The organism is Pseudomonas sp. BO3-4 (assembly GCF_034044115.1).
GTDB lineage: Bacteria > Pseudomonadota > Gammaproteobacteria > Pseudomonadales > Pseudomonadaceae > Aquipseudomonas > Aquipseudomonas alloputida.
The window spans coordinates 5450172-5507842 of record NZ_CP139018.1 but is presented as its reverse complement, the minus strand read 5'-3'; the positions used below and the strand labels follow the sequence as shown (position 1 = coordinate 5507842).

The window sequence follows — 57671 nt, the reverse complement described above, 5'->3', positions numbered from 1 at the left end:
TTCATGAATGGCTGGCGGGTTGCTCACAGGGTGACCTCTTCGGCCTTGCGTGCCAGACGTTCAAGCCGGTCAATGGTTTGAGCCGCGTTGTCGACCTGATCCTTGAGCACATTGATCCGGCGTTGAATCTCATCGACGAAGGAGTTGGAGATGGTGGAAGGTGCGTTGCGTTCAACATCGTTGATGAACGAACTGATCTTGCTTTTGACCTTGCTACCCAACGAGCCGATGAAGTCATCGGCGGCATCCTTGAAACGTTCGGCCTCGTAGCCCTTGAGCGTGCCGTTGCTTTTCAGGGAGTCAGGCAACGAAATGCCCAAGTCAAAGTCATCGTCAGGAATCGATTGAATGATCGAAAGAATCGCGAGCTTGATCATTTGCGCATTGGCATCCTGTTCAAGCACCTCACGGATCTTGGGCGTGAGGGTCCGGGCCAGTTCTTCGTTCAACCCGCGATGAGAGCTCTCCACCTTGGCGCCCAGCTCATCCTGGATGTCGTTCATGAACTCGTTGATGGTGGAGATGACCTGGCTACTGATGATCTTGGCGCGGACGACCGTTTTCTCGGTAGTGCCGCCGCCCCAAAGCTTGCGGGCAAACCAGCTGCCAACCCCAGGGTTGTCGACGACAATGGTTTCACTGAAAGAGCCTTCCGCGTCTTTGACAGTGGACTGCGTCTCGCGAAGCAATTGCGCAGCTGTCTTGCGCATGTCGTCACGCAACTTCTGGCGGTAGTCGGCCATGGTGTATTTGAAGCTGACATCCAGTTCCAGCGAGAGATCCAGTCGCTTCGATTCCAGCGAAGCCAGTTGTTCGTCCAGCTGATCGACGTTGGCGTTCTTTATCTGGATGACCTGGTTGCGTGCCAGGGTGATGATCAGCGCCTTGAATGCCTCAAGGTTCTTTTGTTTGCGAACCATCAGGTTGGCGATTTTTTCCCGCGTGATCTCCGTTTTCTTCTCGCGGACCTGGGCAAGCATGGCGTTGATCGCGTCAATGTTTGCCAAGCTGTCCAGGCTGCTCAACGACAGTGCTTGGTTGTCACGAGTGAAGTAATCCGGGTAATCGGTGGACAGGTTGTCCCAGGTCACCTGCTCGTTCGAGTCCCAGGTTTCGGGCGTTTCGAAGCGGCGGTTGAGGCTGTGGCACAAGCCGGAGCTATGCAGCAGGTTACGGTGTACCGATCCGATCAGGTTGTCGAACACCGAGCCCACTTCCGGGCTGCTCATCTTGAGGTCTGCAAGGGTGCTCTGTGCCCGTGCCGACAGCTGGGCACGGATGGCTTCCACGGCATCGCTCAAGCGCGCGCGTTTTTCGCTGCCGTACAGTTGTGTGTCGATCTGGCTGGCCACCAGTACCAGTTCCTGAATGCCTTCCTTCTGGGTAATACGCCCCATCACCTCAAGGTCTTGCTCATTGAGGAACTGGCCGGCCGGGCTGACGATGAACACCACGTCGCAGGTTTTCAGCAATTCGACCGTGCGCTCTTCGCGCGACTGGACCGGATCGTTCATGCCGGGGGTATCGATGATGCAGATATCGCGTAGTGCCTCCAGCGGCATGGCGACATGAACCGTCTTGGTGAACGGCATGTACGTGCCGTCGGCACCGACATAGTTGTGCAGACGAGCCGCCAGCTCTTTCGGGTTACCTGCCTGAATCTCGCTGTGCAAGTGCAGGGTGGCCGCATCGAGCCCTGACCTCTTCATGCGCTGGAACTGGTCGTATGCCGCGAACAAGCCTTCTTCGCGTTGCAGTTCGCTCAAGGCTTTTTTATCGGCCATGATCGTCAGTTGCGCCATATCGAGGGGCGCGCTATTGGCTTGGGCGTTACGACGCCTCACCAGCTCTTCCAAGCATTCGCGCTTGCGCGTGGCAAGGCGTTGCTCGAACTGGTCCGATTTGAAGCGGATCGCGGCGATGTCCGTTTCGCTGTAGAACTCAACCTTGGCCTGGAACACTTCGCCCCAGGTAATGGTGGTCAGTGCAGCGGTCATGGGTGTTGCGGCCTTCGGCAGGATCGGTTCGCCATTAAAAATCAGCGCATTGAGCAGCGATGACTTTCCGGCTTTCACACGACCAACAATACCGATGTTCATCAGCCGGTTCTGGTCCTGCAACGTCTGGCACGCTTGCGCGAGCTGTTGCGGTTGGTCGATGCCGTTCAGCCGCTTGAACTGCTCGATTTCGCGCTCAAACAGGTCCTGGTTGCTTGCTGCCAGCGTGTGCAGGCTTTCGCTAAAAGCGACGAGTGATTGGTAATCCATTATGTCGTTCGCCTTACTTGTAGAGGTGTTCGTTTGCAGCGGCTTTTACTGCGGTGGCAAGGTTTTCCAGCACAGCAGTCTTCTCGCTGATCTGCGCTTCAAGCTGCAGGCTTTCCTGTGCAATTGAGTCGATCACATGCTTTTGCTTGGTGATCTGCTCTTCGAAACCGTCGCTGATCTTCTTCAGCATGGCGTTGAGCTGCTCGTCGATGATTGCAGGAATTTTTCCGCGCAGTTCCGCCTTGATGTTGGGGAACACTTCGCCGGTCAGTTTCTGGCGAAACTTCTCGCGCTCGTTACCGCCACCGTTAAACATCTTGAGAATTTCGGGCAAGAAGATGATCACCAGCTCTACCAGCGGATTGACCACGGTGGTGGTGACAGCGAGCACGGTAGAGAGGCTGCGGTAGAGCATGACGCCGCTGTTCTTGTCTTCCTCGGCACGATTGCTCAGGCGTGTCGACCAGTCGCTGAGCATTTCTGTGGTGCGCTCCAGCGAGAACTTGACTTTGTTGGAAAGTTCCTCGCTCCAGTTGCCGCTGATGTCCAGTACGGACATCTGGCTGCTGGTGGCACTGAGGTTGCTGGCAATCCGGTCGACCATGTTGGTGGAGATGTCCTGCACTTCAGATTTGATCGTGCTGGACAGGCTGCTGCGGATGATGTCGGAGAGTGCATTCGACAGGGCACTCGGGTTCTTGCTGCTGCCCAAGGTGACCAGCTCGTCGAGGGAGTCATTAAGCGCGTTGTCCAGGCCGCGCAGGCTACGGTCGAGCATTTTTCCCGAGTAGCGATCTTTCAGGTCTGACTCGACGTCTTTGCGTTGCTCCAGCAGCTTGGCCAAGGCCTGCTCGAGTGCGCGTGCGGTTTGCTCGCTCTCGGCCTTGTCCTTTTTCAGCATGCTCAGCGCCAGGTTAATCTGCGCCAGTACTTCGAAGTTCTGGTCCTTGAGGATGTCGATGAACAGGCGCGAGAACAGCACGTCAGGCTGCAATGCGGTCAGTGCATTTGTCAGTTCTTCACCACCACGGTTGCCGATAGTGATGCTGCGGTAGTGCTCGCCGAAATACACCCCGAGCTGGTCGTCAATGTAGGCCTGCACGTCTTCAACCTGGTCGGCGGCGCGCAGGTTGCATTTGCTCAGCAGGAAGGTGAAATCGGTGTTGTAGGTTTTTAGCTCGTCGAGTTTGCGCAGCATCGACTGCGTAATGTTGCCGTCCTCGATGCTGGTCAGCACCACGAAGTGCACACCGCGCGGCAGGTAGTAAGCAATGGCCTTATTGTGGTTTTCCAGCGATGAGCCGAAGCCCGGCATGTCGACCAGCACCAGGGGCGCAATGGCTTTCAACGCCTCGCTGTCGAGGTACAGGCGCAAGTGTGAAAACTCGCTGGAACGACGATTGATGGTACTCAGCGCTTCAACAGGCAAACGTTCCTGCACACCGTCGGGTTTGATTGCCAGCAGATAGGGCTCAGATGAATAACGCAGTTCGGTCGCCAGTTCAGTTTCCGGCGCGATTCCAACTGGCAAAATGTCCTGGCCCATCAGCGCGTTCAACAGCGAGCTTTTACCGGCGCTGAAGGCCCCGATTACGGGCACCACAAGCTCGGTCTCCATCACTTTTGGTAGCAATGACTGATCGAATGAAAACGCTTGGTCATTGAGCAGCACCTGCATTTTCTTCAAGTAAGTGGCGAACTCTTTCTGGCTTTCGAGCATGGTGATATTCCTTTAAGTGTTGATGGTCTGCGCGAAGGCATGGCATAGGGTGCACAGAGGCTTATGCGTTGGGATATTCAAGTAATCGCTGGTCTTTTCTCGTCGTGCGAGAAGGGGGCCGGCCCGAGAAGGTTACAACCGCAGTTGCCGCATTCGGGTCGCGTTCAGGGCCGTTCACGAGGTCAGTGCGTCACTGCTTGGCTCGTGGTCTTGTTACAGAAGCATTGAGTGCAATGGAAGGGGAGGGCAAAGGCATGCACACGTCCTTGTCTGTAGGGTGTTGATCGCGCATGCCCAATAACTGATGGCATATCGCTTCCCGGATGAGATTGCGTTGGGTGACCAATAGATCGGCGCTATCTGTTCTGTCTGTATGATGGCACTTTGATTCGGTATGGTAAACTGTCAACAAAACGCCCATATCCCGGGGTTTTCTTCAGATGCAGCGCTCATTTTCAAGGCCTTGCGCGGAGGTGCATGATTGAAATATTTACCTGTATGCTTAACCAGCATTCAGGCGCTGCACGTGTGACTGCAAGCGGTAGGGATAAAACGAAAGCCGGCCAAGCTACTTTCTCGCCAAAAAGCATTTGGCGAAGGCTTCATTTTTTTGGCGGCGAAATGTAATTAAAGCTTAAGGAGTTTGAGGCCAGGGCGATATGCTCCTTAACGCGAAATTTGGCGGACACCGAGTAATGGCGGGAATAAAATCCAGACGCAGTTAAAGCATTGATTGCGGCCTTTGCAGGCGACTCCCGTCTTCGTGCGGATGTATGCGAAGCGTAGGGCTCCCAAGGCCCTCACCCAACTCCGCGGCACTTTGCTGTCTCGCCTGATCTCCGACCAGCTGCGTTTACTGGAGGCGGAGTCGAATCTGGAGAACACTCTGTGAGCGATTTTGTAAGCGATTCGGAAAGCAAGAAATTCAAGGGCTGGATGATTGCAATGGGAAAGATGCCAAGTACCGCCACCACCTACCCGGCTAGAAATCTTCAAGGCCAGGTCGGAACGACCGTTTCGCAATAGGCAATGAGCATTGATCCGCCAGGCTGGATTCCCTCCGGGTGGCTTACACCAAGCTCGCCTGCCCTTCCTATTTCGCATAGGCTGCAGCCGCCCGCCGGAATGTGTCTCCCATCTGCTGGCGTAACTCCGGCGGTTCCTGGACTACCAACGAATCACCCAAAGACAAAATCCACCAGTGTAGTTGCCAGGTATTGTTGACGGTCGCCTGTACCTGAAAACCATTAGACAGTTCATTTAGCACCATGTCCGTGCTCAACGGCGTCTCTCGAATCAACCTTGCCTGGTGTTCGCTCACCCAGGCCTTGAGTTGGATCTTCTCCGGTTTTCCAAACTGCAAGGCGTCAGTGGCCAGGTAGGTTTGCAGTTCGAACGTCTCCAGCCCTTGGCACGGAGTTTCGAGTACCGTTACCGCGCGAAAGCGATGCACCGCGAACTGACGGACATCTGTATAGGGTACGGCGGTGGCGATGAGATATGTGATCAACCCACGCTGGACAATGGCCAGGGGGTTGAGAGTCAGTTCACTGAGTTTGTCGGTGTGTGCCGAATAGTACTGACAATGGACTTGCTGCTCGCTGATCAGGGCGTGTTGCAGTGCCTCCAACATTTCTGCCTGAATTTCCGGTGCTCGAAGATTGAAGTCTGGTCGAACGCTCGCCACTTTGTTGGGCCAGCGGGCGGCTGGGTTGCCGTCTTCGAGGCCTTTGAGCTTTTGCCGGGCATGCTCGAAGCGTGGTTCCAGCGCGCTCAACATGCTGCCTGGAAGGAGCGGGCGCACGGCATCTTCGACCAGCGCCAGACTGACGGCTTCAGTCAGGGTGATGCCCTGCAACTCGACGCTCACGCCCGGCTTCCAATACCAACCGAAGGGCGTTCCACCGTCGTTGCACTGCAACGGAAATACCAGCGACAGGTCACGCAGGTCGCGCTCGATGCTGCGGCGGCTGATAGAGTAGCCTGCGGTCGTAAGTCGGGCCAGCAGCTCACTCACTGTGATGCCGGGAGCGCGTTTCGGCAGCTGCCGCAGCAGCTCCCATTGCCGATTCAACGCGCTGTGGGTCTTAGCTGAAGGCAAGAGAATCATCCTTGTAGTTTCGAAGCTGGCCTTTGGCTAGCAAGAGCGCTTAGTCTGCCTAACGGCGAAAAACCTGCAAGCTTTAGTTTGTCCACTGCCCGAAACCGATGGGGCGCTGTTGCCCCGTGGGCTTCAAGCGGCATTCGGCAATCAACGCGGTGGCCAGCTCGTTGGCGTTGGCGAAGGGTTTGAACCGCCCGCGTCTCGCGGCGGCGGCGAAGTCGCCGGGAGTCAGGCAGGTTTCCCCACCCAAGCGCGCTGCAGCAGCGTTTTGCGGGTCCTTGAGCGCCAGTGCCTTGAGGTGGGCGCAAAACAGTGCCTGCACCTGGGCGGCTTTCAGGTAGCCGAAATGCACCTTGAGGTCGAAGCGGCGCAAAGAGGCTTCATCCAGGTCGCTCATCAGGTTGGTCGAGGCAATGAACAGTCCTCGATAGCTTTCCATTTGCGTGAGCATTTCATTGACCGCTGTGACCTCCCAGCTTTGCCGCGCCTTGCGCCGGTCCTGCAGAAAGCTGTCGACCTCATCCAGTAGAAGAACCGCGTCTTCTTGCTGGGCACGATCGAATGCCTGCGCCAAATTCTGCTCGGTCGTACCCACGTAGGGCGATACCAGGTCGGAGACGCGCTTAACCATCAAGGTTTTGCCCAGCTCTTGCGCCAGCCAGTGGCCAAACGCCGTTTTGCCAGTGCCCGGCGGCCCGTAGAAGCACAGGCGTGCCTGGGCGTGGGAGCGCAAGCCGTCGACCAGCCCGTCGAGGGGCTGGTCTGCGTTTATCCAGGCGGGCGAATAGAATGCTGGCAGCAAACGCTCATTGCACTGCAGCTTCTCGAAGCCTTGTGCTTTCAAGGTGCCGTCGACGATGCAGCGGATGGTGTTGTCCAGCACCTTGCTGGCGCGCGGCGCTACGCTGCGCCCCACGCGCACCGCACGCTCCAGTACGGCCGGTGTCACCTGGTCATGCGCGCTGAGGTGTTCCACCAATGCATTGCCCAACTTGCCTGCGCCACATTCACGCAGCATTTGCTGACGCTGTGCCAGGGGCGGATTCGGGATTTCAATGACCAGGTCGAAGCGGCGTATATGGGCAGCGTCGATGGCTTCAATGCTGTTGCTGAGCCAGAAGCACGGCAGGGTGTTTTCTTCCAGCATGCGGTTGATCCAGCCCTTCTGCGAGCGCTTGCCGGTTTCGGCGCTGGCGGCCTGGAATATATCTTCGATTTCATCCAGTACCAGCAAGGCGCGTTGCGCATGCAACACGCTATTGGCCGCGCGCAAGGAACACAGGCGTTGCTTTGCCGATACCGGGTCGCCGAGGCTATCGGTGCAGGCCACCTCATACAGCGCGCAGCCCAGGGTTTTTGCAAGCAGCCGGCTTAGTTGCGTCTTGCCCGTACCGGGTGGGCCGTAAAGCAGAATGTTCACACCTGGGCGCGGCTGGGCGAGGACCTTGCTCAGGTAGCGTTCGGCGATGGTCAACGGCTGCCTGACATGGCTGTAGTGCTCTGCGTTCAAGGTGCCAGGCTGACTCAGACGGAATGCGTAGGCAAACAGCTCCAGCGGTGTACCTCTGCTGAAGCGCAGGAGGCCAGGCAGGTCTTGGTTGCTCACCGACAACATCGAGCTCAGCGCCATTGCCGCACGGTGGCTGGTGCTGATTTCCAGCAGGCCGGTGCGCATCAGTGGGCTGTTGTGGGCTAGGCAGGTTTCCACAGTCGGCAGTGGCAGCCCGAGCAGTACGGACAGCACTTTCATTGCACGTTTGAACCCCAGCATCCCCAACTGGTCCGTGGCATCGCTGAGGGTCGGGTCGCAGTGCATCAGTACGCAGAAGCCGAGCACTTGAAGCTCCGCTTCGGACAGGCCCAACAGCACCCTCAGCGCCTCAAGATTGGCCGCCAGGTTGTCTGGGTAGTCTACCTGCGGATGAGTGGCCTGGAAGGTACGAGCGCTCTTGCGTAGAGCTGCCAAGGCAGGGGCGGGTTTGTATTGGTCATCGTCCAACCATTTCTCCAGGGCCAGCTCATAGGCCAGGTCATCATCATTGAACCCGTGTCGGCCAATGAAGGTGCGATGCCCCCCCAGATCCAGCAGCAGCTGGAAACTCCATTTCAGAGAGAGTGCGCAAGTGTCGACAGTGCGACGGCCGTCGAAGACAAAGGGGGGGAATCGAGTACCCATGGTGGACGTCCTGATGCTTCGGAGGTGCCAGGATGGGGGGGTAGGTGGTCAAAATGTGTCGTGTCGGTGCTTGGCCAGGCGCGACACAAGCTGTCGTGCCTGACGCTTAGTGTGGCATCTACAACATTGATCGAAGAGGAATGAACAATGCTGAAGAACCTGTTGGCGACGGTTGGCTTGGTGGTGATAGCCAAAAAGGGTTTTGAGCTGTACCAGCATTACAAGGAAATGGAGCGAGAGTACGAAGCGTGGCGCAAGGCAAATGCTGACGAGCGTTAATGCTTTGGCGACTCAGGGCTGCACAACCGGATAGCAGGCATCATCCCAGAGCGTGTCAGGCCTCTCCAGTATCAAGTGTATGATCAATGGCGCCAACTTGCCGAGTAACTTTCCACAGTCGCGCAGTTGTGGTCGGTTGATACTACTAAGCGTTATCGAGAGGGCGCTCATGGCTTCGGATGCAACCGAGGGTAGAGGTAACCCGGCGGCGACAAAAACAGAGTGCAACACCTGACCAATCAGGTACGGTGTGCCCATGTCTTGGCCATGAGTTGAGGGACGTTTGGAGGCAAGAATGGATTGGGAAGACCTGTTGCACAGCCTGTGGGATTTGCTGGCGGAACGCGGCAGCACAGAGTTGGAAAAGCGAGTTCGGGATCTTTTGACGGAGCGAGCAACCGACGACTGGTTGCGCTCGTGTGGCCAGATCCTACGTGATGGGCAACTAGACCAGGCCAAGAGTGTGGTCAGCGACTTCCTGCGGGATCATCCGGATCTGCCAGGCATCATGAAGAAGCTTGAGCTGATTCTCCTGTTAGAGCGTCATAAGGCTGCTCGTTCGCCTACTCGCAAAGTCCGCAACCGTGAACCACTGCTGCAATCAGTCAACGTCCTGGTGAGCTCGGGAAAACTGGTTGCTGTAGAGGAGCTGCTGGAGGAGGCACTTGCGGAGGACGAAGATCCCGAGCTTCTAGATCTCTTAGGGCGAGTCTACATGTTGCAGCGTCGTCCGCAGCAGGCGGCGGCTGTGATGCAGCGTGCTTTGCTGGCGAGAAGGCAGAAGATCGCTTTCATTGAGCAGCCCCAAGCAGTTGTTCACGCCTTCGAGATGGATGACGAGGCAGTTACAGCGGCAGATCTGGAATACATTACCTCTGATGCCAGCGTTTTTTCCGGACTAGACGCCTCCTCAATCTGGCAGGATGAAGTGGCTGAACCGGTCAAGTCGCAGCCCGAAGAGTCTTATTTGGCAGGCCTCGCTCATGGTCTGGAGGCGAGCGACGGCAACGAAACGGTCATTTCGCCAGTTTTTGTGCCTGTAGCGGCTGAGGATACGTGTGCCACTTCTACCGAGCAGTGTAAAACCCTGTCATTGTCTCGGGCACGCAAGTCGGTTGACGTGGCGTCAACGCCGCAGGGGACCAAGATCTTGGTGCGCCATGCATCTCACTCGAAAGTAGAGCACTCACACTCAACACGGGTACCCGTAACGGCGGTCGACGACCTCTGCGATGCAGCTTTTGGACAGCCTCTGACACCTGAGAAAGCACCGCTTGATAAGCCGAGACCTGCTGGTTCAGAGAGTTACTACAGCGACAGCGATATTCAAGAGTTGGTTGGTGGCATAGAACTGGGCGCTCGAAATGAATCCGAGCCCCTCTTCGGGGGGGCTCAAGTTGATCAGCAGGATAGCTATGAGCCTGAGAGTGACTTCTTCGATAATGATGAGATCCTGGTCGAGCAGGATGAGCTCAATTTTGATGTGATTGATGAGTTTGTCATTGATGATCGAGATATCGATGACGAATATGCTGCATATGCCTTCGACCCGGATGACATTTATGACAGCTTAGAAAGCTCATGTTCTGATGCAGAGTTGGCTGATGGGAGGGTTAGCCGTGAAGATCGAGCTCTGCAGAAAGCCATAGAGCTGATCAGCAGAGCAGGCTGGTCATTGGCGATGCTGCCTTTGGTTCAGCAGATTTTTGTGATGAGCGGCTGGGGTGCCACGCGGCTGGCGCTGGAGCGCGAAATTGACAAAGGGATGACCCCTGAGGAGCTGATCTTGGCTGCTCATGTGAAAGTGCTCTGGACTGAGAACGACTACTATTGGATTGCATATGACAGGAGCGGCTCAAGCAACCTGTCGCAGTATGTGATGTCATGGCCGACAGCCTTGCTGCTGGTTAGGTCCTTTGAATCGTTGCCGCAAATAGAAGAGCTCGAGCAGTTCATCGAATCGTTGTTCGAGGATTGGTACGGCAGGCCTAGCCTTCGCCGAGCATTTCGTTCGTTCAACCGTTTTCTCTGGTTTCGGGTTTCCAACCTACAGGGCTGTTTACCCGCCAATCAGCCGTTTAATTTCTGCAGCCCTCATGAGCTACCTGTCGAGGAGTACAGCGACCTTGGCATGGGAGATCCATTGGGTATTGAGCGTACAGCCAAACTACGTGCTTTTGGTGTGTTTCAAACCAAACACCCTCAGGAGCCAGGCAGCTATTTGAGTGACAAACCCCTGCCTGTAGAGGCGTATTCAATGGCCTCGCAAACGAACAAGGAAATCTTGAACGATGCCTGATCAAAGCCTAACTCACGTTGCTGGGTGCTGGGTTAGCCAACCCCTGCCCAGCGGCGAAAAGCACCGTCGCGGCATGGTAAAGATGGCTATCCACGGAGATAGCGGCACCCAGTTACAGGTGAACTGGTTCATGCCAGAGCGGTCCCAAGGCATGGTTGACGCCAGTCTGGTTAGCTCTGGCTTCCAGAACGGTATGGATGTACAGGATGCGACACCTGGCACAGGTATGCGCTCGTTGGGCATTGGCAGCATAATGCAGCAACGCACCCTGGCGGGCTTCCAGCAAGTACTGGTCGACTTTCCGGAAAGTGGCGAGCGACACTGGTTGCCCTACCAGCATCTGCGCCAGGTCAAGGGTCCCAAGCATCGCTTTGTTACGGCAGATACGGGCAAGGAGCGAGATGCCGAGCGCATGCGTTTACGAATGCTTGCACATGCCATCGAGACCTGGAACGAGAACACTGGAGCGCTTTCGCACCTGGATATAGACCCGCTCCCACACCAAATCCACCTGGTTCACCACATCCTGGCTTCGGGCAACTTCAACTGGCTGATTGCCGATGATGTGGGACTCGGTAAAACCATCGAAACCGGCATGTTGCTGCACGCCTTGACTCAACGCGGGCTGATTCAGCGAGTTTTGCTGATAACCCCGGCCGGGCTGACCAAGCAGTGGCAGGAAGAGCTCCATTACAAATTCAAGCTGGATGACTTTGAGATCTATGGAGAGGATTTCTTCATCAATGAGCCTCGCCACTGGAAGATGCATGACCGAGTAATCGGCTCCATGGACCGCTTGAAACAGGAGGGGCACTTGGCCAGCCTGCTGCAAGCTGAACCCTGGGATCTGGTCATCTTTGATGAGGGGCATCGTCTCAGTCGCCGCCAGTACGGGCAGAAGCTGGATAGCTCAGAGCGCTACACGTTGGCGGCCAACCTGCGTAGTAAGGCCAAGCACATGCTGCTGCTTAGTGCTACGCCTCACCAAGGCATGCAGGACAAGTTCATCGCCTTGCTCGAGCTTTTGCGTCCAGAGCGTCGCCGAGAGCTGATGCTACTCAATCTGAAGCCGGAAATCCTTCATGACATGGTCTACCGCAACCACAAGGCGGATGTGACCGATGCTAATGGCAACTTCATCTTCCAGGGTAAGCTCACGCGCGCCATGAAAGTGCTTGCCAGCGAGGAGTCGAAGGCCTTTGACAAGACCCTGCAGGCCTACCTGCGCCAGGGGTACGCGGCTGGTGTGGAGATGGGCCGCACGGGTAATGCCATCGGCTTCGTGATGACGGTCTATCGCAAGCTGGCTGCATCCAGCTCTGCGGCGATCCTCAACGCGCTGCGCAACCGCCTAATGCGTCTGGAAAAGAAGCTCAACGGCGAGCAGGGAGCGGATGAGCCTGTCGATGAGCGTTACTTCGGCGAATGGGAAGAGCAGCTTGCGACAGATGCCAAGGAGTTTTTCGCCGGGGAAATCGTGCTGCTGAGCGAGCTGATCGAGGAGGCTGAGCAGCTCAAGCGAAACGATCGCAAACTTCAGCTCTTCATCGATGAGGTCATCCGTAAGATTCTTGCGGCCAATTCTGGAGAGAAAGTGTTGATCTTCACCGAGTACCGCACGACGCAAAACTACCTTTGCGAGACCTTGCGGTGTCATTTCGGTGCAAACAAAGTCGAACTGATCAATGGTTCGATGGGGCATGCCGAGCGCCGCGATGCCATTGCCCGCTTCGAGGATCAAGGTCAGTTCCTGATCTCTACCGAGGCCGGTGGCGAAGGTATCAACCTGCAGCGCCAGTGCCACATCATGGTCAACTACGATCTGCCCTGGAACCCCATGCGCCTAGTACAGCGGATTGGGCGCCTCTATCGATACGGCCAGAAGAAAAAGGTCGTGGTGTTTAACATCCACCAGCCCGACACCATGGATCAGCAAATTATCGACCTGCTGTACGACCGCATCGACTCCGTGGTTCACGATATGGCGGCGGTACAGAAAGATGAATTCAACGACGGACTGAAAGACGAGATCCTCGGTGAACTGGCCGAGCTCATCGATGTCGAGGACATTCTGCAAGCTGCCACCCTACAGGGCATCGAGCGTACCCGCGAACGGATCGACGAAGCCCTGCGTCAAGCGCAAACGGCAACCGCCAAGCAGCGTGAGCTGTTCGAGTACGCGGCCAGCGGAGATGCAAATGAGCTGCGTGATGAGCTGGAAATTACCCAAGAGCACCTGCTCAGCTTCGTGCTGGGAATGTGCGATCAGCTAGGTATCGAAGTGGCCGAGCGCACCCACAGGAGCAAACTGTTGCGTATCCGCTTGCCGGAGGTAGTGATGCGCGAGCTAGGTATGTCGCCCAAGGCATCGCCGCGTATGGATTGCACCTTGGATCGCGAGGTGGCGGCCTATCGGTCGGATACCCATATGCTTGATCTCAATTCGCAGTTCATGCAGTACCTGCTCAGCAAGGCTCGTGATTACGACTTTGGTGGCCTGGCCGCGGTGGTGCAGGGGAATGAGCTAGGCGAAGGAGCGCTGGTCGGAGCCATGCTGCGCTGGCAGGGATTGCAGGGCAAGCGTATGCGTCAGGAGTTCGTGATTATTCAGATCAGCGAGCAGCGGGCTCAACTGAATATCCCAGCTACTGGCCAGTGGCTGCTACAACCGGCACAATCTGCCGACTTGAAACCAACACCTGAGCAGTGCAAGGCGCTGTTTGCATGTGCGGAGAGCGTCGTCAATCACCGGCTCGCCAGCGTCAGCAACCGCTACTTGAACCCAGAAAATCTGCAGTGGGCCAGCGCGGGCTGGATGATTTAAGGAAGAACTATGAACAAGCAGGGTGATTTCTACCCGTCTTTTGTCAAAGACGATGCACGTTACTCCAGCGAAGATTGTAAATGCATCGAGTCAGTCGTCGAGCGCTTGATGAAAAGCAAGACCAGTGAAGACCACCCTGGCATGCTGCTGGGCAAGATCCAGTCGGGTAAGACGAAAACCTTCCTGGCGGTCATGGCGCTGGCCTTCGATAATGAATTCGATGTGGCGGTGGTGTTGACCAAGGGTACCAAGGCTCTGGCCAAGCAGACTTACGAGCGCATCAAGAGCGAGTTCCGTGCACATGACGAAAACGACCTGCTCAAGGTCTTCGACATCATGACCATGCCTGGCCATCTGACTGGTTTCGAGCTGAACCAGAAGCTGGTGCTTGTGGTGAAGAAGCAGACCGACAACCTCAATCGCCTCATCGATCTATTCAAAAGCAAATATCCGCAGCTCAAAGGCAAGCGCGTGCTGATCATCGACGACGAGGCAGATTACGCCAGTGTCGGCTTCAAGCGCGACAGGGGTGAACTAGACATCAACGTTACCGCCCGCCAGCTCGAGCACTTGCGCTTCATCGTCGAGCGTGCCGCCTTCCTGCAGGTCACAGCTACCCCGTACTCGCTATACCTGCAGCCTGCCGATGTGCAGATCAAGGGCAACAGTTTTAAGCCGATTCGCCCGGCCTTCACCGAATTGGTCCCCGTCAATGCCGCCTATGTGGGTAGCGACTACTACTTTGAAGACAGCCAGGAAGACGGTCACCTGGCCAGGTTCCTCTATCAGCCAGTGCATCAGGACGAATTGCAGATCCTGCGCAAGAAGGACGGTCGCCGCCTGAAGTTGGAGGAGGTTCTGACTAGTAAGGCGATCCCGACCCTGCGCGATGCCATCTGCAACTTCATCGTCGGCGGCTGTATCCGGCGCTTGCAGGACAAGAAGGCTGGGAAGGCCGCGAAGAAGTTCAGCTTCCTGGTGCATACAGAGGCCAATACCACCGCGCATGCTTGGCAGGAGGAGTTGGTCGAGAAGATCAAGGAAAAGCTCAGCGCAGCAGTAATCCAGGAGCCACAGCTGTTGAGTAGCCTCATTCAGCGCGCCTACCAGGAGCTACAGCCCTCGGTCGAGCTACAGGGGGACTATCTCCCTCTGCTAGATGAGGTCGCTCAGGAGGTGCAGACAGCGCTCAAGCAAGACTGGCTGATGAGCACCAAGGTCAACTCTGAGAAGCAGGTTGAGGAGCTACTAGATGATGAGGGTCAACTGAAACTGCGCACACCGTTGAACATCTTCATCGGCGGCCAGATTCTTGACCGTGGGGTCACCATCGCCAACCTGATCGGCTTCTACTACGGTCGCCAGCCCAACGTGTTCCAGCAGGATACCGTGCTGCAGCACTCGCGCATGTTCGGCTTCCGTCCACGTCAGGATCTGGCTGTGACTCGTTTCTACACCGAGCCGACCATCTACGCCGCCATGCAGCGTATGCATGAGAGCGATGTGGCCCTGCGCGAGTCTCTGGCCAAAAACCCCGAGCAGCCAGTGGTTTTCATCCAGAAAGCCCCCGGGAATGCTGTGCAGCCCTGTAGTCCAAACAAGATCGCCTTGTCGCAAACCACCACACTCAAGCCATTCAAGCGAATCCTCCCCGTCGGCTTCCAGGTGTTGCCCAAGACCTACCTGCGACCGGTCACTGAGAAGCTCGACCAGCAGCTCGACCAGCTCGCCGGTAACGGCAGCTTTGATGAGCCGTTCCTGATACCTGTAGCGGTGGCGATTGAGCTACTGATTACCCTGGAGCCCACCTTCAAAATGGAGGAGGGCGAGGGCTATACCTTCGACTGGGAGGCGGCACGCTCTGCGCTCCAGTACCTGGCCAGCCTACCGAATGATGCCAGCGAGCAAAACAAAGTATGGTGCCTGGTGCGTACCGATCGGGAAATCCAGCGTACCGTTAGCGCGGGCTCGCATGCCCTCTATGCCGACGCACCGGACAGCACCAAGATTGAGGGCCAGATTCGCAAGAAGTACGCCATCGACAATCCCATGCTGATTCTTATTCGGCAGAACGGCAGGGAGGAAAAGGGTTGGACGGGCGCACCCTTCTATTGGCCGGTGATCTCTGCTCAGCAGAATACTCCGACGGCCATCTTCGCCCACGAAACCCTGAACAACGATTGAAAAACACGGAAAGCTCAATGACTCAGTACGACTCTCAACTGCGCGACTTGATCCTGGCTCATGTGCCTGCGGATGGCGAAAGAATCGGCAATATCAAGCTTCAGAAAGATCTGACCAACGTGGCCGATTTCGATTTTGACGAACTGGACTACAAGCGTGTGCGCGATGCCCTGGTCGCTGAGGGGCTGCTGGGAAAGGGGCAGGGGAAGGGGGGGGCCGTGTATCGCACCGCGATAGCAGTGCCGCACTTGTCCTTGGCTACCAGTGGCTTGGCTCAGCAAAAGGCTGGGAGTGAGCCGGAACAGTCAACTGATGAGCCCGAAGGTGACGACACCCTCGACGGCAGTGTCGGTGCCGAGCCCTACGGCACCTATCAGTACGACACCAAGGCCACCAGCCGTCCCGATGTGGGGGTGCAAGAGCAGTTCAACGGCCGCAAGCCGCCCAAGCAGTACCGCTACGACTCCAGCCTGGCACCCGAGCTGTGCTGGGATGAGAACGCCGAGCGTGATTTTGCCGAGTGGCTGCTCAATCTGGTGGCCGAAGCGGCGACTCAGGGCGAGGCCGTGGTATTTGCCCAGGAACAGGTCTGGAAAGGCAACGGCGAGCGTTTCACCAGCCTCAGCCAGTGCGTGGCGCGACTGAAAAGTCTGACACAGCCCTTCCTCACCTGGGCCGGCAAAGCGGAGCGTCAGCAGATCAGCGTGCCGACCGTGCCGCTGTTCGTGCATGAGCGGCACTCGACGCAGAACATCCTGAAAACCCTGGAGTCCCACCGCGCGGTCGGTACCATGCTGGATCTGTTCGGTGATAGCGCCGACAAGGACATCGCCGACCAGCTGGATGCCTATACCCACAAGGAGCAATGGGCTAACCGCCTGATCCTGGGGGACTCCCTGCAAGTGATGAACTCCCTGCTCGAATACGAGGGCATGGGCGGGCAGGTGCAGATGGTGTACTTCGACCCACCGTATGGGATTAAGTTTGGCTCAAATTTTCAGCCATTCGTTAAAAGCAACCGTGTTTCTCATGGCAAAGATGATGACATGATTCGTGAGCCTGAGATGGTTAAAGCTTATCGAGACACTTGGGAGCTCGGAATACACTCCTACCTTTCATACTTCAGAGACAGAATATTTCTTGCTCGTGAGCTGCTGAAAGACTCAGGAAGTATATTTGTTCAAATATCGTCACAAAACGTGCATCGCTTACGATCTATTCTTGATGAGGTTTTTGGCGAGAATAATTTTATTTCAGAAATTATTTTTAGAACCACCACGGGAAAAGGCAGCTCTGGGTTAGACTCCACATATGACATCATATTGTGGTATGCAAAAAACTCTCAAGTGATGAAATTTAATCGTGCCTACAAGGCCCGAATAGCATCTGAGGACTCAAACCTAAGATTCGTTGAAGTTGAAGGTGTTCGCCGAAAGATAAAGCCTGAAGAGCTTGAGAAAATTGACAATCTTCCTTCGGGATATAGGCTGTACCGGCCTAATCCATTGACCTCGCAGACTCCAAGTGAAAGCACAACCTTTGAGTATGAATTTGAGGGGAGAAAATTTAAGCCGGGGAAAGGTGGTTGGAAAACTAATAAAGCAGGAATGGATAGCTTAAAAAGCGCAAGCAGGTTAATTGCTGTGGGCAATACGCTTTCATTTGTTAGGTATCTGGATGACTTCCCTTATCAGTCGCACAGCAACATTTGGGATGATACGCGTCGAAGTGGTTTTGGTGACCCTAAAATATACGCAGTTCAAACGGCAACCAAAGTGATTGAACGGTGTATACAAATGACAACAGAGCCTGGGGATTTAGTTCTAGACCCAACATGTGGTTCAGGAACCTCCGCGTTTTGCTCGGAAAAGCTAGGTCGCCGCTGGATCACTTGCGATACTTCTCGCGTGCCCCTAGCCCTGGCTCGTCAGCGCCTGCTTACAGCTACATTCCCTTGGTACGAGCTGAAGGAACCTAGCCGTGGCCCAGCTGGGGGCTTAGTCTACAAACGCAAGCAGAACCGCAAGGGCGAGGAAGTGGGTGGCCTGGTGCCGCGTATCACTCTGAAGTCCATTGCCAACAACGAAGAGCCGGAAACTATTACTCTGGTCGACCGTCCGGAAGAAAATAAAGATGTTACCCGCGTTTGTGGTCCCTTCACTGTCGAGGCCACCATTCAAGCTGCCCATTCGCTGGAGATCCAGGGCGAAACCCAGCAGGCTGAGCAGGAGGCCGGCTACAACGCGCGCAGCTATCTGGACCGAATGATCGATATCCTGCGGCGCAGCCGCAATCTGCGCCTGCCGGGCAACCGCAGCCTGAAACTGGACCAGGTGCGTGTGCTGGACAATGACTACCTGCATGCCGAAGCGGTGGACGAGCAGGAGCAGCGCATCGCTATTGTGTTTGGCCCGGAAGATGGGGCGATCAGCTCCGACCAGGTGTTCGAGGCAGCCAGCGAGGCCTACTTCCTCAAGTACAGCCAGCTCTATCTGTTCGGTTTCGCCATCCAGGCCAAGGCCCGCGAGCTGGTGGACGACCGCAAGCGCCTGCGCCTGCCCTGTACCTATATCAGCGTGACGCCGGATGTGGCCATGGATGACCTGCTCAAGACCAGCCACACCGACCAGCTGTTCTCCATCACAGGCCTACCGGATGCCCGCATCCTCTCAGCCGGGCTGCGTGACGATGGCAAGCTGCTGTATCAGGTCGAGCTGCTGGGGCTGGACACCTTCCGCCCGGATACCCTGGAAACTGAGTCGGTCGAGCCGGAGAACCTGCCGTGCTGGATGCTGGACACCAGCTACAACGGCATGGCCTTCTGCGCCGATCAGGTGTTCTTCCCGCGCACCAGCGCCTGGGACAACCTGCAGAAGTCGCTCAAGGGGCAGTTCAACAAGAGCGTCTGGGAGCATCTGGCCGGTACCACCAGCGAGCCCTTTGTCGCCGTTGCTGAGGGGCAGGTCGCCATCAAGGTGATCGACGAGCGTGGCAATGAGCTTATGCGCGTGTTCAGCGTAGCGGAGGCCGAGCAATGAGCGAGCGCACTGCCGTTCCGGTCAGCGAAGTCCCGGAACCCATCATCAACTCGCCCTATGCCGAGCCGGCTCACCACTGGCAAGTCGAGGTCGGCAAAAGCCCGATGAAGGCGGCAGAGCGTCGCCCGGCTTACTACTTCTACCGTGTACCGGAAGGTGCTGGCACTGGTCGCAAGAGCAAGAAGCAGGGCGAGCTGCTGGGTACCACGGATATCGGTGAACAGGAGGAGCTGGGGCAGGTCAATCTGATCCGTCAGAAGCTGCGCGACTGGCGTGAAGGTAAGCTGACCGGTACGCCGTATGACGGTGCTTCGCGGGTCACCAAAGAGCTGATCGAGCTGTGGCGCTCCGAAGATCGTGGCCAGCGGCTGTTCTTCGCTCAGATTGAGGCGGCGGAAACGGTGATTTTCCTTGCCGAGGCGGCCGAGGTTTACAAGAAGGGCCTGCTGCCTATTGTTAAGGATGAGCCGGGGCCTGAAGGCAAGGCCAAGGGCCTGCGCGCCTTCACTCGGCATGCCTGCAAGATGGCGACGGGCTCGGGCAAGACTACCGTCATGGGCATGCTGGCGGCCTGGTCGATCCTCAACCGGGTGGCGGCACCGACGGATGATCGCTTCTCCGATACGGTATTGATCGTCTGCCCAAACGTGACCATTCGTGAACGCCTGAAAGAGCTGGACCCGCTGCTCGGTGATCTGTCGCTGTACCGCACCCGCCAACTGGTGCCGGTGCAGCGTATGGAGGAGTTGCGGCGTGGCGAGGTGATGATCGCCAACTGGCACAAGCTGGCCAAGCTGGAGAGCAATACCGTCAACGGCGATTCGGCCAAGGTGGTGAAGACTGGCGAGGCGGTGGAAGTCGTCAAGCAATCCGGTAAAGACAAGGGCAAAGTCGAGGTCAAATACTTCGAGTCTGATGCCGCCTGGTTCAAGCGCATTCGCCAGGAACTGGGCACTGGCCGTGGCCGTAGTCCGCACTGGCTAGTGTTCAACGACGAAGCGCACCATGCCTATCGTCGTGGCGACAGCAACAGCGATGATGAAGAAACCACTCTGGAAGACGACAAGGACACCGCGAAGAAGAACGCCAAGGAAGCGACCATCTGGATCGAGGGGCTGGACCGGATCAACAAGCTGGCCAACGGCCGCAAGAACGGTATCAACCTGTGCGTCGACCTGTCCGCCACACCGTTTTATATCCAGGGCTCGGGCAACGAGGTGGGCAAGCCCTTCCCGTGGGTCGTTTCTGACTTCGGCCTGTTGGATGCCATCGAATCCGGACTGGTGAAAATCCCCGAACTGCCCACCGCGGATGTCGGCGGCACTGAGGAAGCCGCCTACTTCAATGTCTGGCGCTGGGTGGAGGCTAAGGCCGAGGAAGACGGCCATGGCAGCAAGCTCACTCCCCAGCTGGTCATGAACTACGCCAGCACGCCAATCACCTTGCTGGCTGCAGACTGGTACAAGAAGTTCCAGGAGTGGGAGAAAGACCATAAGGACAATCAGCGTTATCCGATTCCCCCGGTGTTTATCGTGGTGTGCCGCGATACTAAGGTGGCCAAGGAAGTACATAGCTGGCTGGCCGGCAACGAGGGTGGGTATGGTGAGGCGCCCGAGTGGTTCCGCAATGCCCCCGGCCGAGAGGTGACGGTGCGGGTGGACTCGAAGATTGCCGAGGAAATCGAGTCCGGCAGTGGTAACGACGAAGTGCGGCGTATGCGATTTATCCTCGACACCATCGGCAAAGGTAAATGGCCTGGCGACAAGGTGCCTGATGAGTGGTCGGAACTGGTGCGCAAGCACAACGATAAGCTTAACAGCGACGACGATGAGGACGAGAGTGAGGATAAGAGCGGGCTGCAGTGGATCGATGAGCGCATTCCGCCAGGCCGGGATATCCGCTGCATCGTGTCGGTAGCGATGCTAGCTGAAGGCTGGGATGCCAACACCGTGACCCACATCGTCGGTCTACGCCCCTTCGGTTCGCAGCTGCTGTGCGAACAGGTAGTCGGCCGGGCACTGCGCCGTGCCAGCTATGTAGTGGATGAAGATACTGGCCTGTTTACCGAAGAAACCGCCAAGGTTTTCGGTGTGCCTTTCGAGCTGGTGCCTTTCAAGACTCGCGAGGTAGGCCCGCCTAAGGAGAAGCGCGAGCAGCACCACATCTTCTCCATGCCTGAGCGTGAGCAGTACCGCATCGACTTCCCCATCGTGACGGGCTACCAGGAGGTCAGCCAGCTCGATGTGGTGATCGACTGGTCGCAAGTGGCACAAGTTACCATCGATCCGATGACGCTACCGACGACTGTACAGGTAGGGCAGATGACCGCGCCCGATGGTTCGTTGACAGCTTTTGGTGTAGGCAAGAAGAGCGAGGTTTCCTTGGTTGAATGGCGCAAGCTGTTTCGCAATCAGCAAGTGGCATTCGTGCTGGCCAAGGATATTTGCAGGCAGTGGCGCAGCGAACGCGGCGATAGCGTGCTGATGGCACAGCTATTTCCCAAGGTCGTTGCGGCATGCCTGCGCTTCCTGCGCGAGAAGTTGGTGCGCAAGGGGGACTCCCTGTCGTGTGATGTGCTGCTTGGTAGCTATAACCAAGCAGCCATAGGTAGCCTTTACAACGCGCTGCAGAGTGGCACTGAAGAGCGGTACGGTTTCCTGCCGTTGATCCCCCAGGGGGTGGCGGGTACCGGGAGCACGTTGTACGTGGACTTCCATACCACCAAGCCCGTGCGTGCTGTGACCAAGTGCCATCTGAACTTGATGGTTGCCGATACGGCAAAATGGGAGCAAAGCGTAGGGTTCTTGCTGGATATCCATCCCGGCGTAACCAAGTGGGTCAAGAACGATCGACTGGGCTTTACCGTCGGCTATCGCAAGCAAAACATCAAGCACAGCTACATCCCTGACTTCATCGCCGAGTTGGACATCGGCATGAAGCTGATCATCGAGGTGAAGGGGCAGTACAACGACGATGCGGATCTTAAAGCCAAGGCTGCCCAGCGTTGGGTGGACGCAGTGAACCGCGGGGGCGAGTTCGGGCTTTGGCACTACTTGGTTGTGCAGGATCCTACGAAGCTCGGAGCAGAGATCGATCAGCTGAGTTTGGAGAAGCTACAGGGTTAGCTCGCGAAGTGGGGGGCGCTCGTTGGAGCGTCCCTGTTATGTCGGATTACAACCAATGCTCCGGTACTTCGATCTCGTAGTTCTTCGCCACGGTCTTGAGAGTGGCGAGAATCTCGGCATGGCGTGCCTGGTCAGTCGCTTGCCAAGTAGATCTGCGCTCCAGAAGACCTTTGAGTTCGCCCAGGTTGTACATGCGCAGGCGATGGAAATTGCCCCAGCTGGGGATGCCGAACAAGTTGTAGATGACCACGGTGGCGTCGCGTTCGCTGGCCAGGCGCTTGTTCCCGCTGAGCTTTTCGGCAGCGGCTTCGGCTTCGTCCCGGTCGTCATAGGTGTTGAGCAGTTTCATCAGTGTTTGGCTGTAGTTCAATTGGGCAGTGGATTCTGCCTGAGTGGGGAAAAAAGAGCATTCAAGGATCTGTTTAAGGGAGGGGGAAGGTGAGTGAAGTTGTACATCCTATCCCCACTCTGACGTATTTCAGAACCTGCCGGGCCGCGTTCGCCAGCCGCCTCCTGCCGGGCGCCACTACAGAGAGCCTTCCAATGACAGTCACCACCACCGAATTACTGCAATGTCGGCAAACCTGCCAGCAGCGTCTGAGGCAAGCGCTGGGGCTGACTGCGTTGGGACTGCTGATGTGCGTCGCCATGCAGGGGCTGCTTGCGCAACCCCTCCTGTCAGTTGGCCAGCAGATTGAGCCGCGCTGGCTGCTTGCGTCGCTACCGGCTTTGTCGCTGCTGCTCGGGCTACTCGCATGGGGCGTCTGCTTATTCCATTGGATGCATCTGCAGCGTTATGCCAAGGTGGTCGATTCACTCCAGAGAGTCCTCGCCATTCGTGAGTTGTTGGCGGCTCGCCAGGCACTGGCCGTCGCCCGGGAGCAGGCCGGGCAGAGCCCCCTGAACACAAGCGCGCTGCATGCACTTCAACCACAGTTGGAACAGCACCTGGACGGGCTCACCCGGCAGTACCTGCAGCAGCGTCTGGCGGCCGATGTGACAACCGCTCGCAACCATTGCTGGCAGCGCCTGCAGGCTATCCGTAGCCGGACACCTCTGATCCAGGCGGAAACCGTTGTGCGCGAAACACTGCAGCGCCTGCAGCAGCGGCGCGATCAGCTTAGCGACCAGTGGGATGAGACCTACGAGAAGTTCTCCTGGTGGAACAAGATAAAGTACTCCGACGGCCCAGATTTCAGAAAAATAGATCAGGCCATCAGGCAACTCAAGAAGATGCATGACAGGTTGCTGGCTCAGCACGCTGAAGACTTCACCCGCCTCGATAAGCACTTTTCCGAACTCAAATATCGTGCTGAAGCACGTATCACCACCAGCCAACAGCAGATTGAGCAGTTCATAGCCGATGAAGTGACTCGTGGGCAGGAAAATGAGTTGCCGCTCAGGGCCGGGTTCATGCTGTCAGCCCTGTCGGTGCCACTTTCCCTGTGGGATGACTTCACCACGGCAGGCAACATTTACGACGCCCTGCGGAGCGTCAACGGCAACTATGCTGGTATGAGTGATGGTGAAATCTGGCTGGAAACCCTGTTCATGTCCTCAGATAGCCTGGTTGGGCTGACCTCCCTGGCCAAGGGCGCCTATTTTGAGAAACTGGTGGCGAGCGATACCGGGGGGGGCCTTTTCGAATACTTCAACAACCCCGGCACCGATATCGTCATCGACGGTGTGGCCTACCAGATCAAGGCCACTTCCAGTACCACCTACATCAACAGCGTAGATGCTGACATCCCGGTTATTGCCACCTCGGAAGTGGCCGAGCGGACTCGCGCCATCGACTCAGGCTTCAGCAATATCGAGTTGGAGCGTTCGGTAGACCTTGCACTTGGCGGCTCGGTGGTCGACTCCGAGGACACTGTCCTCGATGCATTGCTCTCCGGGGTTGGCGGGCTCGGGTTGTTTGCCACCATTCAGGGCATCAACCATGCCGCAGAGTACTACGAAAACGGCGGCGATGGCGTAGAGGCCCTGTTTGCAGGAGCAGGCGTGGCCATTGAAGGCACCGCACGGGCGCTGGTGGGTACTGCAGAGCTGGGTTACAAGGTGCTCGCTTCCGCCCCTAGCCGCTATATCGGCCGTACACTGCTGGTTGGGCTTAAAAAGTTCGATGACAAAATGACGGACGCGGGCTCTAGGCCCAAATGAGTAGCTCCAGCTGGGGCACCGACGCAAAAAAATAAGACCTCGAATCAGCTGCCTCCATGGTGATCTTTAGGGCTGAGCCCAAAGATCACCATGGAGGCATTATGATGTCGTTTTACAAAAGACCTCGTTCAGCCAACGAGACGCAACCTTCATGGCCAACCACCACATGATCTAAGATGCGGGTGCCGACCATGTTCAAAGCGTTCTTGAGGGTGGTGGTCAAGGTACGATCAGCTTGACTGGGTTCTGGGTCACCGGAGGGATGATTGTGAACCATAATGACGGCCGCAGCATTGTGCTCCAAGGCGATCTTGACCACCTCTCTCGGGTACACGCTCGCGCCATCCAGAGTTCCTCTGAACAGTTCTCTAAAGCCTATGACCCGATGTTTGGAGTCGAGCAGCAGAAGGGCAAAGACTTCATATTCGTGGTACTGCAGCAGTGTTTGCAGGTGACTGAACACCTGCTTCGGATCAGTCAGTGCCCGGCCTTTAGACAGACGACTCATTGCCAGTTGTTGCGCCATCTGCAGGATGTCGGTTTCGGTGACGGGGGACTCCATGACGTAGGTGCCACTCGCTTCATCGGCTTTGAGCTTGTGATATTTCATGACGGTATTCCTGTAAGAATGGGGAAAGCTGGGGAGGTTGAGCAGAGCTTTACTGAACGGAAGGCCTAGTGCTGTGCTCGATAGCCTGAGCCTCCAGCTTCTGAGCCAGTGAGGGCTTTGACGGTGCTGTCGGTTTGGCCTCTGCGTTGCTGGGTGGGGTTTCAGCAGCGGGAAAAAACTCCTCGACAATGGCGCCACTGTCCTCCTCGTTGTCTTCAAAAGCGCCATTGTTAAAACCTTGCCGGGCTGCGTGATCCAAGGCGCTCTGGTCAAAGCTCGAGGCTTGTCGGGTTTCTTCCAGTTGCTTGGCGGCCAATAGGGCATCTTCTAAACTCAGTCCACTGCGTACCGTGATATCGACGTAGAAGATTGGCGTGCCGTGGCTCTGACGGGTGGATTTGCCACGCAGACGCAGCTCCAATGGCAGGCAGGCCAGGCGATTGCCAGAGATGGCTTGCAGGTAATGCAGGCGCGCTGCCAGGGTGCGGATGCTATTGAATCCAGTGGTGCGGAAGACAAAACTGCCCAGTGGGTCGTCATCACTAATCACCACGTTCAGCCGACCGTAAGGCTTGCAGGCATTGCCTTGGGCCAGTGGGCAGCCATCGGGTGAAGGGCATGGCAGCGATTGGATGCCATCCTTGGTCAAACGCTTGCATGTTTCACCGTTGCCGACGCACAACGGCCTGCCGGTAGTACGGTCGAACAGGCTGTAGTCCGCGCGAAAGTTGAGATCTGGTTCGTTGAACAACAAGCGGATCGGAATGTTGCGCAGCTTGCCATCCTGGCCATTGCGCAGTTCTTCATTGAGTGGATGCAGCAACCAGCCCTCACGGCTCTGGACTTGCGAGGTGATGGTGAACTGATCGTCTTTCTCTGGCAGGCGCTTGCCGTTTTTCTCGACGACCTTGCCGATGGAAATGCGCCCGAGTACCGGCGGGGTGATGGCTAAACCTTTGAGCATGGCGGTTATCCTTGATCTGAAAATAAAAAAGCCACCGGGACGTGAACGGTCCGGGTGGCTAGGGTGTGCAGGTTGTTTCAGGCGATCAGGAAGCGACGGGTGCCTATTTTGGTCTTGGGGTAGCGAGCCTGCAGGTAGGGCTTGTCTTTGAGCATCTGTTCGACATCCAGGCCCATGCTGTCCTTGGACTTCTTCCAGCTGATATAGCCCTCGGCAAACTCGGCACGGGTGGCTTCCCCCATGGCCTGCTGCAGAACCTGCTTGAGCTGCGCTTCACGTGTCTCCTGCTGGGCAATGGTTTGGCGAACAGACTTGAGTTCCAGAAAGGTGCTGGCCAACTCTGTGTGCTGGCTGAAGTCCAGGGTCTGTCCGTTATCCTCGGGGTAGAGGCAGCGTAATCCCGCTTCCGCAGACGCTGTGCCATCGGCCGGTGGCGGGGTGTCACTGACGACGTAATCCCAGAACAGCCGTTCCAAATCAATCAGCCGAGCAATCAGCGCCTCGTCGCGTGTGATGCGATGGATTTCCAGAGTCTGACCACCGAGCAGCACCGCCACATCAGCGGCCTGCTTGCCAGTGACCGCGAGCTGGTGCATGACTTGCAATTGCACATACTCGGGCACGCCCTCTTTCCAGAGGCGTGCCCCGTTTATGCCGGCAGTCTTGCATTCAAGGATCTGCACATCGTCGGCACCGATCACCTCGCGGTCGATATTGGCGAGCATCCAGGGCAGCGTGGGATCGGGATGCTGTAGCACCGCGTTGATCCGTCGAACCTTATGCTGGCTGCGCTTGCTGTAATGCCAAGCCACGATAGGTTCCAGCACATTGCCCCAGTACAGTGGGCTTTCCTCATCGTGGGGATCAAGCTTCGGTAGCCCAGCATCGCGGCCGGTCTTCTCTAGCCACAACTCCAGTTGCGATTTGTAGGGATTAAGCCCCACCGCAGCGGCGGCATCTGAACTGCCGATGCCTTGCTTGCGGATCTGCAACCAGTCCTCGCGGGGCAGCTCCTTGGTGCTGACCAGGCGCAGGGCAGGGCGTTTCTTTCGGGTGCTGCTATTCAGTGGCGTTGCTTTCATCGTCTTCACCTGCTGGCATAAAAACGCCCGAGCAGCACAAGGCTGACCGGGCGCGAGGGGTGAGGTAAGTGAGGGTTAGGCGGCGAGTTGTAGAGCGGCATCCAGGGCGCGTTGTTTGATCTGTGCTCCCTGACCGAACCAGGCCGAGTCCAGGCGGTACTCGTTACTGCGGGCACGGCGCTCGTGGTCGACGTACTCGGTCACGGCATTGAGGAGGCCCCAAGCGGTGCCGCGTGCCGACTCTAGCTGACTGCCCCGGCCACGCCCTTCGTACAACTCCTGCACCTTACGCAGGGCTCGCTCATTGGGCAGCACCTCCGGCAGAGCGCCAGTCGGTGTTGTTTCGCACATCACGTTCATGAAGAAACCCAATGCCTCATGCCATTGCACTTTGCGTTCGGCCAGTGCTCGCATGCGGTACATGAAGTCGTCCCATTGCGAAACGGCGATACCGAGTTGCTTCTTCACTATCTTCGGATCGAAGCGGGTGTTGTGTGGCACCTTGATCGCCCGGCTGCTGCCATCGAGGGCGATGGTCAGGGTGTTATTGCAGACTACCCGCACGGTGGTTGGTGTTGCCGTGGTGGCCAGGGTGCCATCGCAGGAGGTCGCCAACAGCAGATAGCCATTCACCTGGTCGTTACCCCTGAGTTCTGTGCCTTGCCCGGTACGTGCCAGCGCCCAGAACTTGCGCCCACCCTTGAGTACGCCGGCAGTTTCCAACTCGTAGCCGGAGGCCTCGGTCAGGTCGCGATAAAACTCCAACACTTCACGCGGCTGTACGGTGTGATAGCGCTGGGAGACCACCGACAGCGGAGCTTTGGTGTCGGAACGGTAGAGCACTTTCTGTTCGGGGAAGGAGTGGATAGTGCCAAGGTGACCGACAGTATCCGACTTGAAGTGCACTGGGCTTTCCTGGATCTGCCAGTCCATGCCGGCTTCACGTTGCCAGACCTCGATGGGCTGCTTCTGGGGGAGTTGATTGCCCAGGCCATGCCACGGGGTAGCGCCAGCGTAGGCCATGGTTTCGATGAGATGTGCCATTGGAGTGATTCCTTGCGAATGAATGGGGAAGGGCGTCGTTTCAGCAAACGTTTCAGCAAACGACGCCAGTTCACAACGGCTTAACGGTTGACGCTGAAGTTGTAGCCACACTCCAGGCATTGGTAATTAGCCAGCACTTTGTCATCGATTTGCTCACCCAGCGTGGCCCCGGCAATGCCCCCCGCGACCCCGCCAAACAGGCCACCGAGAAGAGCCCCAGCAATACTGCCAATGGCGATTCCAACCGGCCCGCCGACTACCCCTAGTACCGCGCCGGTTTCCGCGCCTGACAGAGCGCCAGCGGCGCCACTGGCGGCACCGCCTGCAGCGCCAATTAATCCACCCGTTTGTTTACCGAGATTTTTCGTGATGACGCGTCCCGAGTTGCAGCTTGGGCAAGGGGTATACATACGCAGATCCTCTCAAGTGATGAGCGTGCCGATGCAGAAACGGCACGCCGAATCCCCGACGGCATTCGATACTGTGGGGCGTTCACAGAGGTGATATAGGTTTGAGATTTTTTTGATTGGAATTGCAGGCGGCAATTAGCTGAGGTCACGTGGCGATTTGAGAAATTCCACGTTTGGAAATTGAGTGCGCATTGCCGTGCCATTGCGCGGCGGCCAAATCAATGCGCATTCGGTGGTGAGCTGACTCTGCTTGAGCGAACGCTTCCAAAGGACTTAGTTTGGGGGATTCGACTACTGGCAGTTTGCCCTGCCGGCTGGCATTCTCCCGGCTAAGCGTCAGCAGAATCGCCGTGTCAAGGAGCGCAAAGCGTGGGTTTGGAGAGGAAAGCTAAAGCAGCACAACTAAGCGTGCTGAGTAAGTATGGTGTCCTGGCAGATTTTTCCGCACTGGACGACACGGAACTTGATCGCGCGCTCAAGGGCGGCATAACACTAGCAGCTGCGCAAAATATGACCTTTGCCACCTGGTGTGATCAACTGCTCGGGCAGGGTAAGCGCGTGCCAGTGGCCCGTTTCGATGGGCCAATTGCAGGACAAACCAGGCTTAGTAATCTTGCTGCTGGTCATGAACTAGTCAAAAGCCTCAAAGCACGTGACAAGCAGCTTCAAACCTCACTTAGGGCTGCCCAGTCAGAAATCGTGAGGCTGCAGAGTGAGTTGCAAGTGCGTCGGCAAACTAGGGCTCATGCCGCTTTTGTTGAGCCGGAATCCGAGATCGTGCAGCAACTGCGGGATTGGTACAACCGTACAACACCTCCCCTGCATCGCATCCTTTGGGAAATCAAGGAGATCGAAGGGGCTATTTTTGAACACCAGGGACAGCTAAACAGGGATTACCGTAAGCAACTGGTCGAAATCATCCTGAACGCACTAGCTGATCTGGAGCATATCGGTTTTCTCATCGACGTGGAATTACGAGATGCTTCGTCTCGAGAGCCATTAGTGCCGTCAGTCGTGCTGCATCGTAGTCAACGACTTGAGGGCGAAGAGTGCGAGCGCGAAGGATTTGTGTTTGCTATCGATGGCGTGCAGCCGGATGTGCTGGAGGCCGCCAGTGAATTCCTCTGGCCTGGACGTACATTGCCATCGATCAACAATCAAATACGCTTCGATTGCCATGTTAGCGTCACGCTCAACCAACGGCTTGTCATGGGTGAGGACGAGATGTTCCATCTCTCGTGCTTTGTGCATAAATTGTTCGAGGCGATGGTCAGATCCGGCGATCATCGACCTAGAGGAACCTTGCGTGAAAAGGTAATCCTCTGTCTGTTGCTGTCGTGTACAGCGCCATGCATGCCCGTCCGATCACAGCGGCAGGAATTACCTCGACTACAAGACACCTTTTACCGCGGATATAGTCCGCACGCTGCACACGATCTGAATACCGACTCGAATGCCTCGGCCGGTAAAATCGTCGAGTATTTATTTCGTATCCTGCATGCATAGATCTGTCAGGGCATAACGCTGCCTGTCCAGCTGGGGGGCAGTGCAGCCTTTAGCTGGATAACGGTCGGAGACCATCATGAGCAAATACGAAGCGCCTTCCAGACCTGTGGAAATCCGGCGGGAAATCGAATCTAAGACTCGTGCGGAAATCGAGGCTTACCTTGCTACTCGTGGCAAGAGCCGAGTTCATGAGAGCGCTCGTAATCTTTCGTTGAACGTCTCTGACGACTACGGAAATCGGTTTCTCGTCGAACTAATCCAGAATGCTCATGATGCTCACCCAACTGATTGCAATGATGGTGAGGTCGCAGTTGTCTTCTCCCCAGGCGAACTGCCTTATGGCTGTCTCTACGTTGCCAACCGGGGGAACGGTTTTCGCGCGGGAAACTTTGAGTCTATTACGCAAATCGCGCTGAGCAGTAAATCTGTAAACGAAAGCATCGGTAACAAAGGGCTCGGTTTTCGCAGTGTGCTTCAAATTTGCCACTGGCCGCAGGTTTATTCCGTCAGTGATAGTGCGGGCGGCTACAATTTTGACGGTTACTGCTTTCGCTTCGCTGAGCAAAGCGATATCGAGACCATCCTGACGGAGACAGGCGAGGATCCTGTGCTTGCGGGTGAAATCCTGCGGAACATGCCGTGCTGGTTCCTGCCCGTTGTTGCAGAGGATCGTCCGGGGTTGATCCCGAGGTTCGCGTCCGAAGGATTCGCATCGGTTGTTCGTATGCCGCTGGACTCTGCGCAAGCAAGAGCATCCGTCCTTGATCAGGTTGAATGGTTGTGCGCGTTGCAGACACCGCTTCATCTCTTTCTCGAACGCCTGGCGCGCATCACCATTGAGCGTGCGCCTGGGCAGGTGCATACGCTCAGTCGCACGGTGCGGCAGTCCTGGAAACGAGACCAGGTGGACATCCAGCGTGTTGCGGTCGGTGACAAGCAGGAGTTTCTCTTCCTGGGTGCAGATCTTGACGCCGTGGAGTTTCGCCAGCAACTCGACGACAGCGTCGGCAAGGGAGAGCTACCTGCTAAATGGCAGGACTGGCAGGGGGCGGCACGTATTACAGTTGTGGTGCGCCTGGATGCCTCCGTCGAACAAGGTTTGCTGTACTGTTTTCTCCCGCTTGGCGCAGAGGCCGTGGCTCCGTTCGCTGGTTACATCAATGCCAATTTCTATACGAAAATGGATCGTCGCTCAATCAATGGAAGCATTGGTCTGAACCAATATTTCATTCAGTCAGCAGCAAAACTTGTGCGTCCGGGGATTGAGTTCCTCATTGAGCAGGACTGGCCCACGTCACCTGGTGCAGTGATCGATTTGATGTGTTGGCGTAAACCGTATGCCGAAATTATCAGGCGAGCTTTCAGCGAAAGTGATTCATCGTTCCTGGAACAACCCATCCTTCCAGTGTCAGCTGCGGGTGGTTTTCGTTGGGCACCTGCTGTCAGTACTCATATATGGGACACCGCCCCTGAAGCCATGTTCTCCAGCGAAGCGATTGTCTCAGCCACATTGACGGACATCTTTACCTCCAGCGTGACAACTCTTCAGCGCGATGCATTTGTCGCGTTTTTCGACCAGATTGACAAGGGCTTCAATCCTACGCCCGAAACTATGGCGCAATGGGTTGAGGCAGTTGCTCTACGTCTTCACGAAAAAAACGCATCGATAGAAACGTGGGCACTTTTCTACGACGAAGTTGCGATTAGTCTGAAGGACAGCCCGTCAGCTTTGTTCGACAAGCGCTTCCTGTTGGGTCAGGACGGCGAGCTAATTGCAAGCTCCCAGATTAAATCGAAGAGGAAAACCAGAACGACCGACATCTACTTCCCACCTGCTGCCCGGGTGGGGGCCGAGGATGAGAACGATGGCGAGCGCGCACCTTTAACGAGACTACCAAAGAAGCTGCATGAGTGGTTTGCCTTCGTCAGCCCGCAGATCCCTTGGTTGACCAAGGACGGGTACCGACCAGCTCATACCTTTTTGGTCAACGGAAAACTGGTTCGTGAGTACGACACCCGTGGTGTGATGAGAACGTTGGCAGGCATTACCTCCAGTCAGGCGGCGCACAGCACGAAAATGGCGGCACTCGAAGCGGCATTGCGCTTCTGGTTGATCTCGACTCCTGAGATTTGTGAACTCAAGTTTTTCCTTCCCGCCAGGCAAGGATGGGTACCTGCTTCCGAGGCAATGTTTGGGAATGGTTGGTCTTCCTCGAACGGTAAAGCGCTGGAAACATTGTTGCAGCGTTGCAGTACGCTATCTGCTGAACTGGCAGCGGCATCAGGCCGGCTGTTACCGGATTTTAAGGAGTGGAAAGGTGGCGGAGACGTGGTGCAGTGGCATCACTTTCTTGGAGCTTTAGGTGTCCGCGATTGCTTGCAGCCGACAGGTTCATCGAGGCGGGTACAACAGGAGTTGAGAGCATGGCAGATGGTGCGGTTGATCACTTCGGCAGTAACTGATCTGGATGATGAGAGCAGTCGAGTGTGGCGAAATGTGCTCGGTCAATTCGCTGAAAAAATACCCCATCCCAACACGAATTATCACTGCGAACTACGAGCTTGGCGTTTACCAGGCCAGACCGACTCGCTTCAGTTTCCGCAAGATTTGCGTCGCGACTTTGCTGTACAGGTGTTGCGTGCAGTTCAGAACCTTTCGAAGGAGTATTTTGGCTTCATCATGTCGGCCCGGGGCGCATCATGGGGCCACGTAGAGTGGCCAACCCCACTCCAGGCATTTTTGACGGAGGTGCCTTGGGTGCCGGTGGTGGATAATGCCAACCAGATGGTATTCGTAACTCCGAAGGATGCATGGCATTTTTCCAGCGACGATGATCATCAGAAACCCCGATTCATGCCGCTCGTTGCGCGCCCAATAGCAAGGCTGCTGAATGAGGGCTATACCCGGCGGATGCGCGCCGCCGGCTTGGGTATTTTGAATGATCCTGATGACGCTGAACGTGCGCTCAAGGTCTATGTAGCGGCTGCAGAGCAGGACATTACTGAGTCGCGGGACGTGCGCCGCTTTAAAGAACTGTTCAGCGAGGCGTGGAATGAGGTCGCACGAAGAGGGCGCTACCCCGAAATTAAGTAACCGCTCCATAAACCCCACCTTCAACTGACCTGTCCGTTCCCGGATGCTGGGCTCCCCATTTTTTCCCGTGGAGCTCCGTCATGATGCGTCCCGACGCCAAGGTGCAAAAAGTCTACCTCTACCCAAAGCCCGTCGATTTCCGCAAATCCATCAACGGCCTGGCCGCTCTGGTCGAGCTGGACATCAAGGTGGAAGTGTTCAACCCCGTGCTGTTCGTGTTCCTCAACCGCACCCGCAGTCAGGTCAAGATCCTCTACTGGGAGCGCAATGGCTTCTGCCTGTGGCTCAAGCGTTTGGAAGCCGAACGCTTCAAGACCAAGCCCGATGCCGGCGACGAGGCCATCGAGCTGACGGTCGATGAGTTGAACTGGCTGCTCGACGGCATCGACCTGTGGCGCAACCGTCCGCACCAGATACTGACGCCGCGTTTCGTGACCTGAGCCGGTATAATCCACGGCCATGATCGCCGTGCCCGCCCCCCTTCCTGACGACCCAATCCTGCTCAAGCATTTACTGCTGCTGGCCAGTGAACAGGCGGCTGCGAAAGATGCTCGCATAGAACAACTTCAGGAACAGGTCGCCCTGCTGCGCCACAAGTTGTTCTCGCCCAAGTCCGAGCGCAGCCCTGAAGACGCCGACTCACCGCAGTTGGCCATGTTCAACGAGGTCGAAGAGCTGATCGAAGCGGCCGCTGCGCCAAGCGAAGCCGAAGCCGAAGCCGAAGCCGAAGCCGAAGCCGAAGCCGAAGCCGAAGCCGAAGCCGAAGAAATCGTTGCGCCGGTCAAGCGCCGTGGCAAGCGCAAGCCGTTGCCGGCCAACCTGCCGCGTGTCGAGGTCATCCACGACCTGCCCGAGCACGAGCTGACTTGCGCCTGTGGCGCCTGCAAACAAGTCATCGGCGAGGAGACCAGCGAGCAGCTGGAGATCATCCCGATGCAGGTGCGGGTCATCCGCCATATCCGCAAGACCTACGCCTGCAAGGCCTGCGAAGCGGCGCCGATCACTGCCGACAAGCCGGCCCAACTGATCGAGAAGAGCCTGGCCAGCCCCAGCGTGTTGGCCATGCTGCTGACCACCAAGTACGCCGACGGCATCCCGCTGTACCGCTTCGAGAGGATGCTCAGCCGCCACGGCATCGACATACCACGCCAGACCCTGGCGCGCTGGGTGATCCAGAGCGGTGAACAGCTGCAACCGCTGCTCAACCTGCTGCGCGACAAGCTGCTCGAATACCCCGTTTTGCACTGCGACGAAACGCGCTTGCAGGTACTGCATGAACCGGGACGCGATCCCACCGCGCAGTCCTGGATGTGGGTACAAAGCGGTGGACCACCGGATAAGCCGGTGATCCTCTTCGACTACACCGCCAGCCGCGCGCAGGAGGTGCCGCTGCGCCTGCTCGATGGTTATCGCGGCTACCTGATGACCGACGACTATGCCGGCTACAACGCCGTGGCCGCGCAAGAAGGCATCGAACGCCTCGGCTGCTGGGCGCATGCGCGGCGCAAGTTCGTCGAGGCGCAGAAAGTGCAACCCAAGGGCAAAACCGGCCGTGCCGACATGGCGCTGAACCTGATCAATAGGCTCTACGGCATCGAGCGTGACCTGAAGGACGCCTGCGATACCGAGCGCCTGGTCGCCCGTCAGCAACGCAGCCAGCCGCTGCTCGACCAGCTAAAGGCTTGGCTGGACAAAACCCAGCCGCAGGTCGCCGGGCAGACGGCGCTGGGCAGGGCGGTGAATTACCTAGCCAGCAACTGGAGAAAGCTGGTGCGCTACGTCGAAGGTGGACATCTGCCGATCGACAACAACCGCGCGGAGAACGCCATCCGCCCGTTCGTTATCGGGCGCAAGAACTGGCTGTTCAGCGACACGCCCAAGGGTGCCACGGCCAGCGCACAGATCTACAGCCTGATCGAAACCGCCAAGGCCAATGGCCAGGAGCCTTACGCCTGGCTGCGCCACATCCTCGAACGCCTGCCGGCCGCCAATAGCGTCGAGGATTACGAAGCGCTGCTGCCGTGGAATTGCTCGCCAGTGAGCGCATCCTGACAGACCCGCCCCATCAGCAGTAGGTGGGGTTTATGGAGCGGTTACGAAATTAAAGTGATTCCGGTATCCTCTGGGGGCCAGATTTCTACTGTTCCATTGACGCTGGAGGCTTCAGCCCAGCCCGTCTATTTCATCGATGAAGAAGACTCGGCAAAGACCCGGCTCTTGGAAGAACTCGGACATCCACTCTTCGAGTTCGATATCAAGGACCGCCAAGGCGCTTGGACGCATCTCCAGACTCGGGCACCTGGGCGCTTCATACGGCTCAGTGAGCAAGCGCTCGAAGTGCACATTGATGGCATTCCAATTGACGAAGTCCAGTCATTACCCTTGCTGCCGGACTTGTATGGCGCCTGGCTGGTTGAATTCATTCTTTGCGCCGCCGAGTCCAAGGGCGGCTGGCTCTTCCGGCGTACACCGCAAAACTTTGCCCGGCTGCGACAAAACACCAGTTCTTTGTGCTTCCTTGTCGGGCAACGCATTTCCGTTTCCATGGGGGGGCAGCCCCGCGCGCTACCTGTTGGACTGCGGGGCGCATTGACTATGCGAATAGGTAACCAAGTCATTCTAGTTGCGCAGAGTGTTCGGTCCCCCGATTTCAGTTTGCTCGCAGAGATCCATGAACAGTTGGCTGTGGCGCTAAATCAGCCCGGCCTTGCCGCTGGACTGGAAGCGGCTTTTCTTCGCCTGATGATGCGTCTCCCTGATGGGGAAGTGGTGCCGAGCAACGAAGAAATCGCAGATATCCTGGGAATGGAGGTGTCTTCGGTCCATGTCGTTCGGCGTATGTCCCAAGCGGACCTGTCTGCACAGATCCGTTTTGCCCATGTTCTGGCGGTCTTACACAGCCAGGATGAAGTATCGCAACAACTGGTGGAGCTACTAGAGCGCGATGATGTAGGAGAGGAGGTGCTGTTGGAGTGCTGCAACGACCTAGCAGTCATCTTCGGTGTCGCTCCACGTGAGCTGTTGACTCGTTTGAGCCAGGTAGCTGATTTTCGCGGGCTCCAGAGTGCATTCAATTTGGATTTCACTATGCTCAATGGAGCTCTGCGCAGACTAGGGAAATACTACTCCCCGATCAACAACAAAGAACTGCATACGCGGCAGTTTCAAGCACACCTCAAGCATCGTGAGCTTCAATATATGGAGCATTTACGGTCTAACTTTATTGGGGATTTCGATAACCAGAACTCACTGGCGCGTTATCTGCAGCTTCGCGCTGAGCTGGCGGCTCTGCCCCCCGATTCTGATTGGTTTGAATCGTACGATGACCTGCCAGACTTGGTGATTGAGGAGTATGTATTTGGTTGGCTGCATGAACAACATTTAGCTACGAATTTACCGTCTCAGATACCAGCATTAAGAAAGTGCCGCGAACAGAATATCAATTTTTTGCAAAATTTTGTGCTGCGCTATGGCAAGCTAGTATCGACTTGGCTGAGCTCAACCCACGAACAGATTGCGCAGTCCTGTCAATCGCTTTGGCAGGATCTAAGTGCGGCCAAAATGAGTTTGCCAGTGCTGGCCCAGCAGCGCGGCTGGAATGACTTCCGCTTGCTCAATGATGATCTTATTGTCCAATGGCTTACCATAGACGGTGATTGGCCGAGTGGGAAGTTGGCTAGTCAAAGGCCTGAAGACTGGGGGGTATCACTAGCTGCAATGCATGACGCACAAGAGACGGCAAAGCAAGCGAGAGAGCAACAGCGCCGACTGAGAGTCCAGATCGCCTTCGCCGGTGAGTCTTTTTCAGCGCTTACGGAAAATTATGTTGAATTAGCTAACGCACTTCGTGCCAGATTGAGTGAGGCAACCAATTTGTCTAGCGACTCGACGGAGTCTTGTTTGCTTGCCGATTTTTCACCGCACCCTGCTAGAACTATTTCAGGCGCTGGAGGTGGAGGAGGGAATCGACCACCACCTGATACGCAAATGTCGGATGAACAGCGCAAGGCTATTGGTTTAATTGGCGAGCTATGGGCGTTTGAGTGGATCAAGCGGCATCATCTACAAAAGCATGGTATGGAGCTGGATGAAAGCTGTTGGGTGTCGGGATACCGCGACATTATTCTTGCTACCAACAGCGGAGACGACAGTCTAGGCTACGACTTCGTGGTGAGAGACAGGCAGGCTACCTATTACTACGAGGTTAAGGCTAGCTCTGGTAACCCCTGTCGTTTTGAGCTTGGCCCAACTGAGCTAGTAGCCGCGCAGCGATACAGTGCTGATACCAAAAATAAATACAGAGTTCTCTATATCTCCAACGCGACCGATCCAAACCGGGTACAACCTCTGTTGATCGACAACCCGTTCTCAAGTCGCGGCAGGAAAAAACTACGCATTGTCGGCCGAGGTAGTGTGACATACGCTTTTGAGCTCAGAGATTGAACCTGCTGCAGCACAGTGAGTCGTCTCAAGTTTTTAGACGTCTGCAGTCTTAAAGTGAGGCCCTTTATGAATTGAATCCCATTCGATTTATAGACTCCTATACTGCAATTACTAATAATCAGCGTATCGGTACAACCTTTCTGTCCCGATTTTCCTTAATAGCTGACATCGAAAGGTTGCCGGTAGCTGCTTCCTGGATGTGATCGCTCCACCAAGCCATCATAGGGCGTCTGCGGTCGATATAATCCGCCCGATTGTAAGCGCTGCGAACCTCGTCCTTGTCGACATGGGCCAGTGCTACCTCAATCAGTTCCGGATCCCAGCCATGCTCGTTGAGGATGGTGCTCGCCATTGAGCGCATGCCATGGCTGACCAGGCGGCCTTCAAAGCCCATTCGTTTCAGCGCCATGTTAGCGGTCTGACTGTTGCAGTGCGTGCGGGGGTTCCGGTCTGCGGGGAACACAAATTCCCGATGTCCACTGTAGGGCTTGATCGCTTCCAGAAGCGCGAGAGCCTGCTCTGTGAGCGGGACAATGTGCGCGCGGCGCTTCTTCATGCGCTCTGCAGGAATCGTCCAGATCTTCTTCTCGATGTCGATATCTGCCCAGCGGGTGGTTGCTGCCTCGACTGGCCGGGTCATGGTGTGGAGCTGCCACTCGATCAGGCAGCGGGTTGTTCTTTTTATGCTGGCATTGGCGATTGCCACCATGAGCTCTTTCAGCTCATCGGGGGGTAGAGCCGCCATGTTTTTCTTTTTCGGTTTCTTGAAGACGGAGCGGATACCGCTGAGTGGGTTTGCGTGAATCAGTCCCGAGTTGACCCCGTAGGTCATGATCTCGTTGAGCCGCTGTGTCAGCCGCTTCACGGTTTCAAGGCTGCCCTTGGTTTCGAGTGGTCGGAGCAGATTGATGACTTGCGGTGCACTGATGGCTGAGATCGGTGTGGAGCCCAAGTCCGGGAATATGTGCAATGTTAGCGAGCGCCAGATGTCCTCAGCGTAGGCTGGCGTCACAGCATCCTTTTTCAGTTCATACCAGGACGTCGCCACATTCTGGAGTGTGTGCTCAGTCGCAGCTTGTTTAGCTTGTAGCACAGCATCCCGTTTCTCTTTAGGGTCGATGCCGTGGGCAAGTGCTTCCCTCGCTTCAATGGAACCCTTGCGTGCTTGCGCCAACGAGACCTCGGGGAAGGTTCCCAGTCCCATGTTGATCCGCTTCTTCGTCACAGGGTGTCGATAGTTGAAGTTCCATAGCTTAGAGCCATTGCTTCTCACTCGCATTTGAAGTCCGCCGCCATCAAATAGGACATAGTCCTTTTCAGCAGGCTTGGCAGATTTGACTTTGAGTTCAGAGAGGCGGGTAGCTTGTGCGCACATTGGCATTCCAGACTTGATTTTGGCATTCCAAAAATTAGCACCTACGGGCTTGGAATGCCATTTGGAATGCCAAAAGGTGTAGCTGCTCATGGATGTCCGTGGACGCCGATGGCCTTAAAAGCCGCGTATTCACTGGCTTTCAGGCACAAAAAAAGACGTCCGTGGACGTCTTTAGATGTAAATGTGGTGGAGCCGGGGGGATTTGAACCCCCGTCCGCCAGTACTCCGCTGTCGGTACTACATGCTTAGCCGTGTCTACTGATTTAATCCGCAGCCGCCCGACGGGCAGGGTGCTTTGGATGAGTTGTGTAAGTTTTAGTCACTTCGCCCACAACGTGCTACGCGACGATCCTGTTCTGTATGACAATCAGTTCGGGTTTACAGGCATCCCCTAGTGATTGCTGGAGCCGAAGCTACCAGAAGCAACGGGTCAAGAGGACTGCTTACGCAGCCAGCTTGTACTCCGCGCCGTAGTTTTCGTCATTGGCAACTATAAAAGTTGCAACAGTGGATTTACGAGTTCTGTTACCAACTCGGCATGCACCTAGAGTTTCGCTACCGGCGTCGAATCCTAATCGGCCCCACGCTAGCGTTACGCTACCGCACCTTACGGTACGTGAGACGGAGTATACGCCATTGCGCGGGCGACGTCGACAGCCGGTCCAGTCGCCCGCTTTTGGGCTCACGCGCCGCCGCTGCTACTGCCGCTGCCTTTCTCGGTTTTTTCCAGGCGCTCCAGCACTTTGCTGGTAATGGCAATGCATTCCTTGGTGTCGCCCGAGGCCTGGGCGGCCTTGGCTTTGTCGACGTGTTCGGTGATGGCTTTGTCCAGGCCTTCGGAAGTGGCGCCGGCGGTGGCCATGCTGTCGTCGATCTTTTGCAGGTTGGCGGCGCAGAGGTCATCGGCGGCGAACACCGGCGAAGCCAGCAGGGTGGCGGCCGCGAACATGGCCGAAAGTGCGGTACCTTTCATGGGTGTCTCCTCTGGGGCCTCTGGAAGGTGGGCCTGTAAGGTGGACTGCGGGGGATTGGCGGGGGTTCAATCGGGATGGTGGCGGGGCGATATTGAGGTGGGGATGGCACCGGCGTTGCCGGTGTTCGCGGGTTTACCGCGGATACGGCGGGCTTCGTACAACCACCGACGTGTGTCCACCATCAATCTGTGTGTAGGAGCGGGTTTACCCGCGAATGCGGTGGTGGCTGCGACGGTGGACAGCGGGTGGGGATTGGCCAGCAGGGCCGGCCCTTTCGCGGGTAAACCCGCTCCTACACAGCGCTCCCCACCTATATCAACGCGTTAGAGGCTGCGTGGCCGGGTGACGCGATCCACCAGGTAGACCAGGCCGTGGTAGTCGATGCCGCTGTGGCTCGACAGGCCTATCTCGCAGGTGCGGCTGGTGGAAATACCTTCGCTGCAATACTGCACGGCGTCCTTCAGGCTGCGCAGCGAGTGGGCGTTCAACTCGGGGGTGGTAAAGCCTTTGTCACCGGCAAACCCGCAGCAATGAATGCCTTCCGGTATCACCACCTGTTTGCTGCAACGCCGCGCCAGGTCGATCAAGGCCTGGCTTTCGCCCAGGTGCTGGGTGCTGCAGGTCACGTGCACGGCTACCGGTTCGTCCTGGGGGGTGAACTCCAGTCGGTCAAGCAGGTGGGTGCGGATGAAGCGCACCGGGTCGTACAGGTCCAGCCGGGTGTCGCTCAGGTCCTGCACCAGGCGCAGGGTGCAGGGGCTGGTGTCGCAATAAATGGGGTCGAGGCCGCCGCGGCTGGCGTGCAGCAGGGCGGTGATCAGCTCCTGGCGCTTGTGTTCGGCCTGCTCGGGGTAGCCCTTGGAGGCGAACGGTTGGCCGCAGCACAGGCTGTCGGCGTTGTCGGGGAACACCACCTGGTAACCGGCCTTTTCCAGCAGGGCGCGGGTTTTGTCCAGCAGCGAGCTTTGCTCGCGGTCGGCATAGGCCGGGCCCATTACCCGGGAGACGCAGGCGGCCAGGTACACCACGCGGGGGCGGGCGTCGTTGCTGGTGGCGCCGAAGGCCAGCGGGCGCAGGGGTTGCGGCATGGCCGAGGTCCATTGGGGCAGGCGGCCTTTGCTGGCTTTGCTCAGCGAGGCGCTCAGGCGGCCCAGGCGCGGGGCGCCTAGCAGCTTGCGTGCGGTATTGGCGGCGGTCAGGGTCAGGCGCGCACCGCTTAGGGCGGTGTGGAAATGCTCGGCCAGCCAGTCGGCGGTTTTAGCGTGGTCGGCGGCCTGGCTGCGCAGTTTCTTCACCAGCTCGCCGGTGTTGATGCCGACCGGGCAGCGCTGGGCGCACAGACCGGTAGCGGCGCAGGTGTCGATGCCCTGGTACTGGTAGCTTTGCATCAGTTCACGGGTATCGATGCCGGCGCGCTGCTTGGCCTGGATGTCACGCCACATGACGATGCGCTGGCGCGGGGTGAGGGTCAGGCCCTTGGACGGGCACACCGGTTCGCAGAAGCCGCACTCGATGCACTTGTCGACAATTTCGTCGGCGGCAGGCAGCGGCTTGAGGTTTTTCAGGTGGATATCCGGGTCGTCGCTCAACACCACGTCGGGGTTGAGGATGCCGTTGGGGTCGAGGAGGCGCTTGAGCTTCCACATCAGCTGGTAGGCGTCGTGCCCCCACTCCAGCTCCACGAAGGGCGCCATGTTGCGCCCGGTGCCGTGCTCGGCCTTGAGCGAGCCGCCAAACTCCACCGCCACCAGTTGCGCCACGTCGTCCATGAACGCCTGGTAACGGGCGACTTCTTCGGCGCTGTTGAACCCCTGGGTAAAGACGAAGTGCAGGTTGCCTTCCAGCGCGTGGCCGAAAATGATCGCTTCGTCATAGTGATGCTTGTCGAACAGCTGGATCAGGCGGTTGACGCCTTCGGCCAGTTGCTCGACGGGGAAGGTCACGTCTTCGATGATGACCGTGGTGCCGGTCTGGCGCACGGCGCCGACGGCGGGGAAGGTGTCCTTGCGGATTTTCCACAGCTGGTTGTACACGGCCGGGTCTTCGCTGAAGTCCACCTGCTGTTCCAGGGGGAAGTCGGCGATCGAGGCCATGATCTGCTGCAGTTGCTCGTGCAGCAGGCTCTGGCTGGCGGCGCGGGATTCGATCAGCAGGGCGCAGGCATTGTCCGACAGGCCTTTTACCCACAGCGGCATGCCGGGCATGTTCTGCACCGAGCGCAGGCTGCGGCGGTCGAGCAGTTCCACAGCCGAAACCGGCTGCTGCTTGAGCACGGGTACCGCGCGGCAGCAGCTTTCGACGCTGGGAAACACCAGCAGGGCGCTGGCCTTGTGCGGGTGGTCGGGCACGGTGTCGTACGTGACGGCGCTGATGAAGCCCAGGGTGCCTTCCGAGCCGACCAGCAGGTGCTGCAGGATGTCCAGCGGCTGGTCGTAGTCCACCAGTGCGTTCAGTGACAGGCCTGTGGTGTTCTTCAGCCGGTATTTGTGCCGGATGCGTTCGGCTAGCGCGGTGTTGGCGCGGGTTTCGCGGCCCAGGCGGGCCAATGCTTCCAGCAGCTCGGCGTGGCTGCTTTCGAAGGCGGCGACGCTGGCCGGGTCTTCGCTGTCCAGGCGGGTGCCGTCGGCCAGCACCAGGCGCAGGCCCGCCAGGGTGTGGTAGGTGTTCTGCGCGGTGCCGCAGCACATGCCGCTGGCGTTGTTGGCGACGATGCCGCCGATCTTGCAGGCGTTGATCGAGGCCGGGTCGGGGCCGATCTTGCGCCCGAAGGGGGCCAGCCAGGCGTTGGCCTGGGCGCCGATCACGCCGGGTTGCAGGCGAATCTGCTCGCCCTGGCGACGGATTTCGCGGCCGTTCCAGTTATCGCCGAGCACGATCAGCACCGAGTCGCTGATGGCCTGGCCAGACAGGCTGGTGCCGGCAGCGCGGAAGGTGACCGGCACCCGCTCGCGCTGGGCCAGTTTGATCAGGCCGACCACTTCGTCCTCGGACTCGACGCGCACCACCAGCTTGGGGATCAAGCGGTAGAAGCTGGCGTCGGTGCCGAAGGCCAGGGTGGAGGTGGGGTCGTCGAAGCGGCGTTCGGCGGGGATCAGGCGCTCGGCATCACGCAGGAACGCGGCGGGCAGGCTCATGCAGTCTCCTCGCGGGGCTGTGGCGTCTGTGCGCTACATGCCCCGGGTCATTCAGGCGGTGGTTCTTGCAGGCGTTCAGGCGCCCAGTTCGCGTACCAGCGAGTCGCGGGTGATCTCGCTGATCGACTTGGCACCGGTCAGCACCATGGCCACGCGCATTTCCTTTTCGAACAGCTCAAGCAGGTTTTTCACGCCGGCCTGGCCATGCACGGCAAGGGCGTAGAGGAAGGCGCGGCCGATCAGTACGGTGTCGGCACCCAGGGCGATCATGCGCACCACGTCCAGGCCACTGCGAATGCCCGAGTCGGCCAGAATCTTCAGGTCGCCTTTGACCGCGTCGGCAATGGCCGGCAGGGCACGGGCGCTGGACAGCACGCCGTCGAGCTGGCGGCCGCCGTGGTTGGACACCACGATACCGTCGGCACCGAACTTGACCGCATCGCGGGCGTCATCGGCATCGAGAATGCCTTTGATGATCATCGGGCCGTCCCAGAACTCGCGGATCCACTCCAAGTCTTTCCAGGAAATGGACGGGTCGAAGTTGTTGCCCAGCCAGCCGATGTAGTCGGCAAGGCCGGTGGGGTTGCCACGGTATTTGGAGATGTTGCCCAGGTCATGCGGGCGGCCCATCACGCCCACGTCCCATGCCCACTCGGGGTGGGTCATGGCTTGCAGCACGCGGCGCAGCGGGCCGTTCTTGCCGCTCATGCCAGAGTGGGCGTCGCGGTAGCGGGCACCGGGTACGGGCATGTCCACGGTGAACACCAGGGTCTTGACGCCGGCGGCCTTGGCCCGCTCCAGGGCATTACGCATGAAGCCGCGGTCCTTGAGCACATACAGCTGGAACCACATTGGCCGGTTGATGGCGGGCGCCACTTCTTCGATCGGGCACACCGACACGGTCGACATGGTGAACGGGATGCCATGGGCGGCGGCCGCGCGTGCGGCCTGCACTTCGCCACGGCGGGCGTACATGCCGGTGAGGCCGACCGGGGCCAGGGCCACCGGCATGCTCAGGGTTTCGTCGAACAGCTTGGTTTCCAGGCTGAGCTCGGACATGTTGTTCAGCACGCGCTGGCGCAGGGCGATGCCGGCCAGGTCCGAGACGTTGTGGCGCAGGGTGTGCTCGGCGTAGGCGCCGCCGTCAGCGTAGTGGAACAGGAAGGGGGGCAGCTTGCGTTGGGCCGCGGCGCGATAGTCGGTAGAGGCAGAAATGATCATGGATTCTCGCAGCGTTGCTTGTGGGAGTGCCGGGCGCGCGACGGCGCCCGGCCCCTTTCACTTTAGTGATGAACCAGCATGCCGGTCAGCCAGTAAGCCTGGATCAGGGTGATCAGGCCGACGATGGTGGCGAAGAACAGGCTGTGCTTGACGGTGAAGCGGAACAGGTCGGATTCCTTGCCGACCAGGCCGGTAGCGGCGCAGGCCACGGCGATCGATTGCGGCGAGATCATCTTGCCGGTTACGCCGCCGCTGGTGTTGGCTGCCACCAGCAGGGTGTCGTTGACCCCGATCTGGTGCGCGGTGGTGGCCTGCAGCGAGCTGAACAGGGCGTTGGACGAGGTGTCCGAGCCGGTCAGGAACACGCCCAGCCAGCCGAGGAACGGCGAGAAGAACGGGAACGCGGCGCCGGTACCGGCCAGCACCAGGGCCATGGTCGAGGACATGCCCGAGTAGTTGGTGACGAAGGCGAAGGCCAACACCATGCCGATCGACAGAATCGGCCAGCGCAGTTCCCAGAAGGTTTCTTTGAAAGTGGTAAGACCAGTTTTGAAGTTGATCTTCAGCACCGCCATCGAGATCAGCGCCGAGAGGAAGATCGCGGTGCCGGTGGCGGAGATCGGGTCGAGCTTGAACACCGCCGGCATGGCGGTTGGCGCGGCAACGATCGGTGCGGTCTTGATCACCAGCTGGTCGAGGTGCGGGATGGCGAAGTTGAACACGAAGTTGTACATCGCGCCGTCCGGAGCGAAAGCCGCCTTGAACGGCTTCAGGGTCCAGATGGTGACCAGCACGGTGAGGATCAGGAACGGCGACCAGGCCTTGAAGATCTCGCCAAAGCTGTACGGGCTAGGCTGGCTGCCGCTTGGCTGCACAACGGCTGCGCCGACACTGCCTTTGGCCTCGCTGAACGCACGCTTGGGCTGCCAGACTTTCAGGAACAGGGTGAGGCAGATCAGGCTGGCCAGTGCCGAGGTGATGTCTGGCAGTTCCGGGCCGATGAAGTTCGAGGTGAAGTACTGGGTGACGGCAAAGCTCAGGCCGGCGACCAGGGCGGCAGGCCAGGTTTCCTTCACGCCACGCAGGCCGTCCATCATGAACACCAGCCAGAACGGCACGAACAGCGACAGCAGCGGCAGCTGGCGGCCGGTCATGGCGCCGATGTGGAAGGCGTCGATACCGGTGACCTGGCCGGCCACGATGATCGGGATGCCCAGGGCGCCGAAGGCCACTGGCGCGGTGTTGGCGATCAGGCACAGGCCGGCAGCGTACAGCGGGTTGAAGCCCAGGCCCACCAGCAGTGCGGCAGTGATGGCCACCGGTGCGCCAAAGCCTGCCGCACCTTCGAGGAAGGCGCCGAAGCAGAAGCCGATCAACAGCACTTGCAGGCGCTGGTCGTCGGTAATCGACAGCACTGAACTGCGGATCACTTCGAACTGGCCGCTCTTGACCGTGAGTTTGTACAGGAACACCGCGGCAACGATGATCCAGGCAATTGGCCAGAGGCCATAGAGGAAGCCGTAACCTGCGGCGGCGAGGGCCATGTCGACAGGCATCTGGAAGGCGAAGATCGCCACCAGGATCGACAGCGCGAGGGTGATGCTGCCCGCTACGTGGCCCTTGAGGCGGAACACGGCGAGGGCCAGGAAGAAGAACACGATAGGGATGACCGCCGCCAGTGCGGACAGGCCAAGACTACCAAGCGGGCTATAGAGTTGTTGCCAGGTTTGCATATGGGGTGGCCCCTAATTGTTGTTGGTCAGGCACTGGCATTGGATAATTGGTAAGACCAATTTACAATGGCTGGACGCTAGGTTAAAAGCGCTGCCGTGGGTGTGTCAATTTGTCCCGTGCAAAACTTTGGTCGCGTGCCGATGAGCGGGCGTCTGATGTGCTCGGAAAATCGCGGCTTGATGGGTGTTTGCGTGGCCTGGATCGGCGAGAATAGGCACCCCCCTGAAATTTGCCGGGGGTTTGTGGAGAGCATGTGATGGTTTTTGATCAGGTACGCCAACGGCGCCTGTCCGACGACATTGTCGATCGGCTGGAAGGGATGATTCTGGAAGGCACGCTGACCTCGGGGCAGCGGCTGCCGGCCGAGCGCGTCCTAGCCGAGCAGTTTGGTGTGTCCCGCCCGTCACTGCGTGAGGCGATCCAGAAGCTGGTGGCCAAGGGGCTGCTGGTCAGCCGTCAGGGCGGGGGCAATTTTGTGGCGGAGTCGTTGGGGTCCACCTTCAGCGACCCGTTGCTGCAGTTGCTCGAGCACAGTGCTGAAGCGCAGCGTGACCTGCTCGAGTTCCGCCATACCCTGGAGGCGTCCTGCGCCTATTACGCTGCCCAGCGTGCCACCGAGCCGGACCGGGCACGGTTGAAGGCGGCCTTCGATACGCTGCAGGACTGCTATGCCAGGGTCGATGAGGTGACCCGTGCGGAGGAGGGCGCGGCTGATGCGCGCTTCCACCTGGCGATCGCCGAGGCCAGCCATAACGCGGTGTTGCTGCACACCATCCGGGGTTTGTTCGACCTGCTCAAACGCAACGTGGTGACCAACATCGGGGGCATGTACCAGCAGCGCACCGAAACCCGGGACATGCTGATCAGTCAGCACCGGGAACTGTACCTGGCGATTGTCGAGGGCAGGGCGGAAGATGCGCGAGAGGTGTCCAGCCGGCACATTTTGTATGTGCAGGAGGTGCTGCATGAGGCGCACGAAGAAGCGCAGCGGGTGGCACGGGCGGAGCGGCGCAGCGGGCGCTGAGACTTTTAAAGGCAGTACCGGCCTCTTCGCGGGCAAGCACGCTCCCACAGGATAGGCGCCGGGCTTGAATCTGGTGCCATTCCTGTGGGAGCGGGCTTGCCCGCGAAGAGGCCGGAACAGGTTGAAGAGTAGTTACTCTTCCTTGCCCTTGTTCCGCACAGCCCGCTGCAGCTCGCGGTTGGAATCGCGTTCGCGCATGGTGTCGCGCTTGTCGAATTCCTTCTTGCCCTTGCCCAGTGCGATTTCGCACTTGATCAGGTGCTTGCTCCAGTACAGCGCCAAAGCCACACAGGTGTAGCCTTTTTGCGCCACAGCCGCTTCCACGCGCTCGAGCTCGCGCTTGTTCAGCAGCAGCTTGCGGGTGCGTGTAGGGTCGGCGATGACGTGGGTGCTGGCCGTGGTCAGCGGGGTGATGTGGCTGCCGAACAGCCAGGCCTCACCGTCCTTGAGCAGCACGTAGCTGTCAGTCAGGTGCGCCTTGCCGGCTCGCAGGCTTTTTACTTCCCAGCCGGACAGGACCAGCCCGGCCTCGAACTTGTGTTCGATGAAGTAATCGTGTCGCGCTTTCTTATTTTGCGCGATGGTCCCGGTCGGATGTTTTTTTTGCTTAGCCATAGGGGCGGCATTATAGGCAAGTCCGCGCGTCGTCCGCTATGGGATTTCGGTGTGCTTGAGCCACTGGAATGAATACCGGACAATACAAACCCTGTCATACGCACAGAACCTGTTTTCGGCACGCTGCGAAGCGCCGCCACCCAGCCTTGGAAGTGACGCCTGGATGACTACCCATATTCAACGCTCCGCCCTGCTGCCATACCCCGCCCAGGCGCTTTACGATCTGGTCAACGATGTGGCCAGCTACCCTGAGTTTTTGCCGTGGTGCTCGGCCTCGACGGTGATTGAAACCAGCGATACACACATGCGTGCCAAGCTCGAAGTGGCCAAGGGGGGCATGAGCCAGCACTTCGTGACGCGTAACGTGCTGGTGCCGGGGCAGTCCATCGAGATGAACCTCGAAGAAGGGCCATTCACCCAGCTGCATGGTGTTTGGGTGTTCAAGCCGCTGGGTGAAAAAGCCTGCAAGATCAGCCTGGACCTGTCCTTCGATTACGCTGGGCCGATTGTGCGCGCCACGTTGGGCCCGCTATTCAATCAGGCGGCCAATACGTTGGTCGATGCGTTCTGCCAGCGTGCCAAGCAATTGAATGCCTGACGGATAAGGCGCAAACAAAAAGCCCGGACCAGGTCCGGGCTTTTTTGCATCTGCTGTTCCCGCTTAGCGGGTTTCCAGCGGTGCCGGGGTCGGGACCGGGGTGGTCTCGATGGTGTCGATCTCGCGCTGGATGGACTCTTCAGTCGAACCAGGCTTGGCCGGTTTTTCTTCAGGTTGCGCTGCCGGCTGTTCGGCCTGGCCTGGCTCGGTGGCCGGGCTGACGGTGGTGTCGCTGCTGCCACCGAGGATTTCCTGATCGCGGCTGACGCCTGGCATGAAGTCGCCAGACAGGCTGACCAGTTGATCGCTTTCGTTGAAAAATACACTCATGCGTTCTTGCTGGCGCTTACCGCCACCAGGCTGCAGGCTGTACAGGTAATCCCAACGATTGGTGTTGAAAGTGTCCTGAATCAGCGGGTTGCCCATGATAAACCTTACTTGCCGGCGGGTCATTCCCGGGCGTAATTGGTCTATCATGTCTTGCGTGACGACATTGCCCTGCTGGATGTCGATTTTGTAAACCCCGGGAAACGAGCAACCGGCGAGTGCGAGCAGTCCCACTAGGGTGAGGCTGGTTAGCAAGAGCTTGGTGTTTTGCATCGGTGGGCGACTTCCACTATCTTGGCTGGACAACGTAAACCCCGATCATACCCGTATTAAGAGAAGCTGCGAAGCAGCATCGGCGAGAAAGCTGACCATGGTTGAAAATAGCGAATTGCGCAAAGCCGGCCTCAAGGTGACCCTGCCTCGAGTCAAGATCCTTCAGATGCTCGACTCTACCGAGCAGCGTCACATGAGTGCAGAGGATGTCTACAAGGCGCTGATGGAGGCTGGCGAGGATGTAGGCCTGGCCACCGTCTATCGCGTGCTGACCCAGTTCGAGGCGGCGGGTCTGGTGGTTCGCCACAACTTCGACGGCGGTCATGCAGTGTTCGAGCTGGCCGATGGCGGTCACCACGACCACATGGTGAACGTGGATACCAGTGAAGTCATCGAATTCATGGACGCCGAAATCGAGAAGCGCCAGCGCGAAATCGTAGCCGAGCATGGCTTCGAGCTGGTGGACCACAATCTGGTCCTGTACGTGCGTAAGAAGAAGTAACGATTTTTCGTTATGGATAGCAAAGGCGACCTTCGGGTCGCCTTTGTGCTTTATAGCCGGGCTAGAAAGAGTGTGAGATTCCTGTGGGAGCGGCCTTGCGTCGCGAAAGGGCTGCCGGGCAGCCCCAGCGATAGGTGGGTTGAAGCTGAAATCCTGGGGCCGCTTTGCGACCCTTTCGCGACGCAAGGCCGCTCCCACAGGGATCGCGCCAGCTTTTAGAAATTGAGCAAGAAAGTTGCTCCCACATTGACAGCGTCTGCCGGGTAGGGCCTCAGGCCTTGCCGCTCACCACCATCTTGCGTGCATGGGCCAGGGATTCCTTGGTCAGGTCGATCCCGCCGAGCATCCGCGCCACTTCTTCCACGCGCTCACGCTTGCCCAGGCTAGCCACGGCGGTGTGGGTGGTGTCGCTGTTGCGCACCTTGTGCACGAACAAATGGTGATGCCCCTGCGCCGCCACCTGCGGCAGGTGGGTCACGGTCAGTACCTGGCCGCGCTCGCCCAGGCGCCGCAGCAGTTGGCCGACGATTTCTGCCGTTGGCCCGCCAATACCCACGTCGACTTCGTCGAACACCAGGGTAGGAATGCGCGAGGTCTGCGCGGTAATGACCTGGATCGCCAGGCTGATACGTGACAGTTCACCGCCCGACGCCACCTTCGCCAGGCCCTTGAGCGGCTGGCCAGGGTTGGCACTGACCAGCAGTTCGATCTGCTCCAGGCCATGGGGTGACAGTTCGGCGCCTTCGTTCGCTGTCAGTTCGATGCAGAAGCGCCCGCCAGGCATGCCCAGGCGCTGGATTTCCTGCTCCACCGCGCCCGCCAGCTGCTGCGCCGCTTGCTGGCGCAGGCCGCTAAGTTCGCGCGCCTTCTCTTTATAGTGCTGGGCGTAGGCGGCAAGCTCTTCGCCCAGCCGCTCGATCGACTCGTCACTGGCGTTAAGGCCTTCCAGCTCCTCCATCAGTTGCTGTTGCAGGTGGGGCAGCTCGGTGGGATGCACCCGGTGTTTGCGCGCCAGGGTGTAGATGGTGTCCAGGCGCTCTTCCAGGGCTTGCAGGCGCATCGGGTCGGCGTCGAAGTTGTCGAGGAAGCGGTTGAGTTCGCCCACGGCTTCCTCGACCTGAATCTGCGCGCTGGCGATCAGGTTGGCCGCTTCGTTCAGTGCCTTGGGCGAGTTGGTGGCGGCACCCAGGCGGTTGAGGCTGGAGGTGAGGGCGCTCAGCACATTGCCCGAATCGCTCTCGCTGCACTGGTCGATGACCTGGCGGCAGATGCCGAACAGGGCTTCGGCGCTGGTCAGGTTCTTGTGTTCCTGCTCCAACTGCTCCAGTTCGTGCTCGCCCAGGCCGAGGTTGTCCAGTTCTTCCAGCTGGTAGCTGAGCAGCTGGTGGCGGGCGCGCTGCTCGTCGCCCGAGTTGGACAGGCGCTCCAGCTCCAGGCGGGTCTGGTTCCAGCGCTTGGCTGCAAGCTGTACCTGGCGGGCCAGGTCGACGGCGCCGGCATACTCGTCAAGCAAGCGGCGGTGGGTGTCGGTCTTGAGCAGGGACTGGTGCTCGTGCTGGCTGTGGATATCGATCAGCAGTTCGCCCAGCGCCTTGAGGTCGCCGAGCGGGCAGGGCGTGCCGTTGATGTAGCCGCGGCTGCGGCCTTCGGCGGTAATCACCCGGCGCAGGATGCACAGGCCTTCGTTGTCCAGGTCGCGCTCGGCCAGCCAGGTGTGGGCTTCGGGAATGTCCACCAGGTCGAAGGTGGCCAGGATGTCCGCCTTGTCGGTGCCGGGGCGCACCACGCCGCTGTCGGCACGGTCGCCCAGGGCAAGGCCGAGGGCGTCGAGCATGATCGATTTGCCGGCACCGGTCTCGCCGGTGATGACGGACATGCCACGGGCGATTTCGAGGTCGAGGTGCTCGACGATGGCGTAGTTGTGAATGGACAGGTGCACCAGCATGGGGGCGGCTCCCGGAAATCAGGTCTGGTTATTTATACAGTACTTTTTTCAGGCCTGCCAATGCCCCTTCGTAGATTCTGTTGCAGCCTCGAAAACCACCTTGCCCCTTGAACCTGGTTTTTCCGGCCCCATATAGCCGACATCCAAGGCGAGCCTGGCTCGCAGTCCACAAAATTGCGCAGGAGAGACCCCATGGCTGATGAGCAGCTGAACGAGAAAGACCTTAACGTGGAAGAAACCGGTGCAGGCAATGCAGCTGATACCCGTGTTCTGGAGCTCGAGGAACAGCTGGCCGCAGCCAAGGACCAGGCGCTGCGCGCCGTTGCCGACCTGCAGAACGTACGCCGTCGTGCCGAGCAGGATGTGGAAAAAGCCCACAAGTTCGCCCTGGAGAAGTTCTCCAGCGACTTGCTGCCGGTGATCGACAGCCTGGAACTGGCCCTGGCTCACTCCAGTGCCGAGGATGAGCACGTCAAGCAGATCCGCGAAGGTGTCGAACTGACCCTGAAGATGTTCCAGGACACCCTCAAGCGCTACAACCTCGAAGCTGTCGACCCGCACGGCCAGCCGTTCAACCCTGAGCATCACCAGGCCATGGCCATGCAGGAAAACGCCGAGGTTGAGCCAAACAGCGTGCTGAACGTGTTCCAGAAGGGTTATCTGCTGAATGGCCGCCTGCTGCGCCCTGCCATGGTGGTGGTCAGCAAGGCGCCGAGCGCGGCGCAACCCTCGATCAATGAAAAGGCTTGAAATCCTCCGGGGCATCCCCATCTAGGTGTCAAGCCTTCAAGTATTACCGCAGTTGGCCAAAGTAGTCGCTGCTACCAAATTCAAGTTTCGGGAGAGTTAACATGGGTAAAATCATCGGTATCGACCTGGGGACCACCAACTCGTGCGTCTCCATTCTGGAAAACGGTAACGTCAAAGTCATCGAAAACGCCGAAGGTGCGCGTACTACCCCTTCGATCGTGGCCTACGCCAACGATGGCGAAATCCTGGTTGGCCAGTCGGCCAAGCGCCAGGCGGTCACCAACCCGCACAACACCCTGTTCGCAGTGAAGCGCCTGATTGGCCGCCGCTTCGAAGAAGATGTCGTGCAGAAAGACATCAAGCTGGTGCCGTACAAGATCGTCAAGGCGAACAACGGTGACGCCTGGGTCGAGGCTGCTGGCAAGGAAATGGCTCCGCCGCAGATCAGCGCCGAAGTCCTGAAGAAAATGAAGAAGACCGCCGAAGACTACCTCGGCGAGCCAGTCACCGAAGCGGTCATCACCGTTCCGGCCTACTTCAACGACAGCCAGCGCCAGGCGACCAAAGACGCCGGCCGCATCGCTGGCCTGGACGTAAAACGCATCATCAACGAGCCGACTGCCGCTGCACTGGCGTACGGCATGGACAAGGCCAAGGGCGACCACACCGTCATCGTTTATGACCTGGGTGGTGGTACCTTCGACGTTTCGGTCATCGAAATCGCCGAAGTCGACGGTGAGCACCAGTTCGAAGTACTGGCTACCAACGGCGACACCTTCCTGGGTGGCGAAGACTTCGACATGCGCCTGATCGACTACCTTGTCGACGAGTTCAAGAAAGAGTCGGGCATGGACCTGAAGAACGATCCTCTGGCCCTGCAGCGCCTGAAAGAAGCCGCAGAAAAAGCCAAGATCGAGCTGTCGTCCGCTCAGTCGACCGACGTCAACCTGCCGTACATCACTGCAGATGCCACCGGTCCTAAGCACCTGAACGTGAAGATCTCCCGCGCCAAGCTGGAGTCGCTGGTCGAAGACCTGGTCAAGCGTACCATCGAGCCTTGCCGCATCGCCCTGAAAGACGCCGGCATCGACGCCAGCAAGATCGACGACGTGATCCTGGTCGGCGGTCAGACCCGCATGCCGCTGGTGCAGAAAGAAGTGGCCGACTTCTTCGGTAAAGAAGCGCGCAAGGACGTCAACCCGGACGAAGCCGTCGCCATGGGTGCTGCCATCCAGGGTGCGGTACTGGCCGGTGACGTAAAAGACGTACTGCTGCTGGACGTCAGCCCGCTGACCCTGGGTATCGAAACCATGGGCGGCGTGATGACCGCGCTGATCGAGAAGAACACCACCATCCCGACCAAGAAGTCGCAGGTGTTCTCGACTGCCGACGACAACCAGGGCGCCGTGACCATTCACGTGCTGCAAGGTGAGCGTAAGCAGGCTGCGCAGAACAAGTCGCTGGGCAAGTTCGACCTGGCTGACATTCCGCCAGCGCCGCGTGGCGTTCCGCAAATCGAAGTGACCTTCGACATCGACGCCAACGGCATCCTGCACGTAGGTGCGAAAGACAAGGCCACCGGCAAGACTCAGTCGATCGTGATCAAGGCCAACTCCGGCCTGTCGGACGAAGAGATCGAGCGCATGGTGCGTGACGCCGAGGCCAACGCCGAGGAAGACCGCAAGTTCGAAGAGCTGGCTGCTGCCCGTAACCAGGGTGACGCGCTGGTGCACTCGACCCGCAAGATGGTCGCTGACGCAGGTGACAAGGTTACCGCTGAAGAGAAAACCGCCATCGAGGCCGCCGTTGTTGCCCTGGAAGCCGCTGTCAAAGGCGACGACAAGGCTGCCATCGACGCCAAGGTTGAAGAGCTGTCCAAGGTCTCTGCCCCGGTTGCCCAGAAGATGTACGCCGAGCAGTCGGCTGAACAGCCTCAGGGTGGCGCGCAGCAGGCCGAGCCGGAAGCCAAGCACGATGACGTGGTTGACGCCGAGTTCGAAGAAGTGAAAGACAACAACAAGCAGTAATCCCTGCATGTTGTCGGCCGGTTCACCGTCGTTTGCCGGTGAGCTGGTAGGATGTCGCCGCGCGGGGGCTTGCTCCCGCGTTGGCGTATCTGGAATTCGAGAATTTTTACAGCATCTGTCAGCGGCTCTTGAGGGCCGTAAGCGGGTGCTGATGGCGTGGCGCAGATGCCACACGCCCAACAAGGTGCAAATGACCTATGTCCAAGCGTGATTATTATGAGGTCCTGGGTGTCGAGCGCGGCGCCACTGAAGCGGACCTCAAGAAGGCTTACCGCCGTTTGGCGATGAAGTACCACCCGGACCGCAACCCGGGCGATAAAGAATCGGAAGACAAGTTCAAGGAGGCCAACGAGGCCTACGAAGTACTGTCAGACGCGAGCAAGCGTGCGGCCTTCGACCAGTATGGCCATGCGGGTGTCGACCCAAGCATGGGTGGCGGTGGTGCCGGCTTTGGTGGTGCCAATTTCTCCGACATCTTCGGCGATGTGTTCAGCGACTTCTTCGGCGGCGGTCGCGGTGGTGGTCGAGGCGGTGCACAGCGCGGCAGCGACCTGCGCTACACCTTGGAGCTGAACCTGGAAGAAGCGGTGCGTGGCACCACGGTCAGTATCCGCGTGCCTACCCTGGTCAACTGCCAGCCTTGCGACGGTTCCGGTGCCAAGAAGGGCTCGACCCCGTCGACCTGCCCGACCTGCGGTGGTATCGGCCAGGTGCGCATGCAGCAAGGCTTCTTCTCGGTGCAGCAAACCTGCCCGCGCTGCCATGGCCAAGGCAAGATCATTACCGACCCGTGCACTTCGTGCCATGGTGAAGGGCGTGTCGAGGAATACAAGACGCTGTCGGTCAAGGTGCCGGCAGGTGTCGATACCGGCGACCGCATCCGTCTGTCGGGTGAGGGCGAGGCCGGTACTCATGGTGGCCCGACTGGCGACCTGTACGTGGTGATCAGCGTGCGTGAGCACGAAATCTTCCAGCGCGATGGCAAGCACTTGTACTGTGAAGTGCCGATCAGCTACACCGATGCTGCCCTGGGCGGCGAGCTGGAAGTGCCGACCCTGGATGGTCGCGTGAAGCTGAAGATTCCGGAAGGCACCCAGACCGGTAAGCAGTTCCGTCTGCGTGGCAAGGGTGTTGCCCCGGTGCGTGGGGGTGGTGCGGGTGACCTGCTGTGCCGTGTGGCCGTAGAAACCCCAGTCAATCTCAGTCGCCGTCAGCGCGAGCTGCTCGAAGAGCTGCGTGATTCGCTGGAAGGGGACAGTTCCCACTCGCCCAAGGCCAGCGGCTGGTTCGATGGTGTGAAGCGCTTCTTCGGCGATCTCTGACAAGGAACAGGTTATGCGACGTATTGCAGTGATGGGCGCGGCGGGGCGGATGGGCAAAACCCTTATCGAAGCCGTGCAACAAACCTCGGGCGCGGGGCTGACCGCGGCGATCGATCGCCCTGACAGCTCGTTGGTCGGGGCTGATGCCGGAGAGCTGGCGGCACTTGGCCGAATTGGCGTGCTGTTGTCCGACGACCTGGCCAAGGTTGCCGACGAGTTCGATGTGCTGATCGATTTCACTCACCCCTCGGTGACTCTGAAAAACCTCGCGTTCTGCCGCAAGCACGGCAAGGCGATGATCATCGGCACGACCGGTTTTACAGTCGAAGAGAAGCAGTTGTTGGCTGAGGCTGGCAAGGACATTCCAATCGTGTTCGCCGCCAACTTCAGCGTGGGGGTCAACCTTAGCCTCAAGCTGCTGGATATGGCTGCGCGGGTGCTGGGTGATGATGTCGATATCGAAATCATCGAGGCGCACCATCGGCACAAGGTCGATGCGCCGTCGGGTACTGCACTGCGCATGGGTGAAGTGGTTGCCAATGCGCTGGGCCGTGATCTGCAGGAAGTGGCCGTGTATGGCCGTGAAGGGCAAACCGGCGCGCGTGATCGCAAAACCATCGGTTTCGCTACCGTGCGTGCCGGCGATGTGGTCGGTGATCACACCGTGCTGTTCGCCGCTGAAGGCGAGCGCCTGGAAATCACCCACAAGGCCTCCAGCCGCATGACCTTCGCCAAGGGTGCCGTGCGTGCGGCACTGTGGCTGGATGGGCGCGAGCCTGGGCTGTACGACATGCAGGATGTGCTTGAGCTGCGCTAAGCCGTGAGTGGGGTGTTGACTGCTTCGCGGGCTTGCCCGCTCCCACAGGTACAGCGTTGCTCTTGGGTTGGTGCGATCCCTGTGGGAGCGGGCGAGCCCGCGAAGAGGCTGGCGTGGATGTCAGCCTGTCGCATCGATGTGTTTTAGAGACACATATCCGGTAGACCGAAAACACACTTTTCTGTAAGCTACAGCTTTAGTGTGTCCACTAAAAGCGCGCAGCGAATTGAATTCAGCACATGAAAGCGGGGTGACGTGTCCATACGTCACTCCGCTTTTTTGCAACCTGCGATCGCCCTTTCATGCTTGATTTACGGGAGGTCTTCTTGACAAAGCCAGCCATACTCGCCCTTGCCGACGGCAGTATTTTCCGCGGTGAAGCCATCGGTGCCGACGGTCAGACCGTTGGTGAGGTGGTATTCAACACCGCTATGACCGGCTACCAGGAAATCCTTACAGACCCTTCCTACGCGCAGCAAATCGTTACCCTGACCTACCCGCACATCGGCAACACCGGTACTACCCCGGAAGACGCCGAGTCGAACCGCGTCTGGTCCGCAGGCCTGGTCATCCGTGACCTGCCGCTGCTGGCCAGCAACTGGCGTAATACCCAGTCGCTGCCTGAGTACCTCAAGGCTAACAACGTCGTTGCCATTGCCGGCATCGACACCCGTCGCCTGACCCGTATCCTGCGTGAAAAGGGCGCCCAGAACGGCTGCATTCTGGCGGGTGACAACATCAGCGAAGAAGCTGCCATCGCCGCTGCCCGCGGCTTCCCGGGCCTGAAGGGCATGGACCTGGCCAAGGTCGTCTCCACCAAGGAACGTTACGAGTGGCGCTCCAGCGTGTGGGAGCTGAAAACCGACAGCCACCCGACCATAGACGCTGCCGACCTGCCGTACCACGTGGTTGCCTTCGACTATGGCGTCAAGCTGAACATCCTGCGCATGCTGGTGGCCCGCGGCTGCCGCGTGACCGTGGTGCCAGCCCAGACCCCGGCCAGCGAAGTGCTGGCACTCAACCCGGACGGCGTGTTCCTGTCCAACGGCCCGGGTGACCCTGAGCCGTGCGACTACGCGATCCAGGCGATCAAGGAAATCCTCGAAACCGAGATCCCGGTATTCGGCATCTGCCTCGGCCACCAGCTGCTGGCCCTGGCTTCCGGCGCCAAGACCGTGAAAATGGGCCACGGCCACCACGGTGCCAACCACCCGGTCCAGGACCTGGATACCGGTGTGGTCATGATCACCAGCCAGAACCACGGCTTCGCCGTTGACGAGGCGACCCTGCCGGGTAACGTTCGCGCCATTCACAAGTCGCTGTTCGACGGCACCCTGCAGGGTATCGAGCGTACCGACAAGAGCGCCTTCAGCTTCCAGGGCCACCCTGAAGCGAGCCCTGGCCCGACCGACGTCGCGCCTCTGTTCGATCGTTTCACCGATGCCATGGCCAAGCGCCGCTGAGCATCCTGCTTCAAGGCCCCGGGCCGGCATACGCCGCGCCCGGCAGCGCCTGACCCAGATTGTTCAAAGCGGCTTGCCGACTGACCCCGGATTTGAGTGACCACCATGCCAAAACGTACAGACATCAAAAGCATCCTGATTCTCGGCGCTGGCCCGATCGTGATCGGCCAGGCCTGCGAATTCGACTACTCCGGCGCGCAGGCCTGTAAAGCCCTGCGCGAGGAAGGTTTCCGCGTCA

General features: G+C 58.4%; 40 protein-coding genes and 1 other RNA gene (2 of these 41 cut by a window edge). 21 read left to right on the top strand and 20 right to left on the bottom strand.

The window, feature by feature from the left end; translation table 11 throughout:
• From REH59_RS25255 to REH59_RS25235, 5 genes are all read right to left on the bottom strand, one after another.
• On the bottom strand, positions 1–27 hold the 5' portion of the coding sequence (locus tag REH59_RS25255) for a dynamin family protein (protein WP_060546517.1). The gene continues 2319 nt to the left of window position 1, outside the view; the window shows 27 of its 2346 coding nt (coding positions 1–27); it begins with the start codon at positions 25–27; the stop codon falls past the left edge of the window.
• Positions 24–2267, bottom strand: coding sequence for a dynamin family protein (locus tag REH59_RS25250; protein ID WP_060546518.1), 2244 nt, complete (start codon positions 2265–2267; stop codon positions 24–26). Before REH59_RS25250 ends, REH59_RS25255 begins: the two co-directional genes overlap by 4 nt.
• 13 nt (positions 2268–2280) lie before the next feature.
• Positions 2281–3987 carry a dynamin family protein gene (locus REH59_RS25245; protein WP_060546520.1) on the bottom strand — a complete coding sequence of 569 codons (1707 nt, stop codon included), beginning with the start codon at positions 3985–3987 and terminating at the stop codon, positions 2281–2283.
• Positions 3988–5080: 1093 nt separating this feature from the next.
• Positions 5081–6088 carry a helix-turn-helix transcriptional regulator gene (locus REH59_RS25240; RefSeq protein ID WP_060537832.1) on the bottom strand — a complete coding sequence of 336 codons (1008 nt, stop codon included), beginning with the start codon at positions 6086–6088 and terminating at the stop codon, positions 5081–5083.
• Positions 6089–6170: 82 nt separating this feature from the next.
• The gene (locus REH59_RS25235) at positions 6171–8267 is read right to left on the bottom strand and encodes an AAA family ATPase (RefSeq protein ID WP_060546522.1); all 2097 of its coding nucleotides are present in this window, start codon (positions 8265–8267) and stop codon (positions 6171–6173) included.
• A 147-nt stretch (positions 8268–8414) separates the two neighbouring features.
• On the opposite strand from REH59_RS25235, the gene REH59_RS25230 reads away from it, so the two are divergent.
• The 6 genes from REH59_RS25230 to REH59_RS25205 all read left to right on the top strand — a co-directional run bounded on the left by REH59_RS25230 (position 8415) and on the right by REH59_RS25205 (position 22016).
• Complete coding sequence (locus REH59_RS25230; RefSeq protein WP_256250384.1) at positions 8415–8546, top strand: hypothetical protein; 132 nt, start codon at positions 8415–8417, stop codon at positions 8544–8546.
• 295 nt (positions 8547–8841) lie between these two features.
• Entirely contained in the window at positions 8842–10845 is a 2004-nt protein-coding gene (locus REH59_RS25225; protein WP_227493130.1) for a hypothetical protein, read from the top strand.
• 412 nt (positions 10846–11257) lie between these two features.
• Positions 11258–13669, top strand: coding sequence for a DEAD/DEAH box helicase (locus tag REH59_RS25220; protein ID WP_060545879.1), 2412 nt, complete (start codon positions 11258–11260; stop codon positions 13667–13669).
• 9 nt (positions 13670–13678) lie between these two features.
• Complete coding sequence (locus REH59_RS25215; RefSeq protein ID WP_060545877.1) at positions 13679–15853, top strand: Z1 domain-containing protein; 2175 nt, start codon at positions 13679–13681, stop codon at positions 15851–15853.
• Between the two features lie 17 nt (positions 15854–15870).
• Entirely contained in the window at positions 15871–18891 is a 3021-nt protein-coding gene (locus REH59_RS25210; protein ID WP_082431497.1) for a site-specific DNA-methyltransferase, read from the top strand.
• Positions 18888–22016, top strand: coding sequence for a BPTD_3080 family restriction endonuclease (locus tag REH59_RS25205; RefSeq protein ID WP_060545871.1), 3129 nt, complete (start codon positions 18888–18890; stop codon positions 22014–22016). Before REH59_RS25210 ends, REH59_RS25205 begins: the two co-directional genes overlap by 4 nt.
• Before the next feature lie 46 nt (positions 22017–22062).
• Here the strand turns inward: REH59_RS25205 and REH59_RS25200 are convergent, their stop codons facing one another.
• Positions 22063–22365 carry a hypothetical protein gene (locus REH59_RS25200; RefSeq protein WP_060545884.1) on the bottom strand — a complete coding sequence of 101 codons (303 nt, stop codon included), beginning with the start codon at positions 22363–22365 and terminating at the stop codon, positions 22063–22065.
• A gap of 194 nt (positions 22366–22559) precedes the next feature.
• Between REH59_RS25200 and REH59_RS25195 the strand changes: the two genes are divergently transcribed.
• Complete coding sequence (locus REH59_RS25195; protein WP_227493181.1) at positions 22560–24179, top strand: hypothetical protein; 1620 nt, start codon at positions 22560–22562, stop codon at positions 24177–24179.
• 112 nt (positions 24180–24291) lie between these two features.
• On the opposite strand, the gene radC is transcribed toward REH59_RS25195, so the two are convergent.
• From radC to REH59_RS25170, 5 genes are all read right to left on the bottom strand, one after another.
• Complete coding sequence (gene radC / locus REH59_RS25190; protein ID WP_060545869.1) at positions 24292–24789, bottom strand: RadC family protein; 498 nt, start codon at positions 24787–24789, stop codon at positions 24292–24294.
• A gap of 49 nt (positions 24790–24838) precedes the next feature.
• Positions 24839–25753: a hypothetical protein gene (locus REH59_RS25185; RefSeq protein ID WP_060545867.1), complete on the bottom strand. Its 915-nt coding sequence runs from the start codon at positions 25751–25753 to the stop codon at positions 24839–24841.
• A 77-nt stretch (positions 25754–25830) separates the two neighbouring features.
• A complete protein-coding gene (locus REH59_RS25180; RefSeq protein WP_177336433.1) occupies positions 25831–26835 on the bottom strand; it encodes a YqaJ viral recombinase family protein in 1005 nt (334 codons plus the stop codon).
• Between the two features lie 75 nt (positions 26836–26910).
• The gene (locus REH59_RS25175; RefSeq protein WP_060545865.1) at positions 26911–27879 is read right to left on the bottom strand and encodes a DUF932 domain-containing protein; all 969 of its coding nucleotides are present in this window, start codon (positions 27877–27879) and stop codon (positions 26911–26913) included.
• Between the two features lie 80 nt (positions 27880–27959).
• On the bottom strand, positions 27960–28289 hold the full coding sequence (locus REH59_RS25170; RefSeq protein ID WP_060537812.1) for a hypothetical protein: 330 nt from the start codon (positions 28287–28289) through the stop codon (positions 27960–27962).
• A gap of 369 nt (positions 28290–28658) precedes the next feature.
• Between REH59_RS25170 and REH59_RS25165 the strand changes: the two genes are divergently transcribed.
• From REH59_RS25165 to REH59_RS25145, 5 genes are all read left to right on the top strand, one after another.
• Positions 28659–29795, top strand: a complete 1137-nt coding sequence (locus REH59_RS25165; protein WP_060545863.1) for a hypothetical protein — start codon at positions 28659–28661, stop codon at positions 29793–29795.
• A gap of 76 nt (positions 29796–29871) precedes the next feature.
• Positions 29872–32889, top strand: coding sequence for a sacsin N-terminal ATP-binding-like domain-containing protein (locus REH59_RS25160; protein WP_320450368.1), 3018 nt, complete (start codon positions 29872–29874; stop codon positions 32887–32889).
• An 80-nt stretch (positions 32890–32969) separates the two neighbouring features.
• A complete protein-coding gene (gene tnpB / locus REH59_RS25155; RefSeq protein ID WP_003460146.1) occupies positions 32970–33329 on the top strand; it encodes an IS66 family insertion sequence element accessory protein TnpB in 360 nt (119 codons plus the stop codon).
• Between the two features lie 19 nt (positions 33330–33348).
• Entirely contained in the window at positions 33349–34941 is a 1593-nt protein-coding gene (gene tnpC / locus REH59_RS25150) for an IS66 family transposase (RefSeq protein ID WP_320450367.1), read from the top strand.
• A 54-nt stretch (positions 34942–34995) separates the two neighbouring features.
• Positions 34996–37332 carry a protein NO VEIN domain-containing protein gene (locus REH59_RS25145; RefSeq protein ID WP_320450366.1) on the top strand — a complete coding sequence of 779 codons (2337 nt, stop codon included), beginning with the start codon at positions 34996–34998 and terminating at the stop codon, positions 37330–37332.
• A 118-nt stretch (positions 37333–37450) separates the two neighbouring features.
• On the opposite strand, the gene REH59_RS25140 is transcribed toward REH59_RS25145, so the two are convergent.
• The 6 genes from REH59_RS25140 to REH59_RS25115 form a co-directional block, all read right to left on the bottom strand.
• Entirely contained in the window at positions 37451–38707 is a 1257-nt protein-coding gene (locus REH59_RS25140) for an integrase domain-containing protein (RefSeq protein ID WP_060545860.1), read from the bottom strand.
• 184 nt (positions 38708–38891) lie between these two features.
• Positions 38892–39290: a transfer-messenger RNA gene (gene ssrA / locus REH59_RS25135) on the bottom strand.
• Positions 39291–39389: 99 nt separating this feature from the next.
• Positions 39390–39680: a hypothetical protein gene (locus tag REH59_RS25130; RefSeq protein WP_014859364.1), complete on the bottom strand. Its 291-nt coding sequence runs from the start codon at positions 39678–39680 to the stop codon at positions 39390–39392.
• Between the two features lie 324 nt (positions 39681–40004).
• On the bottom strand, positions 40005–42815 hold the full coding sequence (locus tag REH59_RS25125; protein ID WP_320450365.1) for an FAD-binding and (Fe-S)-binding domain-containing protein: 2811 nt from the start codon (positions 42813–42815) through the stop codon (positions 40005–40007).
• 75 nt (positions 42816–42890) lie between these two features.
• On the bottom strand, positions 42891–44036 hold the full coding sequence (lldD, locus tag REH59_RS25120) for an FMN-dependent L-lactate dehydrogenase LldD (RefSeq protein WP_003249907.1): 1146 nt from the start codon (positions 44034–44036) through the stop codon (positions 42891–42893).
• Positions 44037–44098: 62 nt separating this feature from the next.
• On the bottom strand, positions 44099–45769 hold the full coding sequence (locus tag REH59_RS25115) for a lactate permease LctP family transporter (RefSeq protein ID WP_014859362.1): 1671 nt from the start codon (positions 45767–45769) through the stop codon (positions 44099–44101).
• Between the two features lie 257 nt (positions 45770–46026).
• Between REH59_RS25115 and REH59_RS25110 the strand changes: the two genes are divergently transcribed.
• Positions 46027–46794, top strand: a complete 768-nt coding sequence (locus tag REH59_RS25110; RefSeq protein WP_003249911.1) for an FCD domain-containing protein — start codon at positions 46027–46029, stop codon at positions 46792–46794.
• Positions 46795–46926: 132 nt separating this feature from the next.
• Here REH59_RS25110 and smpB read toward each other — a convergent pair whose 3' ends face one another.
• Complete coding sequence (smpB, locus tag REH59_RS25105) at positions 46927–47409, bottom strand: SsrA-binding protein SmpB (RefSeq protein ID WP_003249914.1); 483 nt, start codon at positions 47407–47409, stop codon at positions 46927–46929.
• Positions 47410–47572: 163 nt separating this feature from the next.
• On the opposite strand from smpB, the gene REH59_RS25100 reads away from it, so the two are divergent.
• Positions 47573–48007: a type II toxin-antitoxin system RatA family toxin gene (locus tag REH59_RS25100; RefSeq protein WP_003249916.1), complete on the top strand. Its 435-nt coding sequence runs from the start codon at positions 47573–47575 to the stop codon at positions 48005–48007.
• Positions 48008–48070: 63 nt separating this feature from the next.
• Here REH59_RS25100 and REH59_RS25095 read toward each other — a convergent pair whose 3' ends face one another.
• A complete protein-coding gene (locus REH59_RS25095) occupies positions 48071–48607 on the bottom strand; it encodes an outer membrane protein assembly factor BamE (protein WP_023390041.1) in 537 nt (178 codons plus the stop codon).
• Positions 48608–48704: 97 nt separating this feature from the next.
• On the opposite strand from REH59_RS25095, the gene fur reads away from it, so the two are divergent.
• Positions 48705–49109, top strand: coding sequence for a ferric iron uptake transcriptional regulator (fur, locus tag REH59_RS25090; protein ID WP_003249922.1), 405 nt, complete (start codon positions 48705–48707; stop codon positions 49107–49109).
• A 271-nt stretch (positions 49110–49380) separates the two neighbouring features.
• On the opposite strand, the gene recN is transcribed toward fur, so the two are convergent.
• The gene (recN, locus tag REH59_RS25085) at positions 49381–51054 is read right to left on the bottom strand and encodes a DNA repair protein RecN (protein ID WP_004575778.1); all 1674 of its coding nucleotides are present in this window, start codon (positions 51052–51054) and stop codon (positions 49381–49383) included.
• A gap of 192 nt (positions 51055–51246) precedes the next feature.
• On the opposite strand from recN, the gene grpE reads away from it, so the two are divergent.
• The 6 genes from grpE to carB all read left to right on the top strand — a co-directional run.
• A complete protein-coding gene (gene grpE, locus REH59_RS25080; RefSeq protein WP_012053755.1) occupies positions 51247–51804 on the top strand; it encodes a nucleotide exchange factor GrpE in 558 nt (185 codons plus the stop codon).
• A gap of 101 nt (positions 51805–51905) precedes the next feature.
• The gene (gene dnaK / locus REH59_RS25075) at positions 51906–53831 is read left to right on the top strand and encodes a molecular chaperone DnaK (RefSeq protein ID WP_003249929.1); all 1926 of its coding nucleotides are present in this window, start codon (positions 51906–51908) and stop codon (positions 53829–53831) included.
• 197 nt (positions 53832–54028) lie between these two features.
• A complete protein-coding gene (gene dnaJ, locus REH59_RS25070; protein WP_003249931.1) occupies positions 54029–55153 on the top strand; it encodes a molecular chaperone DnaJ in 1125 nt (374 codons plus the stop codon).
• Between the two features lie 13 nt (positions 55154–55166).
• Entirely contained in the window at positions 55167–55970 is an 804-nt protein-coding gene (dapB, locus tag REH59_RS25065; RefSeq protein WP_012053753.1) for a 4-hydroxy-tetrahydrodipicolinate reductase, read from the top strand.
• A 326-nt stretch (positions 55971–56296) separates the two neighbouring features.
• Positions 56297–57433, top strand: a complete 1137-nt coding sequence (gene carA / locus REH59_RS25060) for a glutamine-hydrolyzing carbamoyl-phosphate synthase small subunit (protein ID WP_003249935.1) — start codon at positions 56297–56299, stop codon at positions 57431–57433.
• A 105-nt stretch (positions 57434–57538) separates the two neighbouring features.
• A protein-coding gene (gene carB / locus REH59_RS25055) for a carbamoyl-phosphate synthase large subunit (RefSeq protein ID WP_003249937.1) crosses the window boundary here: on the top strand, positions 57539–57671 show its 5' portion. It continues 3089 nt past the right edge of the window; 133 of the gene's 3222 nt are visible here — the first part of the coding sequence; it begins with the start codon at positions 57539–57541; the stop codon falls past the right edge of the window.

What these genes read in the sequence shown, in the direction of transcription:
- REH59_RS25250 (WP_060546518.1), bottom strand. Translation starts at nt 2,267, where the DNA reads ATGGATTACCAATCACTCGTCGCTTTTAGCGAAAGCCTGCACACGCTG.
- REH59_RS25245 (WP_060546520.1), bottom strand. Translation starts at nt 3,987, where the DNA reads ATGCTCGAAAGCCAGAAAGAGTTCGCCACTTACTTGAAGAAAATGCAG.
- REH59_RS25235 (WP_060546522.1), bottom strand. Translation starts at nt 8,267, where the DNA reads ATGGGTACTCGATTCCCCCCCTTTGTCTTCGACGGCCGTCGCACTGTC.
- REH59_RS25230 (WP_256250384.1), top strand. Translation starts at nt 8,415, where the DNA reads ATGCTGAAGAACCTGTTGGCGACGGTTGGCTTGGTGGTGATAGCCAAA.
- REH59_RS25225 (WP_227493130.1), top strand. Translation starts at nt 8,842, where the DNA reads ATGGATTGGGAAGACCTGTTGCACAGCCTGTGGGATTTGCTGGCGGAA.
- REH59_RS25220 (WP_060545879.1), top strand. Translation starts at nt 11,258, where the DNA reads ATGCGTTTACGAATGCTTGCACATGCCATCGAGACCTGGAACGAGAAC.
- REH59_RS25215 (WP_060545877.1), top strand. Translation starts at nt 13,679, where the DNA reads ATGAACAAGCAGGGTGATTTCTACCCGTCTTTTGTCAAAGACGATGCA.
- REH59_RS25210 (WP_082431497.1), top strand. Translation starts at nt 15,871, where the DNA reads ATGACTCAGTACGACTCTCAACTGCGCGACTTGATCCTGGCTCATGTG.
- REH59_RS25205 (WP_060545871.1), top strand. Translation starts at nt 18,888, where the DNA reads ATGAGCGAGCGCACTGCCGTTCCGGTCAGCGAAGTCCCGGAACCCATC.
- REH59_RS25200 (WP_060545884.1), bottom strand. Translation starts at nt 22,365, where the DNA reads ATGAAACTGCTCAACACCTATGACGACCGGGACGAAGCCGAAGCCGCT.
- REH59_RS25195 (WP_227493181.1), top strand. Translation starts at nt 22,560, where the DNA reads ATGACAGTCACCACCACCGAATTACTGCAATGTCGGCAAACCTGCCAG.
- radC (WP_060545869.1), bottom strand. Translation starts at nt 24,789, where the DNA reads ATGAAATATCACAAGCTCAAAGCCGATGAAGCGAGTGGCACCTACGTC.
- REH59_RS25185 (WP_060545867.1), bottom strand. Translation starts at nt 25,753, where the DNA reads ATGCTCAAAGGTTTAGCCATCACCCCGCCGGTACTCGGGCGCATTTCC.
- REH59_RS25180 (WP_177336433.1), bottom strand. Translation starts at nt 26,835, where the DNA reads ATGAAAGCAACGCCACTGAATAGCAGCACCCGAAAGAAACGCCCTGCC.
- REH59_RS25175 (WP_060545865.1), bottom strand. Translation starts at nt 27,879, where the DNA reads ATGGCACATCTCATCGAAACCATGGCCTACGCTGGCGCTACCCCGTGG.
- REH59_RS25170 (WP_060537812.1), bottom strand. Translation starts at nt 28,289, where the DNA reads ATGTATACCCCTTGCCCAAGCTGCAACTCGGGACGCGTCATCACGAAA.
- REH59_RS25160 (WP_320450368.1), top strand. Translation starts at nt 29,872, where the DNA reads ATGAGCAAATACGAAGCGCCTTCCAGACCTGTGGAAATCCGGCGGGAA.
- tnpB (WP_003460146.1), top strand. Translation starts at nt 32,970, where the DNA reads ATGATGCGTCCCGACGCCAAGGTGCAAAAAGTCTACCTCTACCCAAAG.
- tnpC (WP_320450367.1), top strand. Translation starts at nt 33,349, where the DNA reads ATGATCGCCGTGCCCGCCCCCCTTCCTGACGACCCAATCCTGCTCAAG.
- REH59_RS25140 (WP_060545860.1), bottom strand. Translation starts at nt 38,707, where the DNA reads ATGTGCGCACAAGCTACCCGCCTCTCTGAACTCAAAGTCAAATCTGCC.
- REH59_RS25130 (WP_014859364.1), bottom strand. Translation starts at nt 39,680, where the DNA reads ATGAAAGGTACCGCACTTTCGGCCATGTTCGCGGCCGCCACCCTGCTG.
- REH59_RS25125 (WP_320450365.1), bottom strand. Translation starts at nt 42,815, where the DNA reads ATGAGCCTGCCCGCCGCGTTCCTGCGTGATGCCGAGCGCCTGATCCCC.
- lldD (WP_003249907.1), bottom strand. Translation starts at nt 44,036, where the DNA reads ATGATCATTTCTGCCTCTACCGACTATCGCGCCGCGGCCCAACGCAAG.
- REH59_RS25115 (WP_014859362.1), bottom strand. Translation starts at nt 45,769, where the DNA reads ATGCAAACCTGGCAACAACTCTATAGCCCGCTTGGTAGTCTTGGCCTG.
- REH59_RS25110 (WP_003249911.1), top strand. Translation starts at nt 46,027, where the DNA reads ATGGTTTTTGATCAGGTACGCCAACGGCGCCTGTCCGACGACATTGTC.
- smpB (WP_003249914.1), bottom strand. Translation starts at nt 47,409, where the DNA reads ATGGCTAAGCAAAAAAAACATCCGACCGGGACCATCGCGCAAAATAAG.
- REH59_RS25100 (WP_003249916.1), top strand. Translation starts at nt 47,573, where the DNA reads ATGACTACCCATATTCAACGCTCCGCCCTGCTGCCATACCCCGCCCAG.
- REH59_RS25095 (WP_023390041.1), bottom strand. Translation starts at nt 48,607, where the DNA reads ATGCAAAACACCAAGCTCTTGCTAACCAGCCTCACCCTAGTGGGACTG.
- fur (WP_003249922.1), top strand. Translation starts at nt 48,705, where the DNA reads ATGGTTGAAAATAGCGAATTGCGCAAAGCCGGCCTCAAGGTGACCCTG.
- recN (WP_004575778.1), bottom strand. Translation starts at nt 51,054, where the DNA reads ATGCTGGTGCACCTGTCCATTCACAACTACGCCATCGTCGAGCACCTC.
- grpE (WP_012053755.1), top strand. Translation starts at nt 51,247, where the DNA reads ATGGCTGATGAGCAGCTGAACGAGAAAGACCTTAACGTGGAAGAAACC.
- dnaK (WP_003249929.1), top strand. Translation starts at nt 51,906, where the DNA reads ATGGGTAAAATCATCGGTATCGACCTGGGGACCACCAACTCGTGCGTC.
- dnaJ (WP_003249931.1), top strand. Translation starts at nt 54,029, where the DNA reads ATGTCCAAGCGTGATTATTATGAGGTCCTGGGTGTCGAGCGCGGCGCC.
- dapB (WP_012053753.1), top strand. Translation starts at nt 55,167, where the DNA reads ATGCGACGTATTGCAGTGATGGGCGCGGCGGGGCGGATGGGCAAAACC.